General features: G+C 65.6%; 60 protein-coding genes and 1 other RNA gene (1 of these 61 cut by a window edge). 24 read left to right on the plus strand and 37 right to left on the minus strand.

Annotated features, from left to right (window positions below; translation table 11 throughout):
- Both ABEJ63_RS02790 and ABEJ63_RS02795 read right to left on the minus strand, forming a co-directional pair.
- Positions 1–127, minus strand: partial view of a redoxin domain-containing protein gene (locus tag ABEJ63_RS02790; RefSeq protein ID WP_375794825.1) — the 5' end (the start) only. Its footprint begins 392 nt before the window's first position; only the first 127 of its 519 coding nucleotides appear in the window; its start codon is at positions 125–127; the stop codon falls past the left edge of the window.
- A 3-nt stretch (positions 128–130) separates the two neighbouring features.
- Positions 131–427 carry a glutaredoxin family protein gene (locus ABEJ63_RS02795; protein ID WP_375794826.1) on the minus strand — a complete coding sequence of 99 codons (297 nt, stop codon included), beginning with the start codon at positions 425–427 and terminating at the stop codon, positions 131–133.
- 107 nt (positions 428–534) lie between these two features.
- On the opposite strand from ABEJ63_RS02795, the gene ABEJ63_RS02800 reads away from it, so the two are divergent.
- Positions 535–1,893: a hemolysin family protein gene (locus ABEJ63_RS02800; RefSeq protein WP_375794827.1), complete on the plus strand. Its 1,359-nt coding sequence runs from the start codon at positions 535–537 to the stop codon at positions 1,891–1,893.
- Here ABEJ63_RS02800 and ABEJ63_RS02805 read toward each other — a convergent pair whose 3' ends face one another.
- Both ABEJ63_RS02805 and ABEJ63_RS02810 read right to left on the minus strand, forming a co-directional pair.
- Positions 1,894–3,099 carry an anion permease gene (locus ABEJ63_RS02805; RefSeq protein WP_375794828.1) on the minus strand — a complete coding sequence of 402 codons (1,206 nt, stop codon included), beginning with the start codon at positions 3,097–3,099 and terminating at the stop codon, positions 1,894–1,896.
- 73 nt (positions 3,100–3,172) lie between these two features.
- A complete protein-coding gene (locus ABEJ63_RS02810) occupies positions 3,173–4,027 on the minus strand; it encodes a hypothetical protein (protein ID WP_375794829.1) in 855 nt (284 codons plus the stop codon).
- A gap of 91 nt (positions 4,028–4,118) precedes the next feature.
- Between ABEJ63_RS02810 and ABEJ63_RS02815 the strand changes: the two genes are divergently transcribed.
- Both ABEJ63_RS02815 and ABEJ63_RS02820 read left to right on the plus strand, forming a co-directional pair.
- Positions 4,119–5,198 (plus strand): aminopeptidase, encoded by a 1,080-nt coding sequence (locus ABEJ63_RS02815; protein WP_375794830.1) that lies wholly within the window; start codon positions 4,119–4,121, stop codon positions 5,196–5,198.
- A 129-nt stretch (positions 5,199–5,327) separates the two neighbouring features.
- Entirely contained in the window at positions 5,328–5,741 is a 414-nt protein-coding gene (locus tag ABEJ63_RS02820; RefSeq protein WP_375794831.1) for a dCTP deaminase, read from the plus strand.
- Here the strand turns inward: ABEJ63_RS02820 and ABEJ63_RS02825 are convergent.
- Positions 5,738–6,751, minus strand: coding sequence for a matrixin family metalloprotease (locus tag ABEJ63_RS02825; RefSeq protein WP_375794832.1), 1,014 nt, complete (start codon positions 6,749–6,751; stop codon positions 5,738–5,740). The genes ABEJ63_RS02820 and ABEJ63_RS02825 overlap by 4 nt on opposite strands.
- 82 nt (positions 6,752–6,833) lie before the next feature.
- Here ABEJ63_RS02825 and rnpB point away from each other — a divergent pair.
- Positions 6,834–7,205, plus strand: an RNA gene (gene rnpB, locus ABEJ63_RS02830) — RNase P RNA component.
- Positions 7,206–7,348: 143 nt separating this feature from the next.
- Here rnpB and ABEJ63_RS02835 read toward each other — a convergent pair.
- Genes ABEJ63_RS02835 through ABEJ63_RS02845 form a run of 3 tightly spaced genes read right to left on the minus strand, consistent with a single transcriptional unit; the run spans position 7,349 to position 11,263 of the window.
- The gene (locus tag ABEJ63_RS02835; RefSeq protein WP_375794833.1) at positions 7,349–8,485 is read right to left on the minus strand and encodes a nicotinate phosphoribosyltransferase; all 1,137 of its coding nucleotides are present in this window, start codon (positions 8,483–8,485) and stop codon (positions 7,349–7,351) included.
- Positions 8,486–8,515: 30 nt separating this feature from the next.
- The gene (locus tag ABEJ63_RS02840; protein ID WP_375794834.1) at positions 8,516–9,808 is read right to left on the minus strand and encodes an Hvo_1808 family surface protein; all 1,293 of its coding nucleotides are present in this window, start codon (positions 9,806–9,808) and stop codon (positions 8,516–8,518) included.
- A gap of 6 nt (positions 9,809–9,814) precedes the next feature.
- Positions 9,815–11,263: an Hvo_1808 family surface protein gene (locus tag ABEJ63_RS02845; protein ID WP_375794835.1), complete on the minus strand. Its 1,449-nt coding sequence runs from the start codon at positions 11,261–11,263 to the stop codon at positions 9,815–9,817.
- A 76-nt stretch (positions 11,264–11,339) separates the two neighbouring features.
- Here ABEJ63_RS02845 and ABEJ63_RS02850 point away from each other — a divergent pair, with 76 nt between their 5' ends.
- The gene (locus tag ABEJ63_RS02850) at positions 11,340–11,921 is read left to right on the plus strand and encodes a cysteine hydrolase family protein (RefSeq protein ID WP_375794836.1); all 582 of its coding nucleotides are present in this window, start codon (positions 11,340–11,342) and stop codon (positions 11,919–11,921) included.
- Positions 11,922–11,927: 6 nt separating this feature from the next.
- On the opposite strand, the gene ABEJ63_RS02855 is transcribed toward ABEJ63_RS02850, so the two are convergent.
- Positions 11,928–12,377, minus strand: coding sequence for a hypothetical protein (locus tag ABEJ63_RS02855; protein WP_375794837.1), 450 nt, complete (start codon positions 12,375–12,377; stop codon positions 11,928–11,930).
- A 53-nt stretch (positions 12,378–12,430) separates the two neighbouring features.
- Positions 12,431–12,892 carry a PaaI family thioesterase gene (locus ABEJ63_RS02860; protein WP_375794838.1) on the minus strand — a complete coding sequence of 154 codons (462 nt, stop codon included), beginning with the start codon at positions 12,890–12,892 and terminating at the stop codon, positions 12,431–12,433.
- A 94-nt stretch (positions 12,893–12,986) separates the two neighbouring features.
- Between ABEJ63_RS02860 and ABEJ63_RS02865 the strand changes: the two genes are divergently transcribed.
- Positions 12,987–13,973, plus strand: a complete 987-nt coding sequence (locus tag ABEJ63_RS02865) for a nicotinate-nucleotide--dimethylbenzimidazole phosphoribosyltransferase (protein ID WP_375794839.1) — start codon at positions 12,987–12,989, stop codon at positions 13,971–13,973.
- 2 nt (positions 13,974–13,975) lie between these two features.
- Here ABEJ63_RS02865 and ABEJ63_RS02870 read toward each other — a convergent pair whose 3' ends face one another.
- Together ABEJ63_RS02870 and ABEJ63_RS02875 are read right to left on the minus strand one after the other, a co-directional pair.
- Positions 13,976–14,986, minus strand: coding sequence for a YbhN family protein (locus ABEJ63_RS02870; RefSeq protein WP_375794840.1), 1,011 nt, complete (start codon positions 14,984–14,986; stop codon positions 13,976–13,978).
- 3 nt (positions 14,987–14,989) lie between these two features.
- The gene (locus tag ABEJ63_RS02875) at positions 14,990–16,474 is read right to left on the minus strand and encodes a sulfatase (RefSeq protein WP_375794841.1); all 1,485 of its coding nucleotides are present in this window, start codon (positions 16,472–16,474) and stop codon (positions 14,990–14,992) included.
- Positions 16,475–16,598: 124 nt separating this feature from the next.
- Between ABEJ63_RS02875 and ABEJ63_RS02880 the strand changes: the two genes are divergently transcribed.
- Genes ABEJ63_RS02880 through ABEJ63_RS02890 form a run of 3 tightly spaced genes read left to right on the plus strand, consistent with a single transcriptional unit; the run spans position 16,599 to position 20,150 of the window.
- Positions 16,599–17,879: an O-acetylhomoserine aminocarboxypropyltransferase/cysteine synthase family protein gene (locus ABEJ63_RS02880; protein ID WP_375794842.1), complete on the plus strand. Its 1,281-nt coding sequence runs from the start codon at positions 16,599–16,601 to the stop codon at positions 17,877–17,879.
- Entirely contained in the window at positions 17,876–19,084 is a 1,209-nt protein-coding gene (gene metX / locus ABEJ63_RS02885) for a homoserine O-acetyltransferase (protein ID WP_375794843.1), read from the plus strand. Before ABEJ63_RS02880 ends, metX begins: the two co-directional genes overlap by 4 nt.
- Positions 19,085–19,124: 40 nt before the next feature.
- Positions 19,125–20,150, plus strand: coding sequence for a molybdopterin-dependent oxidoreductase (locus ABEJ63_RS02890; RefSeq protein WP_375794844.1), 1,026 nt, complete (start codon positions 19,125–19,127; stop codon positions 20,148–20,150).
- Here the strand turns inward: ABEJ63_RS02890 and ABEJ63_RS02895 are convergent, their stop codons facing one another.
- Both ABEJ63_RS02895 and ABEJ63_RS02900 read right to left on the minus strand, forming a co-directional pair.
- The gene (locus ABEJ63_RS02895; RefSeq protein WP_375794845.1) at positions 20,151–20,561 is read right to left on the minus strand and encodes an RNA-binding domain-containing protein; all 411 of its coding nucleotides are present in this window, start codon (positions 20,559–20,561) and stop codon (positions 20,151–20,153) included. It lies immediately after the preceding gene.
- Complete coding sequence (locus ABEJ63_RS02900; RefSeq protein ID WP_375794846.1) at positions 20,558–21,091, minus strand: AAA family ATPase; 534 nt, start codon at positions 21,089–21,091, stop codon at positions 20,558–20,560. Before ABEJ63_RS02900 ends, ABEJ63_RS02895 begins: the two co-directional genes overlap by 4 nt.
- 86 nt (positions 21,092–21,177) lie before the next feature.
- Here ABEJ63_RS02900 and ABEJ63_RS02905 point away from each other — a divergent pair, with 86 nt between their 5' ends.
- Positions 21,178–21,300, plus strand: a complete 123-nt coding sequence (locus ABEJ63_RS02905; RefSeq protein WP_375794847.1) for a hypothetical protein — start codon at positions 21,178–21,180, stop codon at positions 21,298–21,300.
- On the opposite strand, the gene ABEJ63_RS02910 is transcribed toward ABEJ63_RS02905, so the two are convergent.
- Genes ABEJ63_RS02910 through ABEJ63_RS02920 form a run of 3 tightly spaced genes read right to left on the minus strand, consistent with a single transcriptional unit; the run spans position 21,297 to position 23,854 of the window.
- Positions 21,297–21,815 carry a magnesium transporter gene (locus ABEJ63_RS02910; protein ID WP_375794919.1) on the minus strand — a complete coding sequence of 173 codons (519 nt, stop codon included), beginning with the start codon at positions 21,813–21,815 and terminating at the stop codon, positions 21,297–21,299. The genes ABEJ63_RS02905 and ABEJ63_RS02910 overlap by 4 nt on opposite strands.
- Before the next feature lie 32 nt (positions 21,816–21,847).
- Positions 21,848–22,429, minus strand: a complete 582-nt coding sequence (locus ABEJ63_RS02915; RefSeq protein WP_375794848.1) for a magnesium transporter — start codon at positions 22,427–22,429, stop codon at positions 21,848–21,850.
- Between the two features lie 42 nt (positions 22,430–22,471).
- A complete protein-coding gene (locus ABEJ63_RS02920; protein ID WP_375794849.1) occupies positions 22,472–23,854 on the minus strand; it encodes a signal recognition particle protein Srp54 in 1,383 nt (460 codons plus the stop codon).
- A 115-nt stretch (positions 23,855–23,969) separates the two neighbouring features.
- Between ABEJ63_RS02920 and ABEJ63_RS02925 the strand changes: the two genes are divergently transcribed.
- Positions 23,970–24,554, plus strand: a complete 585-nt coding sequence (locus ABEJ63_RS02925) for a LysE family translocator (RefSeq protein ID WP_375794850.1) — start codon at positions 23,970–23,972, stop codon at positions 24,552–24,554.
- A gap of 38 nt (positions 24,555–24,592) precedes the next feature.
- Positions 24,593–26,596, plus strand: a complete 2,004-nt coding sequence (locus ABEJ63_RS02930) for a S9 family peptidase (RefSeq protein ID WP_375794851.1) — start codon at positions 24,593–24,595, stop codon at positions 26,594–26,596.
- Here the strand turns inward: ABEJ63_RS02930 and ABEJ63_RS02935 are convergent, their stop codons facing one another.
- From ABEJ63_RS02935 to thpR, 10 genes are all read right to left on the minus strand, one after another.
- Positions 26,597–27,088: a hypothetical protein gene (locus ABEJ63_RS02935; protein WP_375794852.1), complete on the minus strand. Its 492-nt coding sequence runs from the start codon at positions 27,086–27,088 to the stop codon at positions 26,597–26,599.
- Positions 27,089–27,172: 84 nt separating this feature from the next.
- Positions 27,173–28,201, minus strand: coding sequence for a signal recognition particle-docking protein FtsY (gene ftsY / locus ABEJ63_RS02940; RefSeq protein ID WP_375794853.1), 1,029 nt, complete (start codon positions 28,199–28,201; stop codon positions 27,173–27,175).
- Between the two features lie 3 nt (positions 28,202–28,204).
- On the minus strand, positions 28,205–28,678 hold the full coding sequence (gene pfdA, locus ABEJ63_RS02945) for a prefoldin subunit alpha (RefSeq protein WP_375794854.1): 474 nt from the start codon (positions 28,676–28,678) through the stop codon (positions 28,205–28,207).
- Positions 28,675–28,848 (minus strand): 50S ribosomal protein L18Ae, encoded by a 174-nt coding sequence (gene rpl18a, locus ABEJ63_RS02950; RefSeq protein WP_375794855.1) that lies wholly within the window; start codon positions 28,846–28,848, stop codon positions 28,675–28,677. The genes pfdA and rpl18a overlap by 4 nt, the downstream gene beginning before the upstream one ends.
- Positions 28,849–28,898: 50 nt before the next feature.
- Positions 28,899–30,128, minus strand: a complete 1,230-nt coding sequence (locus ABEJ63_RS02955; protein ID WP_375794856.1) for a sensor histidine kinase — start codon at positions 30,126–30,128, stop codon at positions 28,899–28,901.
- A gap of 46 nt (positions 30,129–30,174) precedes the next feature.
- The gene (locus ABEJ63_RS02960) at positions 30,175–30,840 is read right to left on the minus strand and encodes a translation initiation factor IF-6 (protein WP_375794857.1); all 666 of its coding nucleotides are present in this window, start codon (positions 30,838–30,840) and stop codon (positions 30,175–30,177) included.
- Position 30,841: 1 nt separating this feature from the next.
- Entirely contained in the window at positions 30,842–31,117 is a 276-nt protein-coding gene (locus ABEJ63_RS02965) for a 50S ribosomal protein L31e (protein ID WP_375794858.1), read from the minus strand.
- Positions 31,114–31,266, minus strand: a complete 153-nt coding sequence (locus ABEJ63_RS02970; RefSeq protein ID WP_375794859.1) for a 50S ribosomal protein L39e — start codon at positions 31,264–31,266, stop codon at positions 31,114–31,116. The genes ABEJ63_RS02965 and ABEJ63_RS02970 overlap by 4 nt, the downstream gene beginning before the upstream one ends.
- A gap of 62 nt (positions 31,267–31,328) precedes the next feature.
- On the minus strand, positions 31,329–32,114 hold the full coding sequence (locus tag ABEJ63_RS02975; RefSeq protein WP_375794860.1) for a ZIP family metal transporter: 786 nt from the start codon (positions 32,112–32,114) through the stop codon (positions 31,329–31,331).
- A 66-nt stretch (positions 32,115–32,180) separates the two neighbouring features.
- The gene (gene thpR / locus ABEJ63_RS02980; protein ID WP_375794861.1) at positions 32,181–32,723 is read right to left on the minus strand and encodes an RNA 2',3'-cyclic phosphodiesterase; all 543 of its coding nucleotides are present in this window, start codon (positions 32,721–32,723) and stop codon (positions 32,181–32,183) included.
- A 61-nt stretch (positions 32,724–32,784) separates the two neighbouring features.
- Here thpR and ABEJ63_RS02985 point away from each other — a divergent pair, with 61 nt between their 5' ends.
- Positions 32,785–33,516, plus strand: a complete 732-nt coding sequence (locus ABEJ63_RS02985) for a tetratricopeptide repeat protein (protein ID WP_375794862.1) — start codon at positions 32,785–32,787, stop codon at positions 33,514–33,516.
- Complete coding sequence (locus ABEJ63_RS02990) at positions 33,516–33,806, plus strand: DUF424 domain-containing protein (RefSeq protein ID WP_375794863.1); 291 nt, start codon at positions 33,516–33,518, stop codon at positions 33,804–33,806. Before ABEJ63_RS02985 ends, ABEJ63_RS02990 begins: the two co-directional genes overlap by 1 nt.
- Before the next feature lie 392 nt (positions 33,807–34,198).
- Here ABEJ63_RS02990 and ABEJ63_RS02995 read toward each other — a convergent pair whose 3' ends face one another.
- Together ABEJ63_RS02995 and mutL are read right to left on the minus strand one after the other, a co-directional pair.
- Positions 34,199–35,431, minus strand: coding sequence for a PGF-CTERM sorting domain-containing protein (locus tag ABEJ63_RS02995; protein ID WP_375794864.1), 1,233 nt, complete (start codon positions 35,429–35,431; stop codon positions 34,199–34,201).
- A gap of 94 nt (positions 35,432–35,525) precedes the next feature.
- Positions 35,526–37,484, minus strand: coding sequence for a DNA mismatch repair endonuclease MutL (gene mutL / locus ABEJ63_RS03000; protein ID WP_375794865.1), 1,959 nt, complete (start codon positions 37,482–37,484; stop codon positions 35,526–35,528).
- An 87-nt stretch (positions 37,485–37,571) separates the two neighbouring features.
- Between mutL and ABEJ63_RS03005 the strand changes: the two genes are divergently transcribed.
- Entirely contained in the window at positions 37,572–38,612 is a 1,041-nt protein-coding gene (locus tag ABEJ63_RS03005) for an NAD(P)-dependent alcohol dehydrogenase (RefSeq protein WP_375794866.1), read from the plus strand.
- Here the strand turns inward: ABEJ63_RS03005 and ABEJ63_RS03010 are convergent.
- On the minus strand, positions 38,609–38,896 hold the full coding sequence (locus ABEJ63_RS03010) for a hypothetical protein (protein WP_375794867.1): 288 nt from the start codon (positions 38,894–38,896) through the stop codon (positions 38,609–38,611). The genes ABEJ63_RS03005 and ABEJ63_RS03010 overlap by 4 nt on opposite strands.
- A gap of 79 nt (positions 38,897–38,975) precedes the next feature.
- Between ABEJ63_RS03010 and ABEJ63_RS03015 the strand changes: the two genes are divergently transcribed.
- The 3 genes from ABEJ63_RS03015 (at position 38,976) to ABEJ63_RS03025 (ending at position 42,295) form a co-directional block, all read left to right on the plus strand.
- Positions 38,976–40,298, plus strand: a complete 1,323-nt coding sequence (locus ABEJ63_RS03015) for a hypothetical protein (RefSeq protein WP_375794868.1) — start codon at positions 38,976–38,978, stop codon at positions 40,296–40,298.
- 56 nt (positions 40,299–40,354) lie between these two features.
- Positions 40,355–40,798 carry a peroxiredoxin gene (locus ABEJ63_RS03020; protein ID WP_375794869.1) on the plus strand — a complete coding sequence of 148 codons (444 nt, stop codon included), beginning with the start codon at positions 40,355–40,357 and terminating at the stop codon, positions 40,796–40,798.
- Between the two features lie 210 nt (positions 40,799–41,008).
- The gene (locus ABEJ63_RS03025; RefSeq protein ID WP_375794920.1) at positions 41,009–42,295 is read left to right on the plus strand and encodes an MFS transporter; all 1,287 of its coding nucleotides are present in this window, start codon (positions 41,009–41,011) and stop codon (positions 42,293–42,295) included.
- A 476-nt stretch (positions 42,296–42,771) separates the two neighbouring features.
- On the opposite strand, the gene ABEJ63_RS03030 is transcribed toward ABEJ63_RS03025, so the two are convergent.
- On the minus strand, positions 42,772–43,185 hold the full coding sequence (locus ABEJ63_RS03030) for a thioredoxin family protein (RefSeq protein WP_375794870.1): 414 nt from the start codon (positions 43,183–43,185) through the stop codon (positions 42,772–42,774).
- 68 nt (positions 43,186–43,253) lie between these two features.
- On the minus strand, positions 43,254–44,186 hold the full coding sequence (locus tag ABEJ63_RS03035; RefSeq protein WP_375794871.1) for a DMT family transporter: 933 nt from the start codon (positions 44,184–44,186) through the stop codon (positions 43,254–43,256).
- Positions 44,187–44,346: 160 nt separating this feature from the next.
- Between ABEJ63_RS03035 and ABEJ63_RS03040 the strand changes: the two genes are divergently transcribed.
- On the plus strand, positions 44,347–45,648 hold the full coding sequence (locus tag ABEJ63_RS03040) for an amidase (RefSeq protein WP_375794872.1): 1,302 nt from the start codon (positions 44,347–44,349) through the stop codon (positions 45,646–45,648).
- Between the two features lie 38 nt (positions 45,649–45,686).
- Positions 45,687–46,226, plus strand: coding sequence for a PAS domain-containing protein (locus ABEJ63_RS03045; RefSeq protein WP_375794873.1), 540 nt, complete (start codon positions 45,687–45,689; stop codon positions 46,224–46,226).
- On the opposite strand, the gene ABEJ63_RS03050 is transcribed toward ABEJ63_RS03045, so the two are convergent.
- The 5 genes from ABEJ63_RS03050 to ABEJ63_RS03070 all read right to left on the minus strand — a co-directional run bounded on the left by ABEJ63_RS03050 (position 46,227) and on the right by ABEJ63_RS03070 (position 51,145).
- Positions 46,227–46,673, minus strand: coding sequence for a universal stress protein (locus ABEJ63_RS03050; RefSeq protein ID WP_375794874.1), 447 nt, complete (start codon positions 46,671–46,673; stop codon positions 46,227–46,229).
- A gap of 47 nt (positions 46,674–46,720) precedes the next feature.
- A complete protein-coding gene (locus ABEJ63_RS03055; protein WP_375794875.1) occupies positions 46,721–47,965 on the minus strand; it encodes an iron-containing alcohol dehydrogenase in 1,245 nt (414 codons plus the stop codon).
- Positions 47,962–49,386 carry an aldehyde dehydrogenase family protein gene (locus tag ABEJ63_RS03060; protein WP_375794876.1) on the minus strand — a complete coding sequence of 475 codons (1,425 nt, stop codon included), beginning with the start codon at positions 49,384–49,386 and terminating at the stop codon, positions 47,962–47,964. The genes ABEJ63_RS03055 and ABEJ63_RS03060 overlap by 4 nt, the downstream gene beginning before the upstream one ends.
- Positions 49,387–49,512: 126 nt before the next feature.
- Positions 49,513–49,905 (minus strand): cupin domain-containing protein, encoded by a 393-nt coding sequence (locus ABEJ63_RS03065; RefSeq protein ID WP_375794877.1) that lies wholly within the window; start codon positions 49,903–49,905, stop codon positions 49,513–49,515.
- Between the two features lie 142 nt (positions 49,906–50,047).
- The gene (locus tag ABEJ63_RS03070) at positions 50,048–51,145 is read right to left on the minus strand and encodes a site-2 protease family protein (RefSeq protein ID WP_375794878.1); all 1,098 of its coding nucleotides are present in this window, start codon (positions 51,143–51,145) and stop codon (positions 50,048–50,050) included.
- Positions 51,146–51,244: 99 nt separating this feature from the next.
- Here ABEJ63_RS03070 and ABEJ63_RS03075 point away from each other — a divergent pair, with 99 nt between their 5' ends.
- The 4 genes from ABEJ63_RS03075 to ABEJ63_RS03090 all read left to right on the plus strand — a co-directional run bounded on the left by ABEJ63_RS03075 (position 51,245) and on the right by ABEJ63_RS03090 (position 53,383).
- Positions 51,245–51,553 (plus strand): hypothetical protein, encoded by a 309-nt coding sequence (locus tag ABEJ63_RS03075; protein WP_375794879.1) that lies wholly within the window; start codon positions 51,245–51,247, stop codon positions 51,551–51,553.
- 84 nt (positions 51,554–51,637) lie between these two features.
- Positions 51,638–52,291: a nitroreductase family protein gene (locus tag ABEJ63_RS03080; protein ID WP_375794880.1), complete on the plus strand. Its 654-nt coding sequence runs from the start codon at positions 51,638–51,640 to the stop codon at positions 52,289–52,291.
- Positions 52,292–52,444: 153 nt separating this feature from the next.
- Entirely contained in the window at positions 52,445–52,621 is a 177-nt protein-coding gene (locus ABEJ63_RS03085; protein WP_375794881.1) for a hypothetical protein, read from the plus strand.
- A 105-nt stretch (positions 52,622–52,726) separates the two neighbouring features.
- Positions 52,727–53,383: a helix-turn-helix domain-containing protein gene (locus tag ABEJ63_RS03090; protein ID WP_375794882.1), complete on the plus strand. Its 657-nt coding sequence runs from the start codon at positions 52,727–52,729 to the stop codon at positions 53,381–53,383.
- Positions 53,384–53,450: the final 67 nt, after the last annotated feature.

Consider the following 53,450-nt stretch of genomic DNA (forward strand, 5'->3'; position numbering starts at 1 on the left):
GCTCTGACAGCGACGCATCCGCCCAGTACTCGTCGTTGACGAGCGGGCGGGTGAAATCTGGCGCCTGCTCGCCCGGTTCGACGTGGTCGCTTTCCGCGAAATCGACGACCTCAAAGCCCAAATCCATCGGTTAGTCGCCCCCGTCGGCACGCACCTGCTCGTCCTCTACTGCCGTCTCCCGGCCGTAGGTCGCCTCAACGTACTCGACGATATTAGCCGACTCGGACATGGTGACCCCGGTCGACTCGTCAACGATGGCTGGTACCGTGCGAGCGCCGGAGACGCGCTTCACCGGGTTCCGTCGGGAGTGGCGCGCTTCGACAAACCGTGAGTCGTAGTCGACGTTGTTGTCCTGCAGGACCCGTACCACCCGCTCACAGAATGGACAGCCCTGTAGCCGGTACAGGGTAATCGTCTCATCGGACATGCCTCGCGCTATGCCCGTTCGTGACGTAAGGGTGTCGCCCCTGTTGGAGGGCTCGAGGAGACAGAACCCTTAATCCCCCCGCACGGCAACGCCCGACAGTCTACACGATGGGTTCAACTGCTCTGCTTCCGGCCGCGCAGGTCGACCTCGGTGTCGCAACTGTGAGCGACGCCGCCTTCGTCGCTCTCGGCGCCGTCGTCATCGGCGTGCTCATCTTGCTTTCGGCGTTCTTCTCCTCCTCGGAGATTGCGATGTTTTCGCTGGCAAGCCACCGCATCGAATCACTCGCCGAAGAGGGAACGCGCGGCTCGCGGACGCTCAAGGAGCTGCGCGACGATCCCCACCGGCTGCTCATCACCATCCTTGTTGGCAACAATATCGTCAACATCGCGATGTCCTCCATCGCAACGGGGCTGTTCGCGGTGTTCCTCACCCAGGGGCAGGCCGTCTTCGCAGCCACCTTTGGCATTACCGCGCTCGTGCTGCTGTTCGGCGAGAGCGCGCCCAAGAGCTACGCCGTCGAGAACACCGAATCGTGGGCGCTCCGGGTGGCCCGCCCGCTGAAGATCGCCGAGTACGTTCTTCTTCCGCTCATCGTCCTCTTCGACCACCTGACCCGTATCGTCAATAAGGTGACTGGCGGCCGCTCGGCCATCGAGACCTCCTATGTCACCCGCGAGGAGATTCGCGACATCATCGAGACGGGTGAGCGCGAGGGAGTTATTGAGGAAGACGAACGCGAGATGTTCCAGCGCGTCTTCCGATTCAACAATACCATCGCCAAAGAGGTGATGACACCGCGGCTCGATATGACGGCCGTCTCGAAGAATGCCGACATCACCGAAGCTATCGAGACATGCATTCAGTCGGGCCACGCCCGCTTGCCAGTCTATGAGGGAAGTCTTGACAATGTGGTCGGTGTCGTTCACATCCGTGATCTAGTGCGTGACCTCAATTACGGCGAGCAGGACGATGTCGAGCTGGAGGAACTCATTGAGCCGACGCTGCACGTCCCTGAGTCGAAGAACGTCGACGACCTGCTGAAGGAGATGCGGCAGAACCGGATGCCGCTTGTCATTGTCATCGACGAGTTCGGGACAACGGAGGGACTGCTCACGATGGAAGACCTCACCGAGGAGATTGTCGGCGAGATTCTTGAGGGAGAGGAGGAAGAGCCAATCGAGTTCGTCGACGACGATACCGCGCTCGTGCGTGGTGAAGTGAACATCGAGGAGGTGAACGAGCGGCTTGACTTGTCGTTCCCCGAGGGCGAGGAGTTCGAGACCATCGCTGGCTTCATTTTTAACCGGGCTGGCCGACTGGTAGAGGAAGGTGAACTCATCGCCTACGACGACGCTGAAATACGCGTTGAGGAAGTAGAGAACACCCGCATCATGAAGGCCCGAGTTACCCGGCTGGCCGACGAAGAGACGCCCGATGAGGGAGCGGTCGAGGTTGACGACTGACTACAGCACGGCGGCCACCGCGAGATAGCCTGCGTAGCTGACACCAGCCGCTAACCCGAGCGAGCCAATCCACGCCAGCACGGTGTAGACCATCTTCCGGCCAGAGACACCCGCGCCGCCGGCGGCGTAGCCCGACCCGATGATGGCGGAGACGATTATTTCGTTGAACGAGACAGGAACACCGAAAAATACCGCCGACTGCGCGATCGCGAAGGAGGGGATGAGCGCCGCGATAGATCGCCTGGGGCCGAGACTCGAGTAGTCCTGTGCGAGCGCCTTTATCATACGTGGCGCGCCAGTCCAGGAGCCGACCAGCAGACCCAGCCCACCGACGAACAGCAGCGCCGGTAACGGCACGGCCACCGTCTCAGGACCCAGCAGGGGCAACAGTGGGCCTAACGCGAGCCCGACCTGCGAGCCGCCTGCCGAGAACGCCACCAGCCCACCGAGTGCGAGCAGGAAATGCCGCTGGCCGGCTGCCTCATCGCGGCGGATGTCGGCATACAGCAGGCCGGCGACCAGTAGCGCAAACGCGAGCGTAGCCAGCAACTTCCCCACGAGCACAAGTTCACCGCCGGCCGTCTCGCCGACGACCAGCCTGACGGCAGCCGCGGCGATCCCGCGCCCGCTCGTCCCTGGTCCGAGCAAGACGAATTCAATGTTCGCGAGTAGAACACCGACTAACGCCGCGAGGACGGGGACTGCGACCCGCTCCGGTACCCGGTCGTCGCGCAACAGCCGCGCGGTGGCAAAGGCGATGCCGCCGCCGACGAACGGGACTAGCAGCCATAGTGTCGCTATCTCGCCATATTTGGCCCATGCCGGCCCGCGACCGAGCGCAAGCCCCGCGCCGACGACAGCTCCGGTGACGGTGAACGCTGTCGCGATGGGATAGCCGGCGAAGACGCCGATTGCGACCAGTACGGCCGCCGTCAGCAGGCCGACGATGGCTGCTGTCGGGGTAAGCGGCGCCCCGACGACCAGTTCCGTCCCTACCGCCTCGGTAACGTTCGCGCCTTGGAGGAATGCACCTGCCAGCCCAAGCAGGCCAACCACGAAGCCGGCTCGCATCACGCTGATGGCGTTGGCGCCGACGGCAGGAGCGAAAGGTGTCGATCCAGAGGACCCGGCGCCGATGGCCCACGCCATGAACAGTGAGGCCAGCCCTGCGATGAGCAGCGTGACGAGCGTGCCGGTGGCGACCATCAGGCGGGGTTCCGTCGCCGGCCGTTTATAATGTGGTCAGACGCCCGACGGACGCAGGATAGGTAGATTACAACTACCCCTTGACCGGCATGTACGCCATCGAGATAATGAGGAATGCAGCGATGCCGGAGAGGATGATGACGCCCCACAGGCCGTTCTGGCGCTCATGGAAGTACTCCTGCCGCGCGAGGTCACCTTGGTAGTCGCTGTAGGTGGTCGTCGGCGCAATAGTGACCCGTAGCTCGCCGTGGGTCTTGAAGTGGGCGTAGTACTGGTTGCCGTCGGCCAGTGTCACATTCGCTCCCTCCTCAAGTGTGATCGACTGCTGTTCGGGGGCAGTCCATGCCAGCGTGGCAGCCGAGGTATCGACGGACTCGAGGGTAGTCGTCTCGCCGTCGTACTCGATGGTGTCGCCTACCTCGAAGGTGTATGTCGTCGGCTTGGGGAGGTATTCGTCGAGCCGAACGTTGGTGTCATTCTCGCGGTAAGTCACGTACTCGACACCCTCGATAGTGGTTGTCTCGTTGTACACTGCCGAGTCGTTCTGGAGACGGGCGGGGACATCGAATGTCTCGACGAGTCGCACTCGCGATGCGTCGGCGTTGAGTTCGACCCGATACTCTTCGCCACGATAGGTGACAGTGCTCTCGTTGTCCCATGTGGCTGTCATCCGGGCCGACTCGTTGAGGTAGACGAGTTCGCCGACCGGCTCGGCGCCACCCCCGCCGCCGTGTCCGCCGCCTTCGGACTCTTGCATTTCGACGACGACGGTGTACTCCTGACCCCCGACAGCGAACTCGCTGCCGTTCGTGTACGTCTCCCCGGGAACGTCGACGGCCGGCTGCTCGGCCACCGCGAGTACGGAGTAGGCGCTCGCCCCCAGCACCACGAAGAAGACGAAGTAGATTGCCGCGACTCGCCGTTGCATGGCCCCGAGTATTGAAGCGTGGGGTATAGGCGTTACCTTTCGTGGCCTCGCGGTCCACAGCGCTATTGGTCGCCCGCCCGCTGGCACGGCTATGGACCCACGGATACGCGAGCACGCGGAGATACTCGTTGATTGGAGCGCACGCGTTGAGGCCGGCGATGACGTCGTCATTGACGTGGCGGAGGGTGCCCATGACCTCGGTGTCGCCGTCGCCGCTGTACTAGGCGAACGGGGCGCGACCCCGCTGGCGACGTACGGCTCCGCAGAACTTGAGCGAGCATACGCGACCGCACACAGCGGAGAGTTCACTGAGCCGACCCATGAGCGGGCATTGTACGAACGGGCCGACAGCGTGCTCCGGCTGGGCGGCGGCCGCAATACTGCTGAAAACGCTGGCATACCGCCAGCGACACAGACGGCACACCGGCAGGCGAGGGAGGCGGTTCGGGAGGCTCGCTACGCAACTGACTGGGTATCGACGGTCCATCCCACACGCTCGCTGGCCCAGCAGGCGGGGATGGCCTATGCCGATTATCGCGAGTTCGTCTACGATGCCATCCTCCGTGACTGGTCGAGCCTCGCCGACGAGATGAGCCGGCTGAAAGATCTACTTGATGCAGGGTCAGAGGTTCGCATCCGCAACGAGGGAACGGACCTCCAGCTGGCAATCGACGGCCGCACGGCTGTCAACTCCTGTGCTAGCGTCGCCTACGACTCCCACAACCTCCCTTCCGGGGAGGTGTTCACCGCGCCGTACGCGACAGAGGGACACGTCACGTTCGATGTGCCGATGACCGTCCGCGGAGAGCCGGTGCGTGACGTCCGACTCACCTTTGAAGAAGGCACAGTAACCGGCGTTACCGCCGCGCAAGGAGAGCAAGTTATCCGCGAGGTGCTTGACACCGATGAGGGAGCTCGGCGACTTGGCGAACTTGGCGTGGGGATGAACCGCGGTATCGATCGGGTGACGGATAACATTCTCTTCGACGAAAAGATGGCCGGCACTGTCCACCTCGCGCTCGGGCGCGCCTACGACGCCAACCTCTCTGACGGAGAGTCGGGTAATGAGTCGGCGGTCCACGTCGACCTCATTACTGACATGCGCGGCGACTCACAGTTGGAGATAGACGGTGAGACAGTCCAGGAAGACGGGATTTTCCGATGGGAGTAGTGCGGCGCTCTCTCTGCTGATTCACGAGCAACGACTACGGAGCCGCGAGGGTTCGCCCCTCCAAGGAGCGGGAGCGACACACGAACGGTACGTCGGAACCGTTTCCTGTCCAGCCGGCGAGGGTGAGGTATGGCCAATCCGAGCGACCACGTTGAGGCGCTGATTCATGAGCCGACACAGACTGGTGACGACGGCGTCGATCTGACCGCGGAGTATATCGCCCGTATCGACTATGGCGGCGACATCGACTTCGGCGGCGATGAGTATCATCCGCCGGAGACGGATGCCGTCGGTCTTGATTACCGCGACGAAGACGATGAGTACGGTTGGTGGGAACTCGAGGCCGGGACCTATCTCGTCCGATATAATGAGACCCTTGCCGACCTTGACGAGCCGCTACTGCTCGCGCCCCACAGACGGCTCGTCTCCTTAGGCGTCACCCACCCGACGCTGCGTGTACGTGAACTCCCTCGGATTCCGCTGACGGTTCCGGAAGGCGGCGTCGAAATCAAGGAGAACGCCCGAATCTCAACACTCTACTAACGCCACCATTCGGAGCGGCGCACATCGGGGTCATCGGATTGGAGCGGTGCCGGCAGTTCCTCTCCCCGCAAGCCGAAGCCGCGGGCGGTCCAGTAGCCGATGTGCCAGCCGCGGGCTTCTGTGTCAACGTCGACGAGCGTCACCTCGAGTCGGCTGTATGTCTCTAAAGCAGCATCGCCGTCAGGGTCGAAACCACGTAGTGAGCCACAGGAGCCGCCGCTCGTGCACGGATCTGCATCCGTGAAGCGGACGACCACATCGGCACTCGTACGATTGTCTGTCCGCGTGAACGTGACGTTCTCTGGGACGGTCCCCTCAGCCCCGTCGGCGACGTAGCCAAACGCGGCCTCCACCTGCTCGCGCGTCTCCGCGCGCTCCTCGGCCGGCACCGTCTCGTAATCGACGTAGTAGGTGAGGTTCGGACCTGTCCAGGGGAGTGCACGGTCGGTCGCGTTCGGTTGTGGAAGAGTCGTTAAGTTCGCCTGCGCGCTCATCACCGCCGCTGGCGCGTCGTCGTGGTCCAGCCCGAGCGTGTGGCCAAGTTCGTGCTCAAGCAACCGAACCGTTGAGTCGTCGTCGTATCCCCTCTCGATGCGCACCCCAATCGGCCGGTCGACCGGCGCCGCCTGCAGGTACGGCGCACACCCGGCCGTCAGTTCGTCCGTCTCCGAGCCGCAGGTCCCTACGTCCGCGACGAACTGCACCCGGATATCGGGGGTGGAGGCATCCGGCGCCACCTCGTAATCGATCGGGAACCCGGCGTACTTCTCGGCGGTCTCGCTCCAGTAGTCGAGGGCCGCTCGCACTAAACGGCGGTAGTCGCGACCGTCCGTCGGGGCCTCAATGGCGACTGTCAGCGTCCGCTCGCGGAAGTGATTCTCTGGGTCGCCGTCCCACGTCTCGGTCGGTGCCGGGGTCGTTGTCGGCGCCTTATTACCGCTCGGCGTCGTCGGCGCGCCAGCACAGCCGCCGAGCACGAGCAGCGCCGCCACGACCACCACCCGTCGCATACCTTGGGTGGGGGGGCGACCGGCATACGATTTGTGACCCCGAGCCGATGCGCTTAGGACGCTGGCCCGTCAAGTAGTGGTCGGCAGAGGGAGCCCGGCCACCGCCTCGCCGGGGGCGACCCCGGCGGCGAGGAAAGTCCCCCCACCGTCCGGGCAGGCGACCGGACGCAAGTCCGGAGCGGGAGACCGCTGGCGCTGGAACAGAAACGACACGTCCCGTCCACAGCCGTGATCCGCGGGGAGATTACCCCCGGCGCGACTGGATTTCCGGTCCGGTCGCGTGCGACCTGACCCGCAAGGCGAGGAAGCTAACCCGGAGAGCGTCGACGGGCGGGGATCGATGGAACGGCGAATCCTCGCCGGTGCAAGCCCGTCGCACCTGGTAGCCCGGACGCCGCGGCGGGCGCTCAGCCGAATGCCGGGCCGAACAGAAGGGGGCTTACTCCCCTCAGCCACTACTGTCCGCGAGCGACCGCTTCGCTATCAATCCGCCTGCCCAGCGCCGCGCTTGGAGCCATCTGGGAAATAGTTAGTGCGGCAGTGGCCCCCGATTCACCCGCTGGGGCCTCAAAAGCCGCCCGGCCGTCCGCTTGCTTACTACTCGCCGAAGCCCACCCGCTCTGCGTCACGGGCACACTGGCGAGCCGCATCGTCGATATCGAACTCACGGACGAGTTCGCCATCCTCAATGAGCGGCGTCAACAGCGGCTCGCCGTCGGTCGGCCCGGGCTCGTCGGCCGGCCGGACGACGTGTTCCTCGCCTGCGCGGTACACCTCTTTTGGCCCCGATAGCTTCCCTCGCTTGGCGGCCCCCTCACCCTCGCGGGCCACGATATCGAGCGCGAAGTCGACCGGCTCGGTATTCGATATCGCAGAGCCGATGCCGAAGCCATCGACATCATCGCGGAGTCGTTTAACCGTCTCCGCGTCGATTCCCCCAGAGACAAAGACACCCACGTCGTCGAAACCTGCGTCGTCGAGCGCCCACCGCACCTCTCGGACGATATGGCGGAAGTCTCCTCGTCGCGAGCCGGTCGTGTCGAGCCGCACTGCATCGAGGTTGTCGACGGCGCGGGCTGCGCGCACGGCCTCATCCACCTCGTCTGTATACGTGTCGGTCAGCGCGACCCGGGGGACGGTGTCGGAGACGTGCTCGTCAAAGGCCTGCCAAGCGGCCTCCTGCTCGCCGCGGCCGAAGCAAATGATTAGCGCGTGAGGCATCGTCCCGCCAGGGTCGCGACCGAGCACCTCTCCAGCGGCGACGTGCGAGAAGCCATCCATCCCGCCTATGAGCGCCGATCGCTCCAACGCCGCTGTCGCCGATGGGTGGACGTGGCGGGCACCAAAAGACAGCGCTGTCGTTTCGCCTGCGGCCGTCGCCACCCGGCGGGCGGCCGTCGCCCACCCACTGGCCGGCGAAAGAAAGCCCAGCAGCGACGTCTCCAGTTCTGCGAACGCGAGGTATGGTCCCTCGATACGCATCACCGGCCCGCCGTCGAACAGCGTTCCCTCTCTGAGTGCGTGGACATCTACGTCGCGGCCTGCGAGTAGGTGTGCAGCGTCTTTCAGCCCTGCGAACACCTCGAACTCACCGGTAGGGAACTGATCGGCAGTCACCTCGCAGACGACCTCTGGGTTGCGGCCGGCACCTTCGAGTGTCTCGCGGGTCCGAGTAAAATACGCGTCGGTAGCTCGGCCCTCTTCGATGGCCGCCGACGACACGACATCGAACATACGGAATCGTCGGTGTCGCCAGCGAAAAAGCTACCCGTGTATCGCATCCAGGCTCGCGATCGTCGGTCCATTGACGACGGTAACGGTGTCGCCGTCTCGCCGGATGCGAAACGCGTCGGCGAACGGCCCTGAGTCGATTCGGTAGACGCCTCCCCCGTGTCGGTCGGCGTCGTGCTGTTCGAGCAGGCGGCGGTATCCATCTACGAACTCACTCGCCTCACTCGCATTCACAAACCGGAGCCGCCAGACGTAGCCATCGCGGTCACCAGCCCGGTAGACGACGATGCGATCGGCGACCAGCCCCTCCGAGTATGGGTCCTCATAGTCGGTCGCAATTGCGTCATCATCTCGCGCGACGAGTCGGTTTGCCCAGAACGCCGCGTGGGTGGCGGCCTGCCCCACTGTGTCTGTCCCGGTTCGTTTCCACGCGCCAGTCGAGCGGTCGGAGACGGTCGGTGTCGACTTGTCAGTCGGGTAGACTGCCGGCGAGAGCAGCTCGCGGGTCGACCGCGGTGGCCGGTCATACGCCGCCGTCACCGCCGGCCAGCCGCCCCGCTCGCGCAGATGGCTGACGAAGTTGGCACCAGCGACATACGGCGCTCGGAAGGTCAGGTAGACGCCTGGGTGGGCAACGACTGCCGAGACATTCCCTCGGGTCGGCTCGGTCGGAAGACACGACCACGTCTCCGAACACCGAGCTGCGTACGCCCGCGTCACCGCAACGGCCTCTCCCTCGGTGAGTCCGGTCGCCGCTAGGCGGGCATCAAAGCTGTCGGCGCCCCTGACGCGCCAGCCCCGCTGATCCTGGAGCGCATGGATGAGTTCATGCGCGAGCGTCCGGGTGTCGATTCGTTCGCCCGACTCCGAGACGAGAACAATACGGTCCGAGCCAGGAAGGTAGTAGCCCGCGACGGCGCCGCCGAACAGCGCATCGACGACGCGGCCGGCGTCGGTGTCCTCGCCGATCATGAACGCGGCCTCCCATCGGACTGACGCCGTGTGGTCGACCGCGGGGGTAAACGAGATGTTCCGCGCGCGGTACTCGTTCCGCGACAGCAGCACCACCTCCACGTCGCCGCGGAACTCGACGCCGCGAAGCCGCTCGATGCGGGCGGTCGTCCGCGCGACGACGGCCTCCAGCGCCACGTCGCTGCTGTTCGCTGTCGTCGCGAGCGGCGCGTCGTAGCGGTAGCCGTCCTCGACGCCGATACGATCAGGCTCGGCGGTCGGAGAGGGGGAAGGCGTCGGCGACCCACCGGGCGCGAAGCCGACACTACAGCCGGCTAGTGCCGCAAGGACGGCGAGCACGACGGCGCGCCACATCCTCACTCAGCTCCGGACATCCGCGAGGGCCGATCGCGTCGGCGCGTTGACGACCGTCACCGTCTCGCTATCCCGGCTAACGCGGAATGTGTCGGCATACGGACCCGAGTCGATGCGGTAAACGCCCGGCGCGACCCGGTCGGCGCCATAGTGGCGTAGCAGGTCACGATAGGCGGCAGCGAATTCCTCGGCCTCAGCTGGCGAGTCCCACGCCGTCTTCCAGACGTAGGCCGTCTCGTCGTCTTTCGTGTAGACGTGGAGCCGATCGCCATCCCAGCCGGCGGCGGCCGCGAAGCCATAATTGAATGGGTCAGACCGGTCGATTTCGCCGTCCTTGCGGTTGAGGAACTCTTCAGGGCCAACGACGGACTGCTCCTCGTTTTCGGTGTCGTACAGCGTGTACGCGAACATCGTTGCAATGCCTGACTGGCCGAGAACGGCCGCGTCGGCCCGACCCTCTGGCCGGAGCCGCGTCCAGCCGTCAGACGTCCGGTCAGCGAGCCGGATGTCCGTCGGCCGGTCGCGGTCGACGGCGTACTTTTCGGGGTGGATGACCTGTTCGGCCGAGGCCGGCGGGTCGGCGTACATTTCATTCACGCGTTCCCAGCCACCCCGTTTTTGATAGTAGTCGACGAACCCGGGGCCATCGCTGTACGGGAAGAAGCTCAGCACGTAGACGCCGACGTGGAGGTCACCGCCGCCGCCGGAGCCGCCGGCCGGTGCGTCGAGACACGACCACGCCGCGCCGCAGTTGGCGCCGTAGCGATCCTGCACGAGATTGGCGTCACCCTCTATGAGACCGTTGTTCGCGTTCTGGCCGTCGCGTGTTGACGCGGTTATCGACCCGAGATCGAAGTGCTGGTCTTGGAGCGCGTGGACGAGTTCGTGCGCGAGCGTCCCCTCGCCGGGGAGGTCTGGCGTTTCGCCGCCGTAGATGACGACGATGCGGTCTTGACTTGGCACATAGAAGCCCGCTACCGACGAGCCGCGGTTCGACTGCTGGACGGCGAGTGAGTCGGTGTCTTCGTCGACAAGGAACAGCGCTTCGAACTTCGCGTTGTCAAACTGCCGGAGTGAGTCGGGGTACTCGCGGCTCCCCCCGCTCTGGAACTCCTCGCGTGACACCAACTCGACTGGGACATCCTGCTTGAACTCCAGCCGGCGCACCTGCTCGACACGAGCCATCGCCCGGTTGACGACGGCGTCCCGTTCCGTCTCGTTGAGCCCGTCAGAGCGGTCAAGTTGAAGAGTCTCGTTGGCCCAGCGGCCGTTCTCCCAGCCCAGTCGGTCGCCTGCGGGGTCGCCCGGTGCGCCCGCCGCCCCGTCCGTCGTCGACGCGGCCGTCGGCGTCTTGGTCTCCGTCCCCCACTGTGGCGGCGTGTTCTCGACGTAGCCCGCGCCACAGCCCGCCAGCGCAACAAGGACAGCGAGGACGACGGCGTGCCGTGTTCGCATACCCACTGCTGGGGCGCCACAGACAAAAGCGGCGCGTCCGACGGGAGTTTTTGCCCTCGAGCGTGTAGCCACACGTATGTTCACAGAGACGTTCGACCCAGACGCGACGGCGGTGGTAGTCGTCGACATGCAGAACGGCTTCTGTCACCCGGACGGCTCTCTGTATGCGCCCGGCAGCGAGGCAGCGCTTGAACCGTGTGCCGACCTAATCGAGCGCGCCCACGACGCGGGTGCCCGCGTCGTGTTCACGCGAGACGTCCACCCGCCCGAGCAGTTCGACGGCAATCACTATTACGACGAATTCGACCGCTGGGGCGAGCACGTCCGCGAGGGCTCGTGGGAGGCACAGCTCCATGAGGCTCTGCCAGTCGCGGAGCCCGATCATATCGTCGAGAAGCATACCTACGACGCGTTCCACGAGACAGAGTTGGACGGCTGGCTGTCGGCTCGCGATGTCAACGATCTGTTGCTCTGTGGCACACTGGCGAACGTCTGTGTGCTCCACACCGCAGGCTCGGCCGGTCTGCGGGACTACCGGCCCGTGCTCGTGGAAGATGCAATCGGCGCTATCGAGGAAGACCACCGCGAGTACGCTTTAGAGCATGCTGACTGGCTGTTCGGCGAGTTGACGACGCTCGAGAGCGTCACGTTCGCATGAGCCGTGTTAGATGCGGCTCCCGCGGATAAGCGCGCGGACCAACCCGCGGTTCTGGACCGCCCAGTAGCCGAGCCCGGAGGCGATAATAGCCGCCGATAACAAGTAGACGAACAGGTGGGAGGCGACGACTGCGTCCGGATTGGTCACCGCGTAGATGACACCCTCAGTACCGAGCCCCAGTAGGACGAAGCCGACGGCGCCGACGACGCCCGCTCTGATAAGCGTCGTCACGCCGCCGCCACGGCGGTCCTCTGCCGCGAGCAGCGTCGCGACGAAGGCGACAGCGCTCGCGAGCACGTACAGCGGTAACCGGCCGACGACGCCTCCGGTCGCGCCCGACGCCAGTCCAATGACGCCGACGAACGCCGCCGTCAGCGCCACCGTGCACAGCCCGATAAGCGGGCCGGCCCGCGCCAGCGTCTCTCGCTCGAGGAGTCCGCCCGTCGTCGTGTCCATACTGGCTGCTATCGCCGGCTCTACAAAAACACCCGTCGGACGTATGTCCGACGTTAGGAGCGAAACAGCCGGTAGGCGCCGGTCCCAACAGCGACCGGCTCCACCTCCCCGTCAGGCGTCTCGCTCTCCAGCAGCACCTCGCTCACGCCGACAGTGGTGCCCGCCCGCACCACCTCCGCTGTCGCCGTGAGGTCGCCTGTCGCCGCCTCAAGATAGTTCACGTTGAGCGTGATGGTCGCCATCCCGTCCTCGACGACGTCGTCGAGGTGGCCCCGCAGCGCCATCCCGCCGGCGGTGTCGATGAGCGTCGATGCGACACCGCCCTGCACCGGATGGCGGGTCTCGCCGTCGTCGCCCGTCCACGGTACGTTCGTCAGCTTCCGCTGGTACGGTATCGACAGCACCGCCCGGCCCACAGCCAGGTCGTCGACGGTGACGTCGAGCCACGAGAGAAACTCGTGGTGCGTGTCGATATAGTGCTGGAGCGCGTCGGCGGCGCCGTCGGGGAGGCTCATACCGCGGCCACGCAGCCCGGCGGTTTGTACCCTGCGCCGGACCGGCCGACGGCCGACCGGACGACTGAAGCCCGGCGGCGCCACAGGGCTGCCCATGACGCGATTCGTCCTCGCCGCGGGCACGACGGAGACGGCGACCATCGACGGCATCAGCGCCGCCGGTGCCGACCCGGACGTGATGGTTCACACGCCGAGTGCTGACGCCGAGATACTGGAATACGGACAGCCTGTCCGGTCACCGGTCACGCCTGTCTCGCCGTCGGGCTGTCCGACGCCTGCCGTCGTTACCCGGGCGGTACGCGACCGACTCGGCTTTCCGGTCACGGTCGTCGACGCCGGTCTCGCGGAGCCAACCGCCGCCGGAACGGTCACGGTCGGCGCTCACCCCGGCGGCGATGTCCGCGACCCGGAACCGGTGCCGACCGCGTTCGGCGCGTGGGCCGCGGCCCGCGAGTTCGGTCGCGCGCTCCCCGACGAAGAACTGCTGCTCGCGGAGACGGTGCCCGGCGGGACAACGACAGCACTGGGCGTGTTGACCGCGCTCGGGGAGGAGGCAGGCGTCTCCTCGTCGTTCCCGGAGAACCCGCTGGCGCTGAAACGCGAGGTCGTTGAGTCAGGGCTGGCTGCGAGCGACCTCACGGCCGGCGACTGCGCCGGCCAGCCCAAGCGGGCTGTCCGCCGGATGGGCGATCCGACGGCGGCGGTGCTGGGTGGGCTGGTCGCCGGTGCCGTCGAGTCAGGGACTCTGGTGACGCTCGCAGGCGGCACCCAACTTGTGGCGGTGGCTGCACTCGCGCGCCACGCCGGCGTCGAGACGCCGCTCCGGTTGGCGACCACCTCGTTTATCGCCAATGATTCGATGGTGGATCTTGCGGGGGCGGCCGAAGCGTTCAATCTTGAGGTGACAGTCACTGACCCTGGTTTCGACGACTCCCACGTTGCGTTCGAGCGGTACCTCGCAGGTGAGGCCAAAGAAGGAGTCGGGATGGGCGGCGCGCTCGCGCTGGCCGACCGCGCGGGCATCCCGATGGCTGAAGTACGCGAGGGCGTTGTTGAGGTCTACGACCGACTACTCGCGTAACGTCAGGTCCGCGCCAAGACGACGACGGCCGCGACGCCGCCGACGATGAGCGCAAACCAGTAGCTTGCGGCTCGGTAAACCAGTGCGAGCGCCAGCGCCGTCGCCGCGCTCACCGGCGCGAGCGCGACCAGCAGCGCCACCAGCGCCACCTCAACGCCGCCCAGCCCGCCCGGCGACGGGGTGAGCCCGGCCAGCGTCGACGCGGGGACGACAAATAGCACGAGCAGGGGATCGATAGCTCCGACGCCGAGCGTCAGCCCGGCGAAGTAGAGCGGCAGCGCGAAGAACACCCAGCCGAGGTATGCGAACGCCACCGCCTCAATGAGCGCCCGACGGTCGGCGGCGATGCGGCCGAACGCAGCGTACAGTTCGTCAATGCGGTCGGCGACGCTCGCGGTCTCCACACGGTCGGTGACCCGCGTGATGGGCGCGACCAGCCGGAGGATTCCAGCCCGGAGCCGCTCGCGGAATCGCCAGCCGACCGCCACCAGCAGGGGGACGCCGACGGCCATCGCTAGCAGTCCTCGCGCGAGCCCCGTCGCCGCCCCCGGAAGCGATGAGCGGGCCAGCAGTACGGATAACCCCACCGCTGAGAAGGAAAAGAACGGCAGTAGGTTCAGCAGGTCAGCGGTGACGACGGAAGCGAGCGATTCCTCGTAACTGGCGTCTGTATCCCGCGAGAGCACGTACGCGATGAATGGTTCGCCGCCGGCCTGACCCAGCGGCGTGGCGTAGTTGGCGAATGTCGCCGCGAAGTAGGTGATGACAAGCCGGCGGTACGGCACCTCCACACCCGTCACCCGGAGGACGATTTGCCAGGCTTTCCCCCACAGTGCGAGACATGTCGCGGTGGACAGACAGCCGACCGCCAACCAGCGAAGATCAGCGCCCGCGAGCGCCCGCCGAAGTTCGCCGAGACCGATTCCGGCGGCGACCAGCGCGAGTACGACGACGGCGACGGCGAAGCCGGCGAGCGTCCTGGCGACCGTTCGCCTATCGACTGGCAGCGCCACGGGCTACTCGACGTAGCCGAGATCCTGCAGGCGCTCTTTGGTCGTCTCGTCCATCTCCTCAAGTACGTCCTCGCCAGGCCCGTCGTCATCGTCCCACGTCTCACCGATATCTCGCTCGAACTCGCGGAGCCGCGTCTCTACTGCCGCGAGCTGCTCGTCATCGCCGCCGGCGAGATTCTCCGTCTCGCCGGGGTCGCGGTCGAGTCGGTATGCTTCGTCGGCGATACGCTCATTGCGGATATACTTCGCATCTGGCCGGCGGGCTGCTCGCATCCGCGAGTAGAATCGTGAATCGGTCGAAAGGTCGATTCCTGCCTCGTTGGCTTTCGTCTCCAGCTGCTTGAGTTCGACCACTGGGCGGTGGTACTCCACGAAGCCGTAGTCGGCGTCGGCAAAGTCGCGGTAGTCGACAGACAGTAGCGACCGGGTCGACTCAGGTTCGCGGCCGCCCTCGACTGCCGGCACGTCTGCGAAGTCGAGTACCGTATGGTAGAGGTCTTGCAGCTCGACCGTGTCCTCATTCCGGCCGGGGTCAAGCGTCGGCGCCTTCACTAGCAGCGGGACGTTTACCAGTGGGTCATAGATACCGAATTCGTGGCCATACAACCCGTGTTCACCGTGGAGTTCACCGTGGTCCGCACACACGACGACAAGCGTCTCCTCCCACTGATCGGTTGTCTTTAGATGGTCGAACAGCCGCTGGAGTTGGGCGTCCATGTGGCGAATCTCGGCGTCGTACAGCCCCCGGATGTCCGTGAACTCTGTTTCGGTGACATCGCGCGCGCCGGAGTTGTACTCCTTGGAGTTCTGACACACAGTGTCTGGATCGACGCCGGGGGCGAACTGCTCGCGATACTCCTCGGGCGGGTAGACGGGAAGGTGGGCGTCCATCAGGTTGAGGAAGGCGAACCACCCCTCTTCTCCGTCGGTGAATTCAATCGCCCGGTCAACGACGTCGGGGGTCTTTGAGTCGGCGCTGTCGGCGCCGGCAAAGTACTCATGGATGTCATTGCCCAGCTCGACAAGGCGGTTAGCGACCGCCCGGAGCTGGTCGCTATCGTTCACCCGTTGCCAAAGGTCCGCAAGCGTCCCCGAAAGAAGGTCACCGGGCATCACCTCAAAGAAATTATCCTGTGCGTCGAAGCCGACCGTCAGTCGAGTGTATGGCGTTATCCACGCGTTGGAGGAGTAGCAGGCCGTCCGGTAGCCGGCCGCACTCATCGCCTCGGCAAGCGTCCCCGTCGACTCCTCAAGATAGGGCCGCTCTTGGCTGGCGCCGTGCTCGCTTGGGTAGCGGCCGGTGAACATCGAAGCATGAACCGGCAGTGTCCACGGCGCAGGCGCCACTGCCTCCTCGTAGACGACGGCCTCCTCGGCGAACGCATCGAGCACAGGCGTCGTCGGCTCGCCGTAGCCATACGGCGTGAGGTGGTCCTTCCGGACCGTGTCCAGCACGACGAAGAGGACGTTACGGGCCGATTCGGTCATATCCGCTCTCCGCGGCTCTTGTGGTTAAAGCTCGTGGTCTCTCCGGCGACCGTGTTAGCCGTCGACATACAAATGTTGCCGTAACTCTTGGTTATAGAATCGTGGAGAGTTATGCGTGCGGTACATGAACGGACGCGACCTCGGCTTCCACACGCGGTGTCTTCACGCGGGCCACGAACCGGATCCCCAGACTGGTGCTGCGGCGCCGCCCATCTACCAGACCACCTCCTACGAATTTCCTGACGCTGAGACGGCCGCGGAGCTGTACGCGCTGGAACGAGAAGACCACGTCTACTCGCGCATCTCCAACCCGACGACAGCTACGCTCGAGCGTCGACTCGCCTCGCTGCACGACGGGACAGGGGCGTGTGCCACGTCATCGGGGATGGCCGCGCTCGATGCCGCAACGCTCGTGCTGGCAGAGACTGGCGACAACGTTGTCTCTGCGTCGGCCGTCTATGGTGGTACCCACGCGTACCTAAGCTACACTGCCCGCCGGCGCGGCATCGAGGCACGGTTCGTCGACACGCTTGATCCGGCAGCGTACGCTGAGGCCATCGACGACCGCACGGCCTACGTCCACCTCGAGACTATCGGTAACCCGGCGCTGGTGACCCCGCCTATCGAGGAGATTGCCGATGTTGCCCACGAGCATGGCGTCCCACTGTTCGTCGACAACACGTTCGCGACGCCCGCACTGTGTCGTCCGCTCGAGCACGGCGCAGACCTCGTGTGGGAATCAACGACCAAGTGGATTCACGGCTCCGGCTCCACCGTCGGCGGCGTGCTCGTCGACGGCGGCTCGTTCCCGTGGGCCGACTACCCGGACCGCTACCCCGAACTCGCGGCCAACCCCGCCTTTGATGAGCTTGATTTCACGGAGCGGTTCGGCGACCGAGCGCTCACTGAGGCGGTCCGCCAGCGGGGGCTTCGCTCGCTGGGCGACCAGCAGAGCCCCTTCGACGCCTGGGCCACCCTCCAGGGCGTCGAAACGCTCGGCCTACGGATGGAGCGACACTGCGAGAACGCTGCTCGCGTCGCCGACTGGCTCGCTGACCACCCCGAGGTAGCGTGGGTGAACTACCCCGGCCTCGCCGACCACGAGACCCACGCCGCAGCAGGCGAGTACCTCGATGGCGGCTATGGGGGGATGGTCACCTTCGGGCTGGCAGACGGCTACGAAGGCGGTAAGCGGGTCTGCGAGGATGTCGAGGTGGCGACGTTCCTTGCCAATATTGGCGACGCCCGCACGCTCGTCATCCACCCCGCGAGTACGACCCATGCACAGCTGTCCGAGGCGGAACAGCGCGCCTCGGGTGTCACCCCCGACATGCTCAGGCTGTCGGTCGGCCTCGAAGATACCGAGGACATCATCGCCGACTTGGCGGAGGCAATCGAGCCGTGAGCCCCGACGTCACCCTCGGCGAGTTCGAGTTCGACTGCGGCGAGTCTGTCCCGGATCTCCGACTCGCCTACGAGGCATACGGCGAGTTCACCGGCGACAACGCTGTGCTCGTCTGTCACGCGCTCACCGGCTCCCATCACGTCGCCGGCCGGCGGCGCCGCGACGACACCGCCGGCCAGGCCGCCGCATGGTGGGACGACATCGTCGGCCCCGGCAAGGCCATCGACACAAACGAGTATTACGTCGTCTGCGCCAACGTCCCCGGTTCCTGTTACGGCTCGTCAGGCCCACTCAGCGAGGCGCCCGACGGCGAGCCATGGGGCACCGACTTCCCCGCGGTGACTGTCGGCGACTGGACCCGCGCCCAGCGACGCCTGCTTGACGAACTCGGCATTCCACATCTCCACGCTGTCGTCGGCGGCTCCGTTGGTGGGATGAACGCGCTTGAGTGGGCGAAGCGCCACCCGGACCACGTCGACCGTGTGGTCCCGATTGCAGCCGGCGCGCGGTTGGACGCGCAGTGTCTTGCGCTGGAGGCCATCGCCCGCCGGGCTATCACCACCGACCCAGAGTGGCAGAACGGCGACTACTACGGTGAGGAGCCGGCGCTTGACGACGGCCCCACTCAGGGGCTCGCGCTCGCTCGCCAGATCGGCCACGTGATGTATCTCTCGAAGGCGTCGATGGAGAAGAAGTTCGGGCGCCGCTCGGCAGGGATGGACGCCGCACGCGACTCCTTCGAACTCGACCCCGCGGCCGGCTTCTTCCCCTACCGCGAGGTAGAGTCGTACCTCGACTACAACGGCGAGCGGTTCGCCGAGCGGTTCGACGCTAACTCGTATCTGTACCTCACCCGCGCGATGGACAGCTACGACCTTGCGGCCGGCTACGAGTCGGATGCGGCCGCACTCGCGGCGTTCGACGGTGAACTGCTCGTCGTCTCCTTCACTGGCGACTGGCACTTTACCGTCGGCCAGGGGGAAGAGCTCGCTGAGGCGGGCCGGGAGACTGGCGGCCGGGTCGCTCATCACGTCGTTGAGTCCGACCACGGTCACGACGCCTTCCTCGTCGAGCCGGAACACGTCGGACCGCCGCTCGCCGACTTCCTCGCCGATGGCATCACCGGCCGGGCCGTCACCGACACCACTGAGACGGACGACGGCGGTGACTTCGCACCTGTCCATACTAGTCTCTTCTCGCGGTAGCCAGCTCAACGCTGAAGCCCCTCGGGCTCCAATACGGCCTGTGCGGCTCCCGGATGCGCTGGTCGATTACACGCTGCTCGCAGGTGTCCTCGTCGCGCTCGGGACGGGATTGGCGAGCCTCCTCGCCCGACCGAGTGACGCGTGGATTTTTTTCGTCCATGGCGCCGCCAGTATCACACTCGTCGGCTTCCTCGCGGCGAAGCTATGGCGTGTCCAGGCGCGCGTCCGCGCTGGCCTCGCGGCCCGCTCGCCCACTGTCGGTGTCTCCATTCTGTTGACCCTGCTCGCCGTCGCCGCGCTCGCCTCGGGGCTTGGGTGGGTGCTCGGCGCGTCCATCCCGGGCCCGTGGACCCTGTTGGTCGCCCACGCCGCCGTCGGCGTCATCGCAACGCTCGTCTTGGTCGGCCACCTGCGCGACCGTCTCTACGTCCCCTCGCGGGCGAGTCTCACCGACCGCCGCGGCACGCTCGCGTGGCTTGGCGGCGTCGCGCTGGGCGCAGCCGCATACCGTGCCACAGATGCCATCGGCACGAAGCGGCGGTTCACCGGCTCGCGCGAGCGCGGCTCCGACGCCGGCAACCGCTTTCCCGTCACCGCGTGGGTCGCCGATGACCCCGCGCCGGTCGACGCCGACGACTGGACGCTCGGGGTGACCGGCTTGGTCGCCCGCGATGTCACGTTTGACTACGACGACCTCGCGCCGATGGAGACGGAGCGGGCGCTGCTCGACTGCACGAGCGGCTGGTACTCCGAGCACGACTGGCACGGAGTGCGGGTCGACGCGCTGCTCCGGGCTGCGGGCGTCGCCGACGACGCTGCGTGGGTGCAGTTCCGCTCGGTCACCGGCTACCGATGGTCGCTCCCGCTCACCGAAGCCCGTGAGACACTGCTCGCCACAGGCGTCGATGGCGAGCGGCTGAGCCACGGCCACGGCTTCCCGCTCCGGCTGGTCGCTCCCGAGCGGCGCGGGTTCCAGTGGGTAAAGTGGGTGACTGAGGTGCGCGTGACCCGCCGGCGCGACCGTTCAGAGTGGATCGCGATTCACCTTTCAGGGCTCGGTGAGTAACTACGTCAGCGGCTCGCCGTCCTCCGTGGGTGGCGCGACGTGGTCGACGTACGCCTCGAAGGAGGGGTCGTGGACCGTCAGTTCGACCTCGATTTCCCCGAGCTCATCGACCGTCCCAACCGCAAAGTTGACCACGCCCTCGAAGGCGGCGGCCTTCTTCAGCCGGAACGTCGTCGTCGCCCCCTCACGGTTCTCGAGGAGCGTCTCACGGGCGACGTCGAGGATAGCCTGCTCGCGCAGCTGCTCGGCGAATGTCGCCAATCCGTGGGCCTCTCCGCGGAGTTCGCCATCGCCCCACGTCAGATCGGCCTCAGGGAACAGGTTCTCGACCGCCCGCGCCACCCGGTCTGGCAGTTCGGTGTCGTGGACGGGTGTACGAATCGCCACGTCAACAGCATAGACGATGCTCACGCGTCGAGCACCTCCCGGACCGCCTCGCGGAACGCCGCTAGCGAGCCGTCGTTCTCAATGCGGCGGTCCGCCTGCTCGATTGCCTCACCCATCCCGAAGCCGAGCTCCCGCTCGTCGCGGTCGCGCAGCGTCTCCGCGGCGGTGTTGTCACGGCCGCGGGCGTCGATGCGCTCGGCCCGCGCCTCGAAGGGCGCCTCAACGGCGACCAGCGTGAACGCGTCGCCGAACGCCTCGCGGAATCGCTTGAGCTCGGCGGCTGACCGCAGCCCGTCTACGACGACCGTCTCGGCGCCCTCGCCAGCCTCGTGCACCAGCGGTATCGACCGCTCTGCTATCGCGAGGGGGCCGTCCTCCTCGCGGAGCGCACGCGCGACCTCGCCGTGGTAGTCGGCGGGGTCAAGCCCCCGCGCGCGGCACTCCTCGCGGATGACGTCGCCCATCGTGACGACGGGGACACCGAGCTCGCGTGCTACCTCGGCGAACTCGCCCTTCCCGCTCCCCGGCAGGCCGACGGTTCCGATGACCTCCATCACTAATCTCTACCCCGGAACCGCCGATAAGCGCTGTGACTCAACTCCCCACCAGACACTTACGATGTGCGGTCGTACACCGAAGCATGGACCCGCTGTTCACCGCGTTCGGTGTAGGGCTGTTCCTGCTCATCTTTGGGGCCATTGAGTTTCACGACGCGGTGCTCGACCGCTTCTACCCGACTGACGAGGAACTGGACGTCGACTAAACGAGCAGCCGGACGACGCCGAACAGCACGAGTACGCCCAGCACGTCACACACGTTTGTGACGACCGGCAGCACCACATCATCGGGATCGGCGCCGACCCGGAACGCGACGTAGGTGGCAGCAACGCTGACAACGACCGCGAGCGTTGCCAGTGCCGCCCCGCTCAGCGTCGCTACCAGTACCACTGTCATTAGCGTGAGCCGGGTCCCCGCTAGTAACGCCTGCACGGCCCACGCGCCCGCGCCGACTAGCGGGAACAGCGTCGCAGCCAGCGCCGCCGTCGCGATGGCGTTGCCAAGAATCGTCTCGTCGTCGGGTTCGAACGCGAGCAGGCCGAGGTGGGTCGCCGTCGACAGCCGCGAGGCCATGATAGCTCCGAGGTTCCCCGCCAGCCCGATGGTGACGGGTACGAGCACGAGTAGGGAGGGAAACCGCAGTAGCGTCGCCTGCAACGTGTCGAGCACCAACCCTGAGCCGAGTTCAACGAGCGTCAGCGCGACCAGCACCGGGAGCATGTCGGCAAGGATGCCCCGGACGCTCCACCGCGTCACACCCCACCCCCGAGCGCGAGGACGATCCGTGCGGCGGCCAGCAGCGTCGCCACCCCGACCACGTCGCCGGTCGTCGTCACGACGGGGCCTGCGAGCGTGTCAGGGTTCAGTCCCCGCCGGTAGCCGACGAAGACGACGCCGACGACCGCGAGCGTCAACAGGAGCCCCGAGACGACGCCCGCAATGAGCGCGATACCAAGCAGCGTGGCGAGACTGGCGTGTGGACGGCCCAAGCTGACGAGCAGGCCGAATCCCGCTAGCGCGGCGAAGCCGCTCACCAGCACCCCGTTGGCCATCGCCGCCGTCACCGCCGCTCGGAGCCGCGGGTCACCCGCTGAGACCCGCGGTTCAATGAGCCCTTGGTGGAGCGCGCTCGCCAGCCGTGCACCGAGCGAACCGTAGACATTCCCACGGGTGGCTAACAGCGCGGGTACCAACAGTAGGAGTCCGGGCACGCGGGCGAGTTCCGCCTCCATCCCACCAAGCACCACGCCCGCGAACAGCCCGCCGATTGCGCTGGCGGTGACGGCCGGCAGCGCCTCCCGATAGGCCTCGGCCGCCGTGGCACGGACGCTCATTGCCCGGCTGTTACCCGGCGGGAGGAAAAACGCGGGGGGTGTTCAGCCGAACGGCCCCAGCCCGCCCATACCGCCGCCGTCGCCGCCCTGCATCTGCTTCATCATCCGCTGCATGTCGCCGTCGCCCATCCCTTGGAACTGCTTCATCATCCGGGCCATTGTTTTGTGCTGCTCGAGCAGTTCGCGCACTTTCTCCTCGCTCTTGCCAGAGCCGCGAGCGATACGCTCGATGCGAGATTTCGATACGGACCGCGGGTTCGCCATCTCGTCGTCGGTCATCGAGTCCATGATGACCTCGAAATCGCGCAGTCGCTCCTCGGTGACATCCATCGCGTCGTCCGGGAGTTGGTCCATGACGCCGCCGCCAAGCCCTGGAATCATGTCCATCACCTGGCCAAGCGGTCCCATATTGTTCATCGCCTCCATCTGCTTGCGCATGTCGTGGAGCGTGAACTCGCCCTCAAGCATCTGCTCGGGGTCCCAGTCCTCTTCGTCGGTGCCCGTCTCCTCCATCGCGCGCTCGACCCGCTCGGTGAGCTGCTTGAGATCGCCCATCCCCAGCAGCCGGGAGATGAACCCGTCCGGCTCGAACCGCTCGACGTCCTGCACCTCCTCGCCGGTGCCGAGGAAGGCGATGGACGAGTCGGTGCGGTCGACGGCCGCGAGCGCCCCGCCGCCCTTCGCGGTGCCGTCCAGCTTGGTGATGACGACGCCGTCGATGCCGACCGCCGACTCGAAGCGGTCGGCCTGCTCCTTGGCGCCCTGTCCGATGGCGGCGTCGAGCACGAGCAGGTTCCGGTCCGGCTCGACGACCGACTCGATCTGCTCCAGCTCGGAGATGAGCTCGTCTTCCAGCGCGTGGCGGCCGGCGGTGTCGACGATGAGCACGTCGACGTGGGACAGCTCCTCCTTCCCTCTCCGGGCGATGTCGACGGGGTCGTCGTTGTCCGGGTCGCCGTAGAAGTCCACCTCAGCCCGCGCCGCCATCTGCTCGGCCTGGTCGTAGGCGCCCGGCCGGAACGTGTCCGTCTGGATGATGCCCGGCTTCAGCCCCTTTTTCGAGAACCACCACGCCATCTTCGCTGCGGAGGTGGTCTTGCCCGACCCTTGGAGCCCCGCGAGCATGATGGTCTGCTCCTCCAGCGGAAGCTCTGTCGACTCCCCCACCAGATCGACCAGCTCCTCGTAGACGATACGCAGGACGTGGTCGCGGGCGGAGGTGCCGGCAGGTGGCTCTTCCTCGAGTGCCCGCTCGCGGATGTCCTCCGACAGCGACATCACGAGGTCGACCTCGACATCCGCCTGCAGCAGCGACCGCTGTATCTCCTTGACTATCTCCTCGACGTCCTCCTCGTCGAGGCGGGATTTCCCGCGGAGCTTGTCGAGACTGCCGCGGAGCGAACTCCCCAGGTCGTCGAGTACCATTTGTCGGAGGTAGGCCGCCGACGCGGTAAACGCTTTTCCGTTGTTCGGCCGCTCGCGGCGGCGACGCCGGTCCACGCGGCGTGACGGCTTTCTGTTCGCGGGTCGAGCGCCCGGCGTGGCCGGATTCATCACCTACCTCGTGGCCGCCGTCGCGCTGATACTCGCGCCCGGCCCGGACACAGCGTTCGTCCTCGCGCAGGCCGTCGGCGTCGGGCGGGCCGCCGGTCTCCGGGCTGCTCTCGGCGTTGCGGCGGGCGTCTGCGTTCATACGCTTGCGGCCGTCATCGGCCTCGCCGCCTTGTTCCAGGCGATGCCGGCCGCGGCTGACGTTATAACGCTCGCGGGCGCGGGCTACCTCGCGTACCTCGGTGTTGGTATGCTGCGCGGCACCGACCACGAGGTGGGGAGTGTCGATTCCGATGCGAACGAAGGCTTCCGGCGCGGCCTGCTCACGAATGTTCTCAACCCGAAGGTGGCGTTGTTTTTCCTCGCGTTCCTGCCGCAGTTTGGCGCGGGGCTGGAACTGCTACCACTTGGCGGGCTGTACGCAGCACTGACGGCTTGCTACCTCAGCATCCTCGCGCTTGCGGCCGGCCGCGCCCGCCAGTTACTCGCGACCGACCGCGCTCGCCGGCTGCTCGACTGGCTTGCGGGCGGGGCCACGCTGGGGCTGGCTGCGCTCGCCGTCCGCGGGCTCTGAGTCGTCGGCTTCATACTGCCGCCCGGCGTCAGAGCGGTATGGGCAAGCCGGTCGAAGCAGCCGACTACCACGACCTTGTGCGCGCCACCGCGGCCCGCGCGAGTCCGGACGGCGAAACGGTCGCCGTCCTCCGCGAGACGCCAGACACCGATGAAGAGTACGAGGCGACGGTGTACACCGTCCCCGCTGACGGGGGCAAGGAGCCTCGCCGGTTCACCGCTGAGGAAGGCGTGGATGCCGAGCCGCGGTGGTCTCCGTCTGGCGATCGGCTGGCATTCGTCTCCGACCGCGGCACAGAGGGAACGCCACAGCTCCGGGTTGTTCCGGCCACCGGCGGGGAATCCCGCCGCGTGACAGACGTTGTCGGCGGTGTCTCCGACATCGCGTGGTCGCCTGACGGCACGCGTATCGCGTTCACGCAGACAACCCGTCCGGAGGAGCGGGAGGCGGACCACGACCTCTCAGTTGACGATGATTACGAGCGCGAGGAGCCAGACCCGCGGGTGCACGACCGTACCGTTTACCGCGCGTTCGAGTCGTACTTCGACGGCGGCCGCTCGCACGTTTACGTCGTCGATCTCACGACTGAGACGGTGACCCGGCTGACGGACGGCGACCGCGATTATCAGTTCCCCGCGTGGGCCGACGACGACCACCTTTTCTACGCTGTGAAGGCGGACGTCCCGGACCCGGACGACACTATCGAGTTCGATATCAAGCGGGTTGTCGCGACGGGCGAGGGGGGCGATCCCGAGCACGTCGCCACGACGACCGACTACGCGCCGCGACTGGCGGTCGCCGAGGACGGCCGGCTCGCCTACCCGCGGACGCCACCTCGCCGAGCGGCGATGCGCCAGACCGACCTCTGCGTGTTCGACCCCACAGACGGCTCGGAGACAGTCGTCACTGCCGACCTTGATCGCTCGGTCGGCCGCTCGCGGTCGATGGCGTGGGACGACGGCGATCTCTATTTCCTCACGCCCGACAGCGGCCACGTGACGGTGCGGCGCGCACGGGTCGACGATGGTGCCATCGATACGGTGGTAGGAGACGGCCATGCGACGGCGGTCCACGCCGCTGGCGGCATCGTTGCGGTCGCACGATCGACGGCCAGCCATCCGGACGACGCGTTTGCCCACGCTGGCGAGTTGACCCGACTCACCGCATTCAACGCTGACTATCTCGCCGAGCACGATATCGGCGTCCCAGAGCGTATCAGCTTCGAGAGCGACGGCTACGACCTCGACGGGTGGGTGCTGACGCCGCCCGACGCCAATCCCGATGAGGAGTACCCTCTCGTCGTCGAAGTCCACGGCGGCCCACACGCCTCTTGGACGGCTGCTGGGTCAACCTGGCACGAGTTCCAGACGCTGGCGGCCCGCGGTTACGTCGTCTTCTGGTCGAATCCACGCGGCTCGCTCGGCTATGGCGACGAGTTTACGCAGGCCATCGCCGAGAACTGGGGCGAGGTAACGATGCGCGACGTGCTCGCAGGCGCGAATGTCGTTTCTGATCGCCCAGAAGTGGACGAGGGCCAGCAGTTCCTCACCGGCGGCTCTTTCGGCGGCTACATGACTGCGTGGATGGTCGGGCACACAAACCGCTTCGCGGGAGCCGTCGCCCAGCGCGGTGTCTACGACCTCGCCTCCTTCTACGGCTCAACGGACGGCGCCTACCGGCTTGTTGAGGACGACTTCGACGCACTCCCGTGGGAGGAGCCGGGCTATTTGGCGGCTCATTCCCCGGCCACTTACGCCGACGATGTCGAGACACCAACGCTCGTCGTCCACGCCGAGAACGACTACCGCGTGCCGGTCTGCAACGGCGAACTGTTCTACCGGTACCTCCGCAAGCAGGGTGTCGACACGCGGATGGTCCGCTACCCGCGAGAGGGCCACGAACTCTCGCGGTCGGGCGAGCCGGCCCACGTTGTCGACCGCATCGAGCGCATCGTCCGCTGGTTCGATGGCTATTCCGAACACCACGACGCCAATCCCGCTCTCGATCGCGGGCGCACGGACGGTCTCTCGGCAGAGGAGTAGTCACGGACCGGCGGCCGCCAGTGCTCCCAATGCAACCGTCGCGGCCGTCGCGAGCGTCACGATGAGCACGAGCAGTGTCTGGACATCCGTCTCATCGAGCAGCCGCTCGAGCAGTCGTACGTTCGTCCGGTGTATCGCCCACAGCAGAGACAGCGATAACCGATGAGTCGCGACCAGCGTCTCGCCGAGGCCGTCTACTCGCCGGGGCCGCGGCGGCGCCCACGTCACGTCGCGTGCCCGCTCGCCGGTCGCCGGCGCGGAGTCGCGCTGGGTGTCTGATGTCCGCTCTGGCTCGATAACCGCTTGGTCCGTGCCTCTGACTTGGGCCGTCCCTGTTTCCGCGTCGAACAGCGACCGGGCACAAAAGACACACAGCGTCTGCTCGTCGTGGTCGGTCTCGAGGGTCAGCATCTCCTCTGGCGGGACGGACTGGGCACATAGCGTACACGTCTCAACCGTCCGTTCCGCCGTCGCCGTCCGGCTCGTACTCATCGCAAACGGCTATGGTCGCCGGACGGCTAACCCCCCACCCGAACATCGGCGGCGGTTAAAGTACCCCCGTAGCTCGTCGGCCGGTTAGGTAGTGAGTCGGTCGACGATTGTCTCTGGGTCGAACTGTTCGATATCGTCGTACCCTTGGCCGGTTCCGAGGAACAGTATCGGCTTGCCAGTGACGTGTGCGATTGAGATAGCGGCGCCGCCCTGCGAGTCGGCATCCGCCTTCGTGAGGACGACACCGTCTATCTCGGCGGCGTCATTGAACTGCTGTGCGCGCTGGGTAGCGTCCTGGCCGGCGACGGCCTCGTCGACGAACAACGTCAGGTCTGGGCCGACGACTCGGTCTATCTTTTCCAGCTGGCTCATCAGGTCGTTCGAGGTGTGGAGCCGGCCGGCTGTATCCCCGAGCACGATGTCGACCTCGTTCGCCTCCGCGTACTCAACGGCGTCATAGATGACTGCCGCGGGGTCGCCCCCCTGCTCGTGGCTAATAAGCTTCAGCCCGAGGTTGTCGGCATGCTCTTGCAGCTGCTCGTTTGCGCCCGCACGGTAGGTGTCGCCATTCGCCAGCACCACGTCGTAGCCTCGCTCCTCAAGATACCGCCCTAATTTCGCGATGGTCGTCGTCTTGCCGACGCCGTTGACGCCAGTGAAAATGACGGTCACGGGTTTCTCGCGGGCGGCGATTTCCTCGTCGAAGTCGATACCGCCCACGTCGATGACATCGAGCAGCGCTGCACCGATCGCCTCTTGGACGACCACCTCGCCGCTCTTTACCTGTGCGCGAGCCTGACCAACCAGCTCCTCGCGCAGCCGGTCGATGATTTCGCTGGCGACGCTCAGCTCGACATCTCCCTCAAGAAGAGCGAACTCAAGCTGCTCAAGGGGCTCCTCAAGCTCTTCCTCGGTTATCTTCGATTTGCCAGAGGCGAACAGCTTTGCCCGCTCGGTGAGGCTGTCGTCGGACTCTGGGTCCTCAGCCGACTCGTCGGTCGCCTCGGGGTCGGGCTCGGTCGGCTGTTCGTCATCCGTCTCGGAGTCGGCGTCCGTCGTTGTTTCGACGTCCTCCTCGAACCGGCCGAGCTTCTCCTTCAGCGAGTCGAACATTCCCTACTCCTCGTCGCCGCCGTCGCCGGGGCCGCCCATCTGTTGTTGCATCTGCTGCATCTGTTGCTGTTGCATCTGCTGGGCCTGCTGTTCAAGCCGCTCGGTCTCCGTCTCCACTTGGCTTATCTCCTCGCGCAGGTCTTCGATGCGCTCGTCGATAGTGTCCTTCTTGTGCTCGAGCGTTTCGACGGCCTCATCGCTCTCGTGTTCGGCCGCGTAGCCGCCGCCCAGCGAGACGATGACCTCGTCGATATCCTCGACGGTAGCGCGCACGTACGCATCTCCACCCAACGGTACCTGCACCGTCGAGCCCGAGTCGAGCACGTCCAGGGCCTCGATTGCTTCATCAATCTCGCTCTGTTCGGCACGCAGCTCTTCGACTTCACCCTCGAGTGCCTCCTTCTCCTGCTCAAGCGCTTGGAGCTGCTGTTGGAGTTCCTGCATCTGGCCGCCACCGCCGCCACCGCCAAGGCTCATGCGTCCACCCCGTCGAGCTCGATTTCCGTGCGCTTCAGTCCGTGCTGGGAGCCGATGTTCGCGTATGTTCGCTCCCGGGCGACCGACTCATTTGGTGCGTCGACAGACACCTCGAACTGCTGCCAGCCGTCGCGGGCTTGGAACCGACCGCTCACTCTGAACTCGCTCATACCTGAAACGGGCCGCGCGAGCGGGAAGTACCTTCCGACCTGCCCCCGGCTCAGTCGGTTATGTCAACGCCGGTGACCTCGAAACGCGCCCCGCCAGCCTCGCTCTCGGTGACGGATACCGACCAGCCGTGGCCACCGGCAATGTCACGCACGATGCGCAGTCCGAACCCCGTCCCCGAGTCGCTCGTCGTGTACCCCCGCTCAAACACCCGCTCGCGTTCCGATTCGGGAATCCCCGGTCCGTCGTCCGCAACATAGAATCCGTCCGCGAGTGTACCAACAGTGACTGTAACGGTCGGCGTGCCGTCTGTTGCGGCGCGTTCACTGCGATCAATGGCCCTGTGCGAACTGTCCGTGGAGCCGTGTTCCACGCTATTGTGGAACAGGTTCTCGAACAACTCTGTGAGCCGGCTCCGGTCTGCCTCGACCCGCTCGTCGCCCAGCTGGACGGACAGCGCTGCATCTGCAGCCTCGACTCGTCCCCACGCCTCGGCGACAACGGCCGCAAGCGGCACGGACTCAGTCGACTCAACCGTTTGTCCATCCCGAGCCAGCGTCAGCAGGTCATCAATAAGTTCGAACGCACGGTCCATCGCTGCCTCTGCCTCGTTGAGCTGCTCCACGACGGCCGCTCGCTCGGCGGCCTCCCGAGCTAGGTCGACCCGCCCGACTGCGACGTTCAGCGGGTTGCGCAGGTCGTGGCTGACGACGCCCGCGAATTCATTGAGCCGGTCGTTTTCGCGGCGGAGTTGATTAGTTCGCTGCTGGAGCAACCGCTCCCGCTCCACACGACGAAGTGCCGCCGCCAGTGCGTCGACGAGTATCTCCACGAGCAGCCGGTCTGACTCATCGAACGCGTCGGTTGTTGTCGACGAGGCGATGAACAGCCCTCGATCTCCCACCGGGCGAAGGATGCAGCTCGCGGCCGGTGTTACCTCTGCGGCCGCGGCGTCGTACGCCCGCATATCGTCAATGTAGACTGGCTCGCCAGCCTGGAAGACGCCCCAGACTAGCTGTGCGACCCGATTGTCGTCCGTCCGCTCGTATACGGGAGCACCGCCGAGTTCGTCGCGGACAGTGTCGACGGACGCGAGCGTACCGAGCCTTCGATGCTCGGGGTCGTGATCGTGGAACCCGACAAGAGGTGCACCGAGCACTTCGTGGGCTGCCTCCACAGCGACACGGGCCGTCCCTGCACGGCTCTCAGCGGTCAGCAACTCGCGGGTGTACTCTTGGAGGCCGATGAGCTTCCGCTCGTGCTCAGTCGCCTCCTCGCGCATCTTGGCTGGTGGACACGACGGAGCCTAATAGTCGTTCGCGCGGTTCTCAATCGATGAAACCAAGCGCCGATTCGATGCGGCCGAGTTCCGGGCCCGTCGTCTCCTCGCCGCACACGTAGCCGCTGGCGTTAGCGACGAGTCCGCTGCCGACGAGCGCGCCGCCGTAATTGATCGTGCCGATATCGGCAGGTACTCCCAGCAGCGCCTCTAGCGCATCGAGCGTCTCGTCTGTCGTCTTTGGGTGGCACAGTACGCCTGCGTCTGTCGCGGCCGCAGCGGTGCCGACGGTGCGGACGCCTGCGACATCTCCACGCTCAACGGGCACCTCAAGCGCGTCGCTGACCGCCTGCACCGCTTTCCGCGAGAGGTCTGGGTGGACGTAGGCGCCAGCGTCGTTACAGAGAACGACGTTGCCAGCGGCGTTCAGCTTTCCTGGAAGCTCGCGCACAGAGAGTCCCGTTGTCTCGCGTATCTGTTCGCGCTCGCGGGCAGAGATACGCGAGGAAACCAGGAGACCATTCTCGTTCCCGACAGCAAGCGCGCCGACCGTTCCGGCGCCGCCCACCGTTGTCGGGCACGCCTCGATCTCGAGTTCGTCGGCAAACGCCTCCTGGAGCTCCGGGTCCATATCGGGGCGGACGAGCAGGGCGTCGTCAGTGGCGCGGGCGAAGACGCCGATGTACGACGATCCCGAGAGAGCCGCCCGGAGCACGTCAGGCCGTCTCCGCCTCGACGACGGCCTCGCCCTCCTCGTCGAAGCGGGCCGCGCGGACCCGCAGTTTCGAGGGAGGCTTCGAGCGACCCCGCTCCCACACCGCCTCGTTGATTGAGGTATCGAGCCGGACGGCTGACGGCGCGACGCTGAACTGCTTGGCGAGGTGTTCGCGCACGAGCGTCATCGCCTTGTCCGCGCGTCGCTGTTTTGCCTCCGCCTTAGCCGCTCGCAGCGGTACCGTCACGACGCGCTCCTCGAAGTCGCTTGCGCTCATTCGTCCGTATCGCTACGCCGCCAGTTGCGCCGCTTCGGGTTCTGCATCACGTCCCGGTCGGTCTTCATGATGACCCACGCCGGCACCCGGCTGTTCTGTCGCTCCAGCTTCGCCAGCCGCTTCTTTTTCGCCTTCGACTTCTTGCCCATGGTGGCCGGGCGTTCGACGCCCGGGCATTTATCGCTGTCCTTTCGATTCCCCCGTCCCACGGCTACACGGCGACGAGCAGCATTCCCATCCCCAAGCCGCCGGTAGCGATGCCCGCGGCCAGTTCGGGGAGTCCGTCGCCTGACAACTCTCGTCCAGCCGCAAGCGCCTCAGGAATGAACTCCGCGACGACAAGGTATGCCATCGCCCCTGCGGCCAGCCCGAAGCCGAACGGCAACAGCGGCTCGGCTAACCGGACGAACCCGAAGGCGAGAACAGCCCCCAGCGGCTGTGGCAGACTTGAGAAGACGGACCAGCCGACCATCCGCGGCGGCGATGCGCCTGCGTCCCGCAGCGGGATAGAGATGGCTACTCCTTCGGGGACATTGTGTACGGAGATGGCGACGGTCATCGCGACGGCCAGCGACGGGACGGATGTGACTCCGCCAGCGGTCAGGCCAGCGAATGCGACGCCGATGGCGACTCCCTCAGGCAGCGAATGGGCAGTGAGCACCCCAACAACGAGGACGAAGCGGCGGAATTCTCTTTTTTCATGCTTGCGAGGGTTGATTTCTGACTCGTCAACGATGGCGTGGCCGACGACCACGAACAGTGCGCCCACAATCAACCCACCGGCGACGACGACGGGTCGGCCCGCTGCCAGCCCCTCTGGAAGTAGGCCGAACGCGCTGGCCGTGAGCATGATACCAGAGGCGACGCCCCACAGCGCGACGTTCGCCCGGGCACTCACTGTCTCCACGATAAAAAACGGAAGCGCACCTAAACCCGTCGCAAGTGCCGTCACCAGCCCTGCGGCGAACACCAGCGCGTACGCTGTCGCGCCCGCCATGGCGGTGCTTGCCACCGCCCATCCCTGAACCTGTCGGCTTCTCGATATTTTTAGGCGGCCCGAAAGTCAGAGCCGGATCCGTTTAATCGTCTCGTAGTGAGATCCCTCGTCGGTGAGCATCGACTTGGTGAGCCGTATCTCCTTCACCGGGAGTCGGCCGAGCATTGGGTCCCGCTCGCGGACCACTGATTGGACGTGCTCCTTGCTCCGAGCATCGCGCATCCGAGCGAGCGTGACGTGAGGGGTAAACTCGTGATCCTCGGAGTCGAAGCCCAGGTTCGTCGTCTCTTGCTCGATCGCCTCGTGGAGGCGGGTCAACGGCTCGGAACCTGCCCTAACTCCTGCCCAGACGACCGAAATATATTCGAGGGAAGGGAAAACGCCGTAGCCACCGAACGTTGCCTCGAATGGGGCAACGTCAGCGTCGTCGACAGCCCGCTCCAACGCCGCGACAACCGGGTCGGGGTCAATCACGTCGCCGAGGAATTTCAGCGTCACGTGGGCGTCCGCGGGATCGACTGGATCCAGCCCCGGACGGTCCAGCGGCGCCTGCACCCGTCGCACCTCCTCAGCCAAGCCGTCGAGGTCGACAGAGACGAACGCACGCATACCGGCCGGTAGCGGCCTTCGGGACGTAGCCCTTTTGCGTCTGCTTCCCGGAAGACGGACAATGACCGACGATACGCCCGACGATCACGACTTCTCAGAGGGACAAGGACATGGGGATCCCTACGAAGGGTTCGACCTCGACCCGCCCGAACTAACCGTCGACCCTGACCAAGTCGACCCTGTCGACTCCCGCGTGGTCGCGGACACGCTCGACCGTCGCCAGTCCGTCGCCAAGGACGTGGACGCCGGCGAACTCATTGATGTTGGCCTCTCCTACATGGGTATCCAGCGGTTCGAGCAGGCTGTCGACACATTCGAACGGGCCGCGCAGTTCACTGACGACGACGCCGTCGAGCAGGAGGCGTGGGTGAACAAGGGTGCCGCCCACGCGGAACTCGAGGAGTGGGAGGCAGCTATCGACGCTCACCGCGAGGCACTGTACGTCGACAGTCAGGGGGAGCACGCCGCTAGTGCCGAGACGAATCTCGCGTACGCGCTCTGGGAGGCTGGCCGCACGGAGCAGGCGCTCGAGCACGCCGAACGGGCCGTCGAACTCGACGCGCGACTTCCGCAGGCGTGGTACAATCGCGGCTTCTTCCTGCTTGAGCGGGGGCTTGCTGAGGAGGCTGTCAACGCCCTCGAGAACGCCCAGCGGCTCGGAATGCGCAGCCCGGAATTGCTGGAGGAGTTGGCTCGCGCATACGAGGAGACCGGTAACGAGGAACGTGCCGAGGAACTCGCGGACGAGGCCGAGGAGGTGCGCCAGCAGCGGGAAGCGGAGATGGTTGACTGATGCTGCTCGTCGAGCGTGATACACCCGAGGGGTTGCTCGTCTCCGTCTGCGACGACGACCTGCTTGGCGAGACGTTCGACAACGGCGAGGTATCCATCACTGCTGACCCTGCCTTCTACGACGGCGACCCTGTCGATGCTGCCGCCGTAACCGACGCGCTTGCCCGGTGTGACGTGGCTAATCTCCTCGGCCCCGAGTCTGTTCGAGTGGCTGTCGAAGCCGGCTTTGTCCGGGAGACGAACGTGCTTGACGTCGACGGCACCCGCCACGCCCAGTATCTCCGGCTTTGACACCGTCCTCCGCCTGAAGACCGGGACCCAACCGATGCCCGTTTTAGACTCGTAACCCTCTTGATTCAGCGAGAAAATCCCGGCGATTAGGCCGGGCGTGAATCGCATAAGCCCGGTGCCGCAGTCCACGAAACCCTCCGGCCCGGATATTCCACGTTCGCTCCGGTCGGCAGACAATTGTGTAACCAGCCTATCACAGGCTAACTGTGGCGAACCGGGTCACGCGTCCCTACGTTGCGTCCATTCGCAACGACCAATCTACAGGCTGAGTAGCCCCGCAACGCTAGGTACGCTGCAAATCATAATATCCCAACGCTCGGGAACCTCCGACGTTCAAACCGGGGAGGATGTCATACGTGCTCCGGACGACAGAGCTCCCTGCCGCGGAGTAGTTAGCGCCGTCGCCCCACGAGTAGCCCCACCCCCAGCAGCGCAAGTACAGCGACAACTGGAGTGAATCCAGGCTGGCCGACGACCGGCAGCTCCCCCTCAGGTGTTGGCGTCGAGACGGGCGTCGCGGTAGGCGTCGACTCTGGTGTCGCAGTCGCCGTCGCCACGCCGACGATGGTGAGTTCGTTCGAGGTGATACCGTTCGTGCTAGCGGCGATGGTCACTTCGCCAGCGGTCTCTATCGGCACTGCGGCGGTACCGTCCGCGCCGGTGGTCGCGACCGTCTCACCGTCAACGGTCACCGTTGCCCCCTCAACACGCTCGTTGTAGGCATTACGTACAGTCACCTGCACTGTCTCACCGACGACGACCCGGTCGTTGGCTGCCGTGAGGTTCAGGTCTGGCTCGCGGTTGATGGCGAGCGTCCGCTCGTTACCCTCCGCGCCGACGAAAATACTCGTCTCGTTGGTTGTGTATCCGTCCTTACTGGCGACGACGGTGTAGCGGGTATTCACCGGTAGAGTAAACGTCACAGTGCCGGCGGTGAGCCGCTGGCTCCCAATCCCGTTCACTTCAACCCGAGCGTCCGATAGCTCCCGTGGCGGGGAAAAGTGGTCATCGACGACGCGGAACTGTACGTTAGTCGTCCCGCGGCGCATCGACCGGTTCAACCGCGTTGACTCTCCGACCGTCTCGCGGGTGATATTTCGGTAGTAACCCTCCTTGAATAGTCGGAGCACGTACTCGCCCTGCTCGATGGCGGGCGTTGTGTACTCGCCGTTCTCGTCTGTCCGCCCTTCGGCGACAACCCCCGCGTCGGTCTGGAGTCGCACGCGGACGTCCTCAACGGGCCCGTCGGTGTCGTTCACCGCAACGGTGAGTTGACCCTTTGGGGCTACCTCGATGGTCACCTCGCGGGCGCTTGCGTTCTCAACGATGAGCGGCTGGTTCCGGATGTACTCGTCGCTCTCTGCGGATAGCGACACGTTGGCACCCTCGGGAACGTCGATGAACGCCTTCCCGTTGCTGGCTGTCGTCACCGTTGTGCTCCCGTCGTCCCAAGACGCATCGATGGTCGCGCCACCGACAGGGTCTCCTGACGGCGTGACAACGGTGACGGTTAGCGTCACCGGTGCTGCGCCGTCGTCCGCTCTGTCGGCGTCTGCTGCGACCGCCGGAGCGACGAATGCAGACAGGACGAGCACCGCCGTGACCGCTACCAGTGTGGCTCGCATGCTGGCAGATTACGGCGGGGCCGGGGCTTGAATCTGCTGCTCGTTCAATACCGTTTGATCCCCAATAGGCGGTCGGTACTCTCCTATCGGAGAGTCAACCACCGTGGCCCGGGTAGTCGCGCTCGAATCGCTCTGTGATTTCGTCGCGGCTCACTTCGACTACCACTGGACGGCCGTGTGGGCAGGCGTAGGGGTTCTCGCAGTCGTCCAGCGCCGTCAGTAGTGCTGTTGTGTCCCCCTCGGTGAGCGACACGTTCCCCGTGACCGCTGGGTAGCAGGCGAGATCGCCCAGTAGGTCGTCGACGGCTGCCTCGACGGTTCGCTCTGGGTCGCCTTCAGCGAAGTCGTCCAGCAGGTCACGCACCAGCGATGGCCCGCTCGCGCCCGTATCCCACTCGACAGCGTCCGCAAGTAGCGCTGGCACCGTCTCTACCCGCAGCGTCCGGGCGTCTTCGAGCCGTATTGTGAAGCCGAGTTGGGCGAGTGTCTCACGGGCCGGCTCCGCGAGCGCGGCCTCCCGGGGTGTCAGCGACACGACAACCGGCTCCGCGAGCGCCTGCGTCTGCACATCGTCGGCGAATTGCTCGCGCAGCCGTTCGTAGTTGACCCGCTCGTCGGCGGCATGCTGATCGACTAACACCAGCCCGTCGTCCGTTTCAGCGACGAGATATGTGTCGTGAAGTTGGCCGAGCACTCGCATCGCGGGCAGCCGGTCGAACTCGCAGTCCGGGTCGGTTCCGTCAAGGGTGGTCTGAGTCGCCGCATGGAATCGCCGGTCGTCGGCCGAAGACGGTTCCGCAGATTCGTCGGCTCCTCGGGACGATTTAGCTTCGCCGCCCCCCATCGCGTCGGTGGCCACAGCCCGGTCCGTCCCGGCTTCGTCGCCCGTCGACGCTCGCGTCTCTCCGCTCCCGCCTGACTGTCCCGTGCCTCTCGACACGGAATCGCTCGCCCCCCTCTCCCCATTTAGCTCGTCGTCTGTCGACTCCCCCTGCCGTATCTCCGTCTGGTCGACCTTCGAGCGGCCTCGCGGGGCGCTTGACCGGATGAGTCCTGCGTCGAGCAGTGCTGATTCGACGGCATCGCGCACCTGCTGGCGCATCCCTGACTCGTCGGCGAAGCGTACCTCCAGCTTCCGCGGGTGGACGTTCACATCGACACTTGCAGGGTCGATATCAAGATTGACGACGGCGAACGGATAACGGTCGCTCGCCAACTGGCGGCCATATGCGTCGACTACGGCCTCGCGGACCGCGCTCGCGGTCACCCATCGTCCGTTCACAAACACGTGGATGTACTCGCGGCTCGCGCGGTTCGTCTCCGGATGACTGACCAGTCCGGTCACGCCGTTGAGCGGGCCGGTTTCATCTGTGCCCTCAACGGGAACCATCCCGGCGGCCACCTCGCGGCCATAGACAGCCATTATTGCAGCCCGGCGGTCGCCTCTGCCCTCGGTGGCGAACGTCTCACGGCCGTTATGGGCCAGCGACACTGCGACGTCCGGGTTCGCGAGCGCGTAGCCAGAGACAACGCGGTTGACACGGCCGAACTCTGTCGCCTCGGTCTTCAGGTATTTTCGGCGAGCAGGGACGTTGTAGAAAAGGTCTTCGACGACGACGCTCGTCCCGACCGGACAGCCAACCGGCTCGCGACTGATCACCTCGCCACCCTCGACCCGGAGTTCGGCGCCGCGGTCGGCGTTCCGTTCTCGCGACCGGATGGTGAGCCGTGATACCGCGCCGATGGCGTGGAGCGCCTCCCCGCGGAAGCCGAGCGTCCCGACCCCCGCCTCAAGATCGGTCACGTCACGTATCTTCGACGTGGCGTGTTCCGCCACCGCCAGTTCGAGGTCCTCGCCGCTCATACCGTGACCGTCATCGCGCACCTCAATCCGCTCGGTGCCGCCGGTCTTGACGCGCACCTCGACCCGGTTGGCGCTAGCGTCAACGCTGTTCTCGACGAGCTCCTTCACGACGGAGGCAGGCCGCTCGACTACCTCGCCGGCGGCGATACGGTCCACCGTTGCGTCGTCGAGCCGACGGATGTCGCTCATACCCAAGGGCTGTCGCCGATGGTCATGAATCCCGCGCCCGCCTGTCCCGCCCGAACGCTTTCGACCCACGCCCCCGTGAGACCGGGTATGCGCGCCGCACGACTCCACGAGTACACCGACCAGATGGACGAGGCGCTGACAGTCGAGGAGGTTGACGCGCCGACAGCGACGGCCGCGGACGATGTCGTCGTCGAGATTGAGGGAGCCGGCTGGTGTCAGACCGACAACCACGTCGTCGAGGGGATGTGGGCGGAGTATGTCCCTCAAGAGCTGCCGCTTACGCTCGGCCATGAAAACGCTGGTATCGTCGCCGAGACAGGCGAGAATGTGACGACAGTCGAGGAGGGCCAGCCGGTACTGTGCCATCCAGTGATGACCTGCGGAACGTGTCGCCCCTGTCGGCAGGGCGAGGACATGTACTGTGAGAACGTCGCATTCCCCGGGCTGACACACGACGGCGGCTTCGCCGAGTACCTGCGGACGAACGAACGGGCAGTCGTCCCTCTGCCCGATGGCGTCGACCCAGCCGACATCGCGCCCCATGCCGATGCTGGCATCACTGCCTATCACGCCGTGAAGAAGGCTGTCGCCGAATTGAACCCTGGCGACGCCGCCGTCGTGGTGGGCGTTGGCGGGCTCGGGCACATCGGTGTCCAGTGTCTCGACGCGATGAGTGCTGCGGATATCCTCGCCCTCGATCCGAAACAGAGCGCCCGGGAGTTAGCGACGGAATTGGGTGCCGACCGCGCACTCGACCCCACGAGCGACGACGTTACGGCGGCCATCGAGAATCGCACCGATGGGACCGGCGCCCAGCAGATACTCGATTTTGTTGGTAGCGATGAGACGACGGCGCTCGGGCCAGAGCTCGCCGCGGCCGGTGGCGATCACCATGTCGTCGGCTATGGTGGCCACGTCCACGAGCCGTCACAGACGCTTGTTGACGGTGAACTCGCCTACCGGGGAACGCTCGTTGGCCAATACACCGAACTTCAGGAACTGGTCGCGCTGGTTGAGCGAGGCGACGTAGAGCTCCGGACGACCCGCTACGACCTTGCGGAGATAAATACGGTCGCAGAGCAGCTCGAACACGGTGAGATAGACGGCCGCGCGGTCATCACGCCCTAATCCTCAGCGGCTATAAGATGCTCGCGGGCCTCTGCCCGCGTCATCCCGCGAACGCCGCACGCACAGGAGAATAGTTCCGGCTCGCCCGCCTCAACTTGCTCGCGGTCACGCTCTACCAGTCGCCCGTCAACGAGACTGAACCGGAGCCGGACGCTCAGTTGGACCACCGCCTCGATGCTGTGGTCGGCCGTAGGATCTGGTTCTTCGATAGCCGTCTCATGTTCGGCCGCCATGGACTCTTTCCACGCCCGGAGCGTCGCCTCTGGATCTCGCTCGTCGTCCATGTCGGTCGGTCGGCCGCCGCCCCCAAATCCACATCGGATGTGAGAACCTCTAACACGCTTCGGTTTCGATAATTAACCGATGCCAGTTGTCGACCAGGCAACGTTCGCGGCGGCGGTGCTCGAGCTCGACCCAGCCGAGCGAACGGCCTTTGTCGCGGCGTTGTGGCGAGCCCGCGGGCTTGACATCGACCGGGTCGGTCCTGGCCTGCTACGGCTGACAGACGGTCGCACGCTCGCGGTTCAGCCAGCTGCAGACGCCGACGCGACGGCCGATGCAGATGTCATCGTGGCGCTTGATGACGGCGATATCGACGCCACCCGCCTCCATGAACTCGCGCTATACGGCGTTGATCGCAAGGCGCTCGCGCGGCTCACGGATCAATTCTTTGACCGCTCGCTCGATTCCCTCGCTGCCGAATCGGGTGTACCCGGACAGGTCGCCCCCGAGGCGAGCGGATCGGCACCCGACTCAGTCCCTATTGCCTCTACGCCTGAGGTTGACGACGCCCGTTCGCGACGCATCGTCGCGGGCGTGATTACTGTAGGCGTCGCCGTGTTCGTGATTGCGACCGTCGGCACAGCTATCCCGTTTGGGAGTGGCAGCTCTGGGACTGCGCCAGTAACGGAGACGGTCACCCCGGTTTCCGTCGACTCAGAGCCAGCTACCTCTGCGAGCGGGGTAACTGCCTCGTGGCTCCCGCCCGGCGTGACCACCGGCGAGATAGACGAGCGGCAACTGGCAGCTGTCCACGCCGACCTCGTTGAGAACCACTCGTATCACGTAAGTCTCGTCTACCGCGAGTTCATTGACGGCGAGCCGGCCGGGCTACGTCGTGAGCGAATTCACGTTGCAGGAGACCGCTACGTCGCGACAGTTCATGAGGTCGGCACGTTTCGGACGCGGCCCGTTTCCTTCGTCGACCGCGACACGTACGCCAACGCAACCCACCGTCTCGAACGACACGACGACGGGATTACCGTGTCCCCCCGGCCCGCCGGGCGGCTGTTCGTCGACGACCAGGCACGGCTCATCAGATACTACCTGTCCGTACGGACTTCGCGAGTGGTCGAGACGACGACCGTCGCCGGCCGGCCCGGTGTCTGGCTGGCAACCAACGGCGACCCCTGGCCGGGGGTCACGAACGCCGTTGGAAGCGCGTTAGTCGACCGCCGGGGACTGGTCCACGAATTGGTGCGCCGCTACGACGACCCAGAGCGCGAGGGGGTGTCGGTTGTTGTCGCGCTGCGAGTGCGCGCCGTCGGCGAGACGAGCGTTGAGCGGCCCGACTGGGTCGGCAACGCGACGACAAACCAGACGGTCGCTGGCGGCGGTGACGGTGGGGGAGCGAATGGAGGCAACCAGCCTGTCGACGCGCAGCCTCACCCGGCCCGCGTGGGGTGAGCGGCCGGGCTCGCCGCGGTCGCAACAGGTATGCGGGAGGGCCTGCCACGTCGGGTATGCTCGAACCTGGTGATTCCTCTCCGACGATTACGGCACCCAACCAACACGGCGAGACAGTCACGCTCTCCTTCGATGAGCCGACGGTCGTCTACTTTTATCCGAAAGACTTCACCGGCGGCTGTACAATCGAGGCAAACGAGTTCCAAGACGCCCTGCCGGAGTACCGTGACGCCGGCGTCACGGTGTATGGCGTCTCGATGGACGACGCCGAACGGCACGCCGACTTCGCCGAAGAGGAAGGTCTCGAGTTTGAGCTGCTTGCGGATCCTGAGGGGGATCTTGCCACGGCGTTCGGCGTCCCGACTGACGAGGGATACACTGAGCGGTTGACCTTCCTGCTTGCGGACGGCGAGGTAGTCGCGACGTACGATCCCGCTCATGCGGAGCCGCGCGGCCACGCCCGCGAGGTGCTCGCGGACGCGAAGGAACTCGCAGCCTGAGACTCGTCTCTCCGCGCCTAATACACCCTTTATCGGTAGAAGGTCTTTCGCTATCCCCTCTGGTAACCCACTAGTTCATACACGTATCAGGATAGCGTTTATTGTATAGTTTCAATACATCCAAAGCGTGAAAGACGACACGAACACTCGAATCGAGCCGAATAAAACGAGCGTTTGTTTTTCGGGTGGTGTTCCGTGACTCTCGTCAGAATGACGAAATGGCGGACGCTCGCGCTGGCAACTATCGGCTTCAATTTCTCGTTTCTCATCTGGTTCTCGTTCGCGCCGTTCACCGGGCCGATGGCAGAGGAGTTCGGGCTCTCGCTGGCCGAAATTGGGGTGCTCGCGAGTGCAGCAATCTGGCTTGCGCCATTCGGCCGAATCCTGACCGGCTGGCTTTCCGACAAGTTCGGCGCGCCGACAGTGTTCGCCATTGTGCTTGGTTACGTCGGCGTCTTTTCGATGGCGTCGGCGTTCGCGGAGTCGTACGCCGTTTTTTTCGTCGAGCGGCTAATTGTCGCTACCGCCGGCATCACGTTCGTCATCGGTATCCAGCACGTCTCGGAGTGGTTCGATGAGACGCAACTCGGCACCGCCGAGGGTATCTACGCCGGAATCGGCAACGCCGGGGCAGCAGGCGGCGCGCTCATTCTCCCCCGTGTCTTCCCTACCGGCTGGGAAGGGCCGTTGTTTGCGACCAACTGGCGGGCTGCGTTCTTCTACACCGGCCTCGTCGCTGTCGGTCTCGGGGTGGCCTACTACCTGCTCGGCGAGGCGGCCAAGTCCGACAAGAAGCGTGCGGCTACGAAAGACACCGCATCGTTCAAAGGCTGGTTCTACACTGCGACCCGGTACGGGACAGTCGTACTCGCGCTCGCGTATCTGATGACGTTCGGGCTGGAGCTGTCGATGAACGGCTGGCTCGCCACCTACTACCGGGAGGCGTTCGACACGCGGAATCTCACGCTTGCGGCGACGTTCGCGGCTACCTTCTCGATCGCGGCCGGCCTCCTTCGACCGGTCGGCGGCTACGTCAGCGACTGGGTAGCGCGCACAGAGACGAGCCTTCTCCCCGTCTTCGGCGATCACTACCGTGAGCAGTGGACGTTCCTCGCGCTGTGTTTCGTCGTCCTGACGATGTTCGGAATGACTCTTGCAGGGTTGACCGGCGAGGTGCTACTTGCGGTCGGTGCGGGCTTTCTCGTCGGGATGGGCTGTGCCTTTGCCGAGGGAGCTATCTTCGCGCAGGTGCCTGCGATGTTTCCCGACAGTTCGGGCGCGGTTGCGGGCGTCGTCGGCGGTATCGGCACTGTCGGTGGGATTGTCTACCCGCTAGTGTACGCCGCGCCATTCCTCGCAAACCTTCATATCGGCTACGCTGTCGTTGGCGTCTCGATGCTTCCCATTCTCCTGCTGACAGCGTGGGTATTCCGGCCGCAGGTCGCATCGGTGGCCGATGAGGCTGGTCTCGTGAATACCACGCTAAGCGACGACTGACGGCGAGCCGCAATCCTGCTCCCGACCGGCTCCGGGAGGCCTTTATCACGCCGGCGGCTACGGGAGTCCATGAGCGGCGCAGACCGGTTCATGTTCTACGGGCTCATAGTCGTGTTCCTGCTTATCATCGTAGGACTCGTCGTTGGTCTGCTTGCCGGGTGAACTACCCTACTCTATTCACTTGCCGCTGACGCGGCTCGTTTCGTGAGGGTCGGGCTTTCAGCTTCTACGACGCGCTGTGTAGGACCCGTAGTGGTTCCCGGAAAGAGCGCAGTCTCCACAGACGTTGATTCGGAGCGTCCCGCTCCTCCTCGCTTGATACCGAGAGAAAGACGGTAGACGTGGGCCTGTGCGGCCGCAACAGAACAGTGTACAAACAGCTGATGACGGCGCTGTATCCCCACTCTACTGCGCTCAATGTCCGCTGACGCGGGCTGCGGTGCTAGTTAAGATGGGGGCTTAGCGCCTAAATTCAGTCAATAGCGGTCGAGAAGCCGGTCAAGCGTCGTCCGCTGTTGGACACCGGTGAGTCGCTCGACCGGCTCGCCATCTGCGAAGATGATGAGCGCGGGTATCCCCCGTACGTCGTATGCGCTCGCGAGCGGTTGGTTTCGGTCAACATCCACTGTCGCGACAGCGACGTCCCGCTCGGCCGCGAGCGCTTCAAGTATCGGTTCCTGCATCTCACAGGGGCCACACCAGTCGGCGTGGAAGTCTACCACGACGAGCCGGTGTTTGTCAACGAACGCCGACAGCTCTGTCTTACTGTCGACCACCACCAAATCGTCGGGCGTTGCCTGGTTTGCCTCTTTGCCGGCCCGCTCGCGCAGCTTTTCGAGCTTCTGTTCGCGTATCGTCTCGATGTCCATGTCCGTCTCCTGCTCGCTCATGCTCCGAAGTACGCGACTGCACTATCTGAACACAGGGCGGATTGGCCTACTGCGTGCACGAGCGGTCGTCACTCCTCAGGAACTGGTCGGGAGAGGATACTGCGGAGGCGCGCCACCTCCTCGGCGACGACCTGCCGCTCCAGCAGGGCGACGCCCGCGAGGACGATTAGGAAGCCGGCGACGGTAGCGAGGGTGACTGGCTCGGCGAGCAGCAACCACCCGGTGAGCGCCGCGACCACTGGGACGAGATAGGCGACGAGGTTCGTTCGGACGGGGCCGATGCGCTTGATGAGTCCGAAATAAATGGGGTAGGCCGCGGCCGTCGACGGTACCGCCAGTGAGCCGACAGCGACGAGTGCCGGCGTTGACGACGGAACGACGATGCCTTCCCCAACGACGAGGCTCGCGGCGTGCAGCAAGGCTGCGCCACCTGCCATCGCCCACGCGGTTGTCGGCACGCTCGCCAGCGGCGCGTCGATTCGGCGAAGCAGCACGCTTCCAGCGGCCACGCTGGCGGCTGCCCCGAGCACCAGCAGTTGCCCTATAACAGAACCAGAGGTCAGCGTCGCTGGCGACGGCTGGACGATAACGACGACGCCGACGAGCCCTAACAGGACGCCGAGGTAGCCGCGGACGGCGAGCCGCTGACCAAGCAGCGCGGCTGCGAATACCGGTGCGAGAATCGGATTCAGCCCGTACATGACAGAGGCGGCCGCAGGCGTGGTGGTCTGCTGGCCCAGAAACAGCAGGCCATTATTAAGCGCGACGAGCGCGACGGCTCCTACCACAATGGCGAGCCAGTCGGTGCGGGTCTGGGGGCGCCACGTGTCGTGACGCAAAGCGGCGTAGCCGACGAGCAGGATTGCCGCAAGGTCGAATCGGTAGGCTGCGAATAACAGCGGCGGTAGCGTCGCCAGCCCCGTTTTAATTGCAACGAACGAGATACCGAACAAGACTGAGAGCAGGACGAACAGGCTGGCGTCGCGATAGCGGCTTATCACGATGATTCACGCGCGGAGAAGTGCACGAACACATCGAGGGTAAGCGCCCGGCGAGTAAATGCGCGGCGTTCTTGCCCCCACGCCTTTTGTCTCCAGCAGTCGACGAACGCTGTATGAGCCAGAGCCGAATCCGGCCGCCGACCGTCGGAGTGATCCCCCGATGAACCTCGCCGACCGGCCGCTGGCGACGGTGGCGGCGGACCTGCAGTCTGGCCGACGGGACCCCGCAGACTACGTCGCTACCTGTCGCGATCATATTGACACCGTTGAGTCGGACGTGCGCGCATGGGTCGACGGTGGGAAGCCGCGCGAGCAACTGGCGGCCGAGGCGCGGGCACTCTCTGCTCGTCACCCCGACCCCGATAGCCGGCCGCCGCTGTTCGGCGTCCCCGTCGGCGTCAAGGACATTTTTCACGTCGATGGCCTCCCAACACGAGCCGGTGCCGACATCCCGCCCGGCGAGGTGGTCGGCCCCGAGAGCGAGGCGGTCGCCCGGCTGATTAGGGCGGGCGCGCTCGTGGCCGGCAAGACGGTCACCACTGAGTTTGCTTATTTCGATCCCGGGCCGACGCGTAACCCGCACGCCCTCGGTCACACGCCTGGCGGCTCGTCATCGGGGTCGGCCGCGGCTGTCGCCGCGGGGATGGTACCGCTGGCACTGGGAAGCCAGACCGCCGGCTCAGTTATCCGGCCGGCCGGCTTCTGTGGCGTCGTCGGCTACAAACCGACGTACGGACGGGTGCCGCTCGACGGTGTGTTGCCAGTCGCGCCGTCGCTCGACCACGTTGGCCTGTTCACACAGGATACCAGCGGCACACGCCGGGCGGCCGCCGTCCTTGTCGACGAGTGGCATGAGGGAATTCTGCCTGGTGAACGCCCGACCGTCGGCATCCCTAACGGGTCGTACCTCGAGCAAGCGACAGCCGACGGCCGGGCCGCTTTCGAGCGGGCCGTTGATGCACTCAAGACGGCCGGCTACGACGTACGGCGGCTCTCACTGTTCGATGATATCAATCAGCTCAACAGCCACCACGGTCGGCTGATGGCCGCAGAGACGGCGATGAGCCACCACGACTGGTTCGACCGATACGACGAGGCGTACGCCGCCGAGATGCGCGCGCTCGTTGAGGAGGGCCGCGAAGTACCCGTCGCCGACCTTGCCGACGCACGCCGGTTCCGCGAGCAGGCCCGTGACCGCGTCGAGACGCGGCTCGCCGAACAGGACGTCGATGTCGTGGCTAGCCCAGCCGCACCCGGCCCTGCACCCGAGGGACTCGACGACACCGGCGATCCGGTGATGAATGTCCCGTGGACAACGACTGGTCAGCCGGCCGTCGCACTGCCAGCCGGCCGCGTCGACGGGCTCCCAGTCGGCCTGCAGGTAACTGCTTCGTTCGGCGCCGACGAGCGGTTGCTCGCGTGGGCAAAAGAACTCGCCAGCGCCGTCGCGGGCGCTGCTTGACCCGACAGTGCTATGCGCCGCCGGCAGTTACAATACCCGTGTCGTGCCGTCGCGAACTGCTGGCCTTGCTCCGCTGTGCCCCGGACGCGTTCCGCAAACAAGTAGACGAGTTCCTTGCTGACATCGACGCGGCCCTGCCCCAACAGCCGGTGCCGCCCGTTGAGAAGTTTGCCGGCCCTGATAACGGCCCGTGGGCGTCACTGCTCAACCGCGAGCGCCAACTTGTCTGGAAGGCGTGGACGCTGTCGGCGTCGCCGTTCGGCGTCACTGTCACCGGCGCCGCATACGAGGACAACCCGATTCTGTACGCCAACCGTCAGTTCCGCCAACTGACGGGCTACTCAATGACAGAGTTGCGCGACGAGAATCCCCGGCTCCTCCAAGGGCCCGACACGGAACCAGCGGCTGTCGCGGAGTTGCACGCGGCATTGCGTAACTGGGAGTCAACCACAGTCGAGTTGCATAACTACCGCGCCGACGGTACACCCTTCGTCAATCGGGTGTCGCTGGTGCCCGTCACCGATGCCGCCGGGACGGTCACCAACTGGCTGGGCGTTGGGCGGCGGGTCGACGGATAGTCAGGCCGGGACGGCGACTACCGGCCGGTCGGTGTCACGCAACACTCGTTCAGTCGTACTCCCGAGAATATCTTCAGCGACATCGTCGAGACCGCGCTTGCCGAGCACGATGGCGTCAGCGTCGACGGCAGCTGCTCGCGAAACGATGGCCCGCGCGGGCACTCCCTCGACGATATCCGTTTCGTGGTCGACACCTGCTGCCTCGGCGTGCTTTTCAACCGTTGAGAGTGCCGCCTCGGCGTCTGCCGTCGTCTCCATCTCGGTCGCCGTGCCGCCGGAAGCTGCGGCCACTGTCGCGGCCGCGTCTGACCGCGTGTACATCGGCAGGTCCTCGCTCACGAACAGGCCGTGAACTGTCCCGTCAGGAGCGGCGAGCGCGGCGGCCTCTTCAACGGCTGCACGCGACGCGTCGCTTCCGTCCGTAGCGACGAGTACGCTCCCGTACATCGGTGTAACGTATACAATTTCGAACTATAACGGTTTTGCCTCCGCGCTCACGCTGAATGTGGTGCGAGCACGCCATCGTAGACGTCGAGGTAAAGCCGCTCTATTGTCTCTTGATCGGGAATGCGGGGATTATTCGCTGGCGACCCAGACGCAAGGGCATCCTTGGCCATCCCGCTGGTCCACTCGGCGAACGTCGCCCGGTCCGGCACCGTGCCGAACTCCTCAAGATACCCGAACACCGACACCGACTCGCAAAGTGACGTGAGTGCGTCAGCTGCCTGGTCGGCGGCGTCTTGGTCGGGAGTATCTCGGTCGGCCGCGCCGAGCAGGCGTGTCACCTCGGCGTACCGCTCGGGCGCGCCCGGCGTTGAATAGTCGACGACGGTCGGCAACAACACGGCGTTTGCGAGCCCGTGCGGCAGTTTGAGACGGGCGCCGAGTGGCCGCGCCATCCCGTGCACAAGGGCGACGGAGGCGTTGGTGAATGCCTGCCCGGCCTGCAACTGGCCGACAAGCGTCGCCTCGCGGGCCCCGAGGTTGTCGCCGTCGGTCCACGCGACCGGGAGCCACTCCGCCAGTCGGCGAATTGCTGCCCGTGCAGGTGCGTCCGACAGCGCCCACGCCTCTGTCGAGACATATGCCTCAACAGCGTGGGTAACGGCGTCGATACCGGTGAACGCGGTGTGGCTCGGCGGGAGCGAGCAGACGAGCTCGGGATCTTCGACAGCGACGGCCGGGACAACGGCTGTCGCGACGACGAGAAACTTTGTCGCCGTCGCCTCATCGGTGACAACGATAGAGCGCGTCGCCTCGCTGCCCGTCCCTGCAGTGGTGTTAACAACGCCCAGCGGCGGTAGCGGACCGTCGACTGCCTCGTAGCCCGCCCGGTCGGTCGCGTACTCGCGGATAGCTCCACCCTCTCCCGCGAGCACGGCGACCGCCTTGGCGGCGTCGATGGGCGACCCGCCGCCGAGTGCGACGAGACAGTCGCAGTCGGCCGTACGATAGCGGTCGACCCCCGCTTCAACAGTCGCGACGGTTGGGTCTGGCGTCACCGCATCGTAGACGACCGTCTCGAGGCCGGCTGCCTTTAGGCTCTCGCGGACACGCTCGCCGTGGCGTTCGCGGCCGCCCTCGGTGGTGACGATGAGTGCTCGCGAGCCACGGTCGACCATCCGGGGACCAATCTCCGTGACGGCACCGCGACCGACGACCACCTCGTCGGGGGCGACGAATCGGCGCGGCTCAGCGGTCGCCGTCTGTTGATCGTCACCCAGTTGGCTCCGGCTCATCCATCCACGTAGGGGGCAAACAACGCATCAGCATCCGGCGGCGACGCGTCCTCAATTGGCCGAGCGACCGTTGTCGTTTGGTAGAACTGCTCGACACCGACGTTCTCGGCCAGCTGGTTGCCGCCCCAGGTACCGGTCCCCTCGGAGAGTGTGGAGGTGAGCCCATTGCGGTAGTGGCCGCCGTTAGCGAGCGCATTCGGCTGGTTAACGAGCAGGCGGGCGACGCCGAGTCGCTCGCCTGCGCGGCGCGCCCGCTCACTATCGGTCGTCTGGATATTCGCCGAATGGCCCGCGCCCTCATACGCGAGGATGCACGATGCGAGCGTGAGCGCCCGGTCGACATCCGGTACCCGGAACACGTTGAGCACCGGTGCGAGCTTTTCGCCCGACAACGGATGGTCGGGACCGACGCCCCGCCCGCGGGTGAGCAAGAACTCCGTCTCGTCGGGGACATCAATGCTCGCGCGGTCAGCGATGTCGGTCGCTGGCCGAGCCAGCGTCTCTGGGTCACGCTCGCCGTCAGGGAACAACGTCTCACACAGACGGCGTCGCTCGTCGCCGGTGCAGAGATAGCCGCCTGCATCTGCCAGCGCCGCGAGCGTCTCGTCGTACACGTCGGCGACGACAGCGGCGTTCCCCTCGCTGGAGCAGGAGGTACCGTTGTCGAACTGCTGGCTCGTTGCGATGCGCTCCGCGGTGGCCGTCACGTCGGCCGTCTCATCGACAATAGCGACAGGGTTCCCTTGGCCGACACAGTAATTGGGGGTGCCGGACTCTTGGCCAGCCCGGACGTTGTCAGCCGAGCCCGTCACTTGGAGGAGATCGACCTGCTCCATCAGCGCGTACGTCTTGGGCTTCGAGACGGGTGCGGGGAGCATCTGCACCAGATCTGGCGGCGCGCCCGCGGCCGCCAACTCCTCGCGGACGTACTCAACAACCTGCTCACAGACGGCCAGCCCACGCGGCGACGGTGAGAGCACGATTGCATTGCGGCAGTTCACCGCTAGCATCGCTAGCACTGTCGGCGTCGCGCCTGGGTTCGTCGACGGCACCACACCACCAACCACACCAACCGGCTTCGCGATATCGACGCGGCCTGCAGCAGGGTCCTTGTCGACGACACCCACTGTCTGCGTCGCAAGGATATCTTCGAGCACGCCGGGAATCTTGCGGCGCTTCTTGCGGTACTTATCATCGGCGTCACCGAGGCCGGTCGTCTCGACGGCCAACTCCGATAGCTCGCGACAGCGCTCCTCGCGGTAGACTGCCCAGCCAATTGCCCGCGCCAGCTGGTCGAGCGCCGCCTGGTCGTAGTCGGCGATTGCTTCCATCGCTGTGCGCGCGTCATCAAGGATGCCGGCCACGAGTTCGTCGGGATCGTCCGTCTCGGCCGGCGCCGCCGGAGTAGCCTCCGGGCACATACAACGAGCTTACCCGCTCGGCCCGATAAATATCACTATCTTTCACAATGGTTGGCACGAGACACGTTCACAGGTGATACAAGGCCGATGCGACGAGGCGTGACCCCGAGGGGGTAGACACGGCCGCTACAAATCGGGGAATTCCTGCTGATAGCTGGTGCCGTGAATCCGGTCCTCGCGTAATGGCCAGACAGCGAGGAGCGTCGCCGTCTCGCCGGGGACAGTTCGAGAGGTGTGGGGTATCTCAGGCGGGATCGCCACCGCGTCGTCGGGAGTGAGCTCAATCCGCTCGCCATCGACAAGGAAATCGAGCCGCCCCTCAATGAGGAGGTTCGTCTGCTCGTACGGATGAGTGTGTGGCTCAGAGTCGGCTTTCTCCGGGGTTATCTCTGAGAAGCCGACCAGCTGGTCGATGCTGCGGAACACCGTCTGTTTAAATCCGGGTTCCTCGCGAACCGTCGGCGCTGCTGCCAAATCGTGGACGGCGGGTATCTCCTCGCGGTCGTACGGTCGGACCATGGGCTCCGGAGGCGGAGCGGCCTGATAAGTGTCCCGCGAGCGCGCGGAGTGGGGACGCATGGGATGCCTCCGCCGGGTGTCCCGGCAGTTGACAGTTATTCCGGCGACGGGTAAGCACTCCACCGAATAGCTTCGCCACGGGCTAGCCGGTGAACGTGATAGGGACCGGCGTGAAGCACGCGACGCCAAGCAGTAGCGTGAGCAGGCCAATGGCTTGCCGGCCGCGGCCGACGGGTGTCTCGTCAACCGGCGTAGCGCTCCCGGCTCGCAGGAACAGCGCTGAGAGCACACCCCAGACGACCCATAGCGTCGCGCTCCGACCGCCCTCGAAGGCATAGAGATACGCCGCGAGGCCGAACAACACAATCGGGACGACCTGACTGACACGCTCGATTTGGTCGCCGACCAGCGCCCGCGCGACATGGGCACCGTCGAGCTGGCCCACGGGGAGAAGGTTGAGGAAGGTGACGAACGCACCGACCCAGCCGCCGACGACGACGGGATTCACCTGCTCGCCAGGGCCGTACGTGAGCGGCTCGCCTAATAACGCAGCGACGCCCTGCACGAGCGGCGGATAGCCCAGTTGGAGGCCGTCAATAAGTGTCCGGCCGCTCGCCTCGACGGGTGGTAGAGAGACGCCGACAGCGGTGACAACAAGCGTCGCTGCTAGCCCCGCCAGCGGCCCCGCGACCCCAATGTCGAACAGCGCCCGCCGGCTTGGCATGTTGTCTTTTAGCCGGATAACTGCCCCGAGCGTCCCGAGAACATTTGGCAGCGGGATAAAATACGGCAGCGTCGCCTCAACATTGTGGTAGCGCGACAGTGCATAATGGCCGAACTCGTGGACGGCGAGTACGCCGAGGACGGACAGCGCAAATGGCCACGCCCGCAGAAGTGCGACCGGATCCGTCGCGTCCAGTCCGTACCAGCGCGCGCCGGCGTACAATGTCGACAGCACTGTCGCAAAGAATAGCACAATATGGGTCCACGGAACTCCCTCGACGCCCGGCGACCGCTCCGTCGCGACGAGTACGTACTCGCCGGTCTCGCGGCGCAGCTGGACACGGTAGCCGCGCTCGCGGAACTGCGGTGCGAGCGCCCGTAGTACTGTCTCCCGGTCGCCCGCCGGCTCCCCGTAGTAGCGGACTCCCTCGTCGGCCTCCTCCACCTCGTAGACGAGGAATGATTCCGAGAGGGCGCCCGGGTCAGGGAGCCCAGCCGGCGCCGTGGGGTCTTCCATCATTGGAACGAGGGGCCACGGCCACTAGTATTGTACGTCACGGTCCGTCCCCGCCGGCGGGGAAACGCTTACGTCGGTGTCGGCGCGTCACCTGTGACCGTGATTCAAGATGCGCGGCCGTCCGCGGTGGTCCGGGGGCTGTACGACCTCGCGGCGGGGGAGACAGTTCGGGTACGCACCGAGGAGACAACTGTTGTGGGGCGGCTCTCGCGAATCGAGCGCGACCAAGCTGGCGTCCGTGTCGAGGTGTGTCCATACGATGGAGACGCTCCCCAGTACCGGGTCTGGGCCGCACGCACGCCGACCGGCTGGCAGTCACCCCGCCTCGAGCGACGTCCACTCGGCGGCGAGTGGGTCGCCTGCGGCCGTCTTGACGCGGTCGTGCCGCTCGCGACTACTCCGCTTTGAACGGCGGGGCGGTAACGTGGCCGTCATCACCAGACGCAGATGTTAGCGAACACGTATACGGCCAACGGCTCTGGAACTAGATGTATGTCTTCTGAATCCGACTTCGTCGCCCCGGAGCCAGCATATCCAGAGGCGCTTGAGGCACTTCGGACCCGCCGATCAGGCCACAATTTCGATCCGACGGCTGACATCGACGACGAGACGCTGCGCACGCTCGTTGAGGACGCCACCTTCGCACCCTCCTCGTACAACCTCCAGCCGTGGGAGTTCGTCGCCGTTCAGGATGACGAGCGACTCGACCAGCTGGTTGAACTCGCATACGGTCAAGAACACATCGCCGAGGCCGGCACGGCAGTGCTCGTCGCCGGCCACACCACCCCCAAGACGGCCGACCGCGTTTTCGAGGAGTGGGTCGAGGCCGGCCGGATGGATGAGGAGACGGCCGAACAGACGAAAGAACAGACGCTCGGCATGTACGCCGATGAACGGGCGGGCCGTGACTACGCAGTCCGCAACGCTAGCCTCGCTGCGCAGAATTTCCTGCTATCGGCCCATGCCCGCGGGTTAACGGCTACCCCTATGATTGGCTTCGATGCCGAGGGGGTCGCTGATTTCTTAGAACTCCCCGACGAGGTAGTGCCGGTCGTGCTCATTGCTGTCGGCCCCAGCGGCGGGCCGGAGCCAGAGCGACTCCCTCGCCGCGATGTCGATGAGGTGCTCCACCGCGAGCAGTTCTGAGGCGGCTCTCCCTCGCGGAACTTCTCTACTAGTGAACAGGACTATCAGCCGAGCGGCCGAACCGATAGTAGATACGAGGTTGCGTGGTGCGAGCCGACCATCTGGGTCGTCACCCGCCGACGCCGCCCCACCCCTCCTGTATCCGGCTCCACCATGTCGAACGCACACACGCCGACGGACGACTCAAGCTTCAACGACGCCCTTGCGGCCCTTATTGAAGAGGCGTATCACAACGGCACCGATGTCGAAGGCGCTTGGAAATGCACCATCGACGGAAACGGCGATTTCCACTGGGATGTCCAGATATCCCGCGTCGCGTACGAGGACTAAACCGGTATTTCATAAACGACCTTGGTATCCAGCCAAACTGTTAGGCCCGCTGTCTGTCTACCGCCGTCACATGAATGCTCCAGACGCAGCGGCGCCGCGAAACGGATGACGCTCCTCGCTGAGTTTGCCGTCCCGGCGGAATGGTTCACGTTAGCCCGGTCCCTCCAAGAGACGCCCGGTCTTGCCGTCGACGCCGCTATCGCCCTTCCAACAGACGGGACAGCGGCTCTCTATCTGTGGATTGTCGGCGAAGATGCCGACCGGTTCGACGCCGCGCTGGAGCGTGCCGGTGGATCGGTGCCGACCCTCGTTGAGGAGTTGCCTGACCGCCGACTCTATCGGGTCGTCCCTGACGGACCTGCCGGCGTCGTCGTTCGGGCAGCGGCCGGCCACGATGCTGTCGTTGAATCTGTTGTGCCCGGCGACGAGGCGTGGACCTTCCGACTTCGGTTTGCCGACGCTGCCCGTTTGTCAGCGTTCCACGACGACTGTCGCGAGCGCGGTGCCGAGGTGACCGTAGAGCGGCTTTATACGCCCGCCGAGCCGTCAACCGCAGCGTTAGAAGATCTCACTGACGCCCAGCGCGCACTCATTAAACGGGTGTATGAGGCTGGCTACTTCGACGTGCCACGGAAAATCACCTTAGCGGAAATCGCGGAGGAACTCGGCATCTCCGACCAGGCGGTAAACGAGCGACTCAGGCGAGGGTTACGCACAATCATTGGCGCGACAGTGGGCGCGGACGGGGACGATACGCAGTGACCCGGCTCTGACCTGTTGGGACGCGTTCCGACCAGTCTCGGGGGCATCGATCAACTCAACTACGCCA

The organism is Halosegnis sp., from assembly GCF_042216475.1.
Taxonomy (GTDB): domain Archaea; phylum Halobacteriota; class Halobacteria; order Halobacteriales; family Haloarculaceae; genus Halosegnis.

What these genes read in the sequence shown, in the direction of transcription:
- ABEJ63_RS02935 (WP_375794852.1), bottom strand. Translation starts at nt 27,088, where the DNA reads ATGAGTACGAGCCGGACGGCGACGGCGGAACGGACGGTTGAGACGTGT.
- ABEJ63_RS02835 (WP_375794833.1), bottom strand. Translation starts at nt 8,485, where the DNA reads ATGTTCGATGTCGTGTCGTCGGCGGCCATCGAAGAGGGCCGAGCTACC.
- rpl18a (WP_375794855.1), bottom strand. Translation starts at nt 28,848, where the DNA reads ATGAGCGAGTTCAGAGTGAGCGGTCGGTTCCAAGCCCGCGACGGCTGG.
- ABEJ63_RS03010 (WP_375794867.1), bottom strand. Translation starts at nt 38,896, where the DNA reads ATGGACGACGAGCGAGATCCAGAGGCGACGCTCCGGGCGTGGAAAGAG.
- ABEJ63_RS02985 (WP_375794862.1), top strand. Translation starts at nt 32,785, where the DNA reads ATGACCGACGATACGCCCGACGATCACGACTTCTCAGAGGGACAAGGA.
- thpR (WP_375794861.1), bottom strand. Translation starts at nt 32,723, where the DNA reads ATGCGTGCGTTCGTCTCTGTCGACCTCGACGGCTTGGCTGAGGAGGTG.
- ABEJ63_RS02810 (WP_375794829.1), bottom strand. Translation starts at nt 4,027, where the DNA reads ATGCAACGGCGAGTCGCGGCAATCTACTTCGTCTTCTTCGTGGTGCTG.
- ABEJ63_RS03055 (WP_375794875.1), bottom strand. Translation starts at nt 47,965, where the DNA reads ATGAGCCGGAGCCAACTGGGTGACGATCAACAGACGGCGACCGCTGAG.
- ABEJ63_RS03020 (WP_375794869.1), top strand. Translation starts at nt 40,355, where the DNA reads ATGCTCGAACCTGGTGATTCCTCTCCGACGATTACGGCACCCAACCAA.
- ABEJ63_RS02800 (WP_375794827.1), top strand. Translation starts at nt 535, where the DNA reads ATGGGTTCAACTGCTCTGCTTCCGGCCGCGCAGGTCGACCTCGGTGTC.
- ABEJ63_RS02990 (WP_375794863.1), top strand. Translation starts at nt 33,516, where the DNA reads ATGCTGCTCGTCGAGCGTGATACACCCGAGGGGTTGCTCGTCTCCGTC.
- ABEJ63_RS02840 (WP_375794834.1), bottom strand. Translation starts at nt 9,808, where the DNA reads ATGTGGCGCGCCGTCGTGCTCGCCGTCCTTGCGGCACTAGCCGGCTGT.
- ABEJ63_RS02795 (WP_375794826.1), bottom strand. Translation starts at nt 427, where the DNA reads ATGTCCGATGAGACGATTACCCTGTACCGGCTACAGGGCTGTCCATTC.
- ABEJ63_RS02915 (WP_375794848.1), bottom strand. Translation starts at nt 22,429, where the DNA reads ATGAGCGTCCGTGCCACGGCGGCCGAGGCCTATCGGGAGGCGCTGCCG.
- ABEJ63_RS03080 (WP_375794880.1), top strand. Translation starts at nt 51,638, where the DNA reads ATGTCTTCTGAATCCGACTTCGTCGCCCCGGAGCCAGCATATCCAGAG.
- ABEJ63_RS03040 (WP_375794872.1), top strand. Translation starts at nt 44,347, where the DNA reads ATGAACCTCGCCGACCGGCCGCTGGCGACGGTGGCGGCGGACCTGCAG.
- ABEJ63_RS03060 (WP_375794876.1), bottom strand. Translation starts at nt 49,386, where the DNA reads ATGTGCCCGGAGGCTACTCCGGCGGCGCCGGCCGAGACGGACGATCCC.
- ABEJ63_RS02865 (WP_375794839.1), top strand. Translation starts at nt 12,987, where the DNA reads ATGACGCGATTCGTCCTCGCCGCGGGCACGACGGAGACGGCGACCATC.
- ABEJ63_RS03030 (WP_375794870.1), bottom strand. Translation starts at nt 43,185, where the DNA reads ATGAGCGAGCAGGAGACGGACATGGACATCGAGACGATACGCGAACAG.
- ABEJ63_RS02855 (WP_375794837.1), bottom strand. Translation starts at nt 12,377, where the DNA reads ATGGACACGACGACGGGCGGACTCCTCGAGCGAGAGACGCTGGCGCGG.
- mutL (WP_375794865.1), bottom strand. Translation starts at nt 37,484, where the DNA reads ATGAGCGACATCCGTCGGCTCGACGACGCAACGGTGGACCGTATCGCC.
- ABEJ63_RS02955 (WP_375794856.1), bottom strand. Translation starts at nt 30,128, where the DNA reads ATGCGCGAGGAGGCGACTGAGCACGAGCGGAAGCTCATCGGCCTCCAA.
- pfdA (WP_375794854.1), bottom strand. Translation starts at nt 28,678, where the DNA reads ATGAGCCTTGGCGGTGGCGGCGGTGGCGGCCAGATGCAGGAACTCCAA.
- ABEJ63_RS02805 (WP_375794828.1), bottom strand. Translation starts at nt 3,099, where the DNA reads ATGGTCGCCACCGGCACGCTCGTCACGCTGCTCATCGCAGGGCTGGCC.
- ABEJ63_RS02900 (WP_375794846.1), bottom strand. Translation starts at nt 21,091, where the DNA reads ATGGAGGTCATCGGAACCGTCGGCCTGCCGGGGAGCGGGAAGGGCGAG.
- ABEJ63_RS02930 (WP_375794851.1), top strand. Translation starts at nt 24,593, where the DNA reads ATGGGCAAGCCGGTCGAAGCAGCCGACTACCACGACCTTGTGCGCGCC.
- ABEJ63_RS03085 (WP_375794881.1), top strand. Translation starts at nt 52,445, where the DNA reads ATGTCGAACGCACACACGCCGACGGACGACTCAAGCTTCAACGACGCC.
- ABEJ63_RS02860 (WP_375794838.1), bottom strand. Translation starts at nt 12,892, where the DNA reads ATGAGCCTCCCCGACGGCGCCGCCGACGCGCTCCAGCACTATATCGAC.
- ABEJ63_RS02880 (WP_375794842.1), top strand. Translation starts at nt 16,599, where the DNA reads ATGAACGGACGCGACCTCGGCTTCCACACGCGGTGTCTTCACGCGGGC.
- ABEJ63_RS02820 (WP_375794831.1), top strand. Translation starts at nt 5,328, where the DNA reads ATGGCCAATCCGAGCGACCACGTTGAGGCGCTGATTCATGAGCCGACA.
- ABEJ63_RS02910 (WP_375794919.1), bottom strand. Translation starts at nt 21,815, where the DNA reads ATGCTCCCGGTGCTGGTCGCGCTGACGCTCGTTGAACTCGGCTCAGGG.
- ABEJ63_RS02995 (WP_375794864.1), bottom strand. Translation starts at nt 35,431, where the DNA reads ATGCGAGCCACACTGGTAGCGGTCACGGCGGTGCTCGTCCTGTCTGCA.
- ABEJ63_RS02825 (WP_375794832.1), bottom strand. Translation starts at nt 6,751, where the DNA reads ATGCGACGGGTGGTGGTCGTGGCGGCGCTGCTCGTGCTCGGCGGCTGT.
- ABEJ63_RS02905 (WP_375794847.1), top strand. Translation starts at nt 21,178, where the DNA reads ATGGACCCGCTGTTCACCGCGTTCGGTGTAGGGCTGTTCCTGCTCATC.
- ABEJ63_RS03050 (WP_375794874.1), bottom strand. Translation starts at nt 46,673, where the DNA reads ATGTACGGGAGCGTACTCGTCGCTACGGACGGAAGCGACGCGTCGCGT.
- ABEJ63_RS02975 (WP_375794860.1), bottom strand. Translation starts at nt 32,114, where the DNA reads ATGGCGGGCGCGACAGCGTACGCGCTGGTGTTCGCCGCAGGGCTGGTG.
- ABEJ63_RS03090 (WP_375794882.1), top strand. Translation starts at nt 52,727, where the DNA reads ATGACGCTCCTCGCTGAGTTTGCCGTCCCGGCGGAATGGTTCACGTTA.
- ftsY (WP_375794853.1), bottom strand. Translation starts at nt 28,201, where the DNA reads ATGTTCGACTCGCTGAAGGAGAAGCTCGGCCGGTTCGAGGAGGACGTC.
- ABEJ63_RS02850 (WP_375794836.1), top strand. Translation starts at nt 11,340, where the DNA reads ATGTTCACAGAGACGTTCGACCCAGACGCGACGGCGGTGGTAGTCGTC.
- ABEJ63_RS03005 (WP_375794866.1), top strand. Translation starts at nt 37,572, where the DNA reads ATGCGCGCCGCACGACTCCACGAGTACACCGACCAGATGGACGAGGCG.
- ABEJ63_RS02970 (WP_375794859.1), bottom strand. Translation starts at nt 31,266, where the DNA reads ATGGGCAAGAAGTCGAAGGCGAAAAAGAAGCGGCTGGCGAAGCTGGAG.
- ABEJ63_RS02815 (WP_375794830.1), top strand. Translation starts at nt 4,119, where the DNA reads ATGGACCCACGGATACGCGAGCACGCGGAGATACTCGTTGATTGGAGC.
- ABEJ63_RS03015 (WP_375794868.1), top strand. Translation starts at nt 38,976, where the DNA reads ATGCCAGTTGTCGACCAGGCAACGTTCGCGGCGGCGGTGCTCGAGCTC.
- ABEJ63_RS02965 (WP_375794858.1), bottom strand. Translation starts at nt 31,117, where the DNA reads ATGAGCGCAAGCGACTTCGAGGAGCGCGTCGTGACGGTACCGCTGCGA.
- ABEJ63_RS02845 (WP_375794835.1), bottom strand. Translation starts at nt 11,263, where the DNA reads ATGCGAACACGGCACGCCGTCGTCCTCGCTGTCCTTGTTGCGCTGGCG.
- ABEJ63_RS03070 (WP_375794878.1), bottom strand. Translation starts at nt 51,145, where the DNA reads ATGGAAGACCCCACGGCGCCGGCTGGGCTCCCTGACCCGGGCGCCCTC.
- ABEJ63_RS03025 (WP_375794920.1), top strand. Translation starts at nt 41,009, where the DNA reads ATGACGAAATGGCGGACGCTCGCGCTGGCAACTATCGGCTTCAATTTC.
- ABEJ63_RS02920 (WP_375794849.1), bottom strand. Translation starts at nt 23,854, where the DNA reads ATGGTACTCGACGACCTGGGGAGTTCGCTCCGCGGCAGTCTCGACAAG.
- ABEJ63_RS03065 (WP_375794877.1), bottom strand. Translation starts at nt 49,905, where the DNA reads ATGGTCCGACCGTACGACCGCGAGGAGATACCCGCCGTCCACGATTTG.
- ABEJ63_RS02875 (WP_375794841.1), bottom strand. Translation starts at nt 16,474, where the DNA reads ATGACCGAATCGGCCCGTAACGTCCTCTTCGTCGTGCTGGACACGGTC.